The 57,671-nt window shown below is 42.8% G+C and carries 50 protein-coding genes, 1 tRNA gene and 5 pseudogenes (1 of these 56 running past the window's edge); 45 read left to right on the top strand and 11 right to left on the bottom strand.

The window, feature by feature from the left end; translation table 11 throughout:
- Positions 1-262: 262 nt before the first annotated feature.
- Both JCM16418_RS10350 and gyrA read right to left on the bottom strand, forming a co-directional pair.
- Positions 263-1,357: an HD-GYP domain-containing protein gene (locus JCM16418_RS10350; protein WP_036648453.1), complete on the bottom strand. Its 1,095-nt coding sequence runs from the start codon at positions 1,355-1,357 to the stop codon at positions 263-265.
- 158 nt (positions 1,358-1,515) lie between these two features.
- Positions 1,516-4,089: a DNA gyrase subunit A gene (gene gyrA, locus JCM16418_RS10355; RefSeq protein WP_036648455.1), complete on the bottom strand. Its 2,574-nt coding sequence runs from the start codon at positions 4,087-4,089 to the stop codon at positions 1,516-1,518.
- 424 nt (positions 4,090-4,513) lie between these two features.
- On the opposite strand from gyrA, the gene JCM16418_RS10360 reads away from it, so the two are divergent.
- A complete protein-coding gene (locus JCM16418_RS10360) occupies positions 4,514-5,368 on the top strand; it encodes a YheC/YheD family protein (RefSeq protein ID WP_036648456.1) in 855 nt (284 codons plus the stop codon).
- A gap of 90 nt (positions 5,369-5,458) precedes the next feature.
- On the opposite strand, the pseudogene gyrB reads toward JCM16418_RS10360, so the two are convergent.
- The 6 genes and pseudogenes from gyrB to dnaA form a co-directional block, all read right to left on the bottom strand.
- Positions 5,459-7,370: pseudogene (gene gyrB, locus JCM16418_RS10365) on the bottom strand (DNA topoisomerase (ATP-hydrolyzing) subunit B).
- A gap of 63 nt (positions 7,371-7,433) precedes the next feature.
- Positions 7,434-7,685, bottom strand: coding sequence for an extracellular matrix regulator RemB (gene remB / locus JCM16418_RS10370; RefSeq protein WP_036648457.1), 252 nt, complete (start codon positions 7,683-7,685; stop codon positions 7,434-7,436).
- A 14-nt stretch (positions 7,686-7,699) separates the two neighbouring features.
- The gene (gene recF / locus JCM16418_RS10375; protein WP_036648458.1) at positions 7,700-8,812 is read right to left on the bottom strand and encodes a DNA replication/repair protein RecF; all 1,113 of its coding nucleotides are present in this window, start codon (positions 8,810-8,812) and stop codon (positions 7,700-7,702) included.
- A 61-nt stretch (positions 8,813-8,873) separates the two neighbouring features.
- A complete protein-coding gene (gene yaaA / locus JCM16418_RS10380) occupies positions 8,874-9,095 on the bottom strand; it encodes a S4 domain-containing protein YaaA (RefSeq protein WP_036648461.1) in 222 nt (73 codons plus the stop codon).
- Between the two features lie 37 nt (positions 9,096-9,132).
- Positions 9,133-10,275 (bottom strand): DNA polymerase III subunit beta, encoded by a 1,143-nt coding sequence (gene dnaN, locus JCM16418_RS10385; RefSeq protein WP_036648463.1) that lies wholly within the window; start codon positions 10,273-10,275, stop codon positions 9,133-9,135.
- A 201-nt stretch (positions 10,276-10,476) separates the two neighbouring features.
- Positions 10,477-11,822: pseudogene (dnaA, locus tag JCM16418_RS10390) on the bottom strand (chromosomal replication initiator protein DnaA).
- A gap of 609 nt (positions 11,823-12,431) precedes the next feature.
- Here dnaA and rpmH point away from each other — a divergent pair.
- From rpmH to JCM16418_RS10450, 12 genes are all read left to right on the top strand, one after another.
- The gene (gene rpmH, locus JCM16418_RS10395; RefSeq protein ID WP_036648466.1) at positions 12,432-12,566 is read left to right on the top strand and encodes a 50S ribosomal protein L34; all 135 of its coding nucleotides are present in this window, start codon (positions 12,432-12,434) and stop codon (positions 12,564-12,566) included.
- 282 nt (positions 12,567-12,848) lie between these two features.
- Positions 12,849-13,199 carry a ribonuclease P protein component gene (gene rnpA / locus JCM16418_RS10400; RefSeq protein ID WP_036648468.1) on the top strand — a complete coding sequence of 117 codons (351 nt, stop codon included), beginning with the start codon at positions 12,849-12,851 and terminating at the stop codon, positions 13,197-13,199.
- Between the two features lie 73 nt (positions 13,200-13,272).
- Entirely contained in the window at positions 13,273-14,178 is a 906-nt protein-coding gene (locus tag JCM16418_RS10405) for a YidC/Oxa1 family membrane protein insertase (protein ID WP_036648469.1), read from the top strand.
- The gene (gene jag / locus JCM16418_RS10410) at positions 14,175-14,891 is read left to right on the top strand and encodes an RNA-binding cell elongation regulator Jag/EloR (protein WP_036648472.1); all 717 of its coding nucleotides are present in this window, start codon (positions 14,175-14,177) and stop codon (positions 14,889-14,891) included. The genes JCM16418_RS10405 and jag overlap by 4 nt, the downstream gene beginning before the upstream one ends.
- Positions 14,892-14,995: 104 nt before the next feature.
- Positions 14,996-16,372, top strand: coding sequence for a tRNA uridine-5-carboxymethylaminomethyl(34) synthesis GTPase MnmE (gene mnmE / locus JCM16418_RS10415; RefSeq protein ID WP_036648475.1), 1,377 nt, complete (start codon positions 14,996-14,998; stop codon positions 16,370-16,372).
- Positions 16,373-16,490: 118 nt separating this feature from the next.
- Complete coding sequence (gene mnmG / locus JCM16418_RS10420; RefSeq protein WP_036648476.1) at positions 16,491-18,377, top strand: tRNA uridine-5-carboxymethylaminomethyl(34) synthesis enzyme MnmG; 1,887 nt, start codon at positions 16,491-16,493, stop codon at positions 18,375-18,377.
- A gap of 3 nt (positions 18,378-18,380) precedes the next feature.
- A complete protein-coding gene (gene rsmG / locus JCM16418_RS10425) occupies positions 18,381-19,103 on the top strand; it encodes a 16S rRNA (guanine(527)-N(7))-methyltransferase RsmG (RefSeq protein ID WP_036648477.1) in 723 nt (240 codons plus the stop codon).
- A 308-nt stretch (positions 19,104-19,411) separates the two neighbouring features.
- A complete protein-coding gene (gene noc / locus JCM16418_RS10430) occupies positions 19,412-20,227 on the top strand; it encodes a nucleoid occlusion protein (RefSeq protein WP_036648478.1) in 816 nt (271 codons plus the stop codon).
- Between the two features lie 156 nt (positions 20,228-20,383).
- On the top strand, positions 20,384-21,145 hold the full coding sequence (locus tag JCM16418_RS10435; protein ID WP_036648479.1) for a ParA family protein: 762 nt from the start codon (positions 20,384-20,386) through the stop codon (positions 21,143-21,145).
- A complete protein-coding gene (locus JCM16418_RS10440) occupies positions 21,138-21,977 on the top strand; it encodes a ParB/RepB/Spo0J family partition protein (protein WP_036648482.1) in 840 nt (279 codons plus the stop codon). The genes JCM16418_RS10435 and JCM16418_RS10440 overlap by 8 nt, the downstream gene beginning before the upstream one ends.
- Before the next feature lie 84 nt (positions 21,978-22,061).
- On the top strand, positions 22,062-23,222 hold the full coding sequence (locus JCM16418_RS10445; RefSeq protein ID WP_036648871.1) for an aminotransferase class V-fold PLP-dependent enzyme: 1,161 nt from the start codon (positions 22,062-22,064) through the stop codon (positions 23,220-23,222).
- Positions 23,223-23,304: 82 nt separating this feature from the next.
- The gene (locus tag JCM16418_RS10450; RefSeq protein WP_036648484.1) at positions 23,305-23,802 is read left to right on the top strand and encodes a DUF4446 family protein; all 498 of its coding nucleotides are present in this window, start codon (positions 23,305-23,307) and stop codon (positions 23,800-23,802) included.
- Here JCM16418_RS10450 and yyaC read toward each other — a convergent pair.
- Positions 23,780-24,385, bottom strand: a complete 606-nt coding sequence (yyaC, locus tag JCM16418_RS10455; protein WP_036648487.1) for a spore protease YyaC — start codon at positions 24,383-24,385, stop codon at positions 23,780-23,782. The genes JCM16418_RS10450 and yyaC overlap by 23 nt on opposite strands.
- A gap of 183 nt (positions 24,386-24,568) precedes the next feature.
- Here yyaC and JCM16418_RS10460 point away from each other — a divergent pair, with 183 nt between their 5' ends.
- The 4 genes from JCM16418_RS10460 (at position 24,569) to JCM16418_RS10475 (ending at position 26,143) form a co-directional block, all read left to right on the top strand.
- A complete protein-coding gene (locus tag JCM16418_RS10460) occupies positions 24,569-24,823 on the top strand; it encodes a putative Se/S carrier protein (protein ID WP_036648490.1) in 255 nt (84 codons plus the stop codon).
- A 14-nt stretch (positions 24,824-24,837) separates the two neighbouring features.
- Positions 24,838-25,767: a mechanosensitive ion channel family protein gene (locus JCM16418_RS10465; protein ID WP_052020197.1), complete on the top strand. Its 930-nt coding sequence runs from the start codon at positions 24,838-24,840 to the stop codon at positions 25,765-25,767.
- A gap of 1 nt (position 25,768) precedes the next feature.
- A complete protein-coding gene (locus JCM16418_RS10470; RefSeq protein ID WP_036648495.1) occupies positions 25,769-25,990 on the top strand; it encodes a DUF951 domain-containing protein in 222 nt (73 codons plus the stop codon).
- A gap of 63 nt (positions 25,991-26,053) precedes the next feature.
- Positions 26,054-26,143: transfer RNA gene (locus tag JCM16418_RS10475), tRNA-Ser, on the top strand.
- Between the two features lie 362 nt (positions 26,144-26,505).
- Here the strand turns inward: JCM16418_RS10475 and JCM16418_RS10480 are convergent.
- Positions 26,506-26,700: a YjzC family protein gene (locus JCM16418_RS10480; protein WP_036648499.1), complete on the bottom strand. Its 195-nt coding sequence runs from the start codon at positions 26,698-26,700 to the stop codon at positions 26,506-26,508.
- Between the two features lie 198 nt (positions 26,701-26,898).
- Between JCM16418_RS10480 and rpsF the strand changes: the two genes are divergently transcribed.
- The 24 genes and pseudogenes from rpsF (at position 26,899) to JCM16418_RS10600 (ending at position 54,178) form a co-directional block, all read left to right on the top strand.
- On the top strand, positions 26,899-27,183 hold the full coding sequence (rpsF, locus tag JCM16418_RS10485; RefSeq protein WP_036648502.1) for a 30S ribosomal protein S6: 285 nt from the start codon (positions 26,899-26,901) through the stop codon (positions 27,181-27,183).
- 51 nt (positions 27,184-27,234) lie between these two features.
- Positions 27,235-27,722: pseudogene (gene ssb, locus JCM16418_RS10490) on the top strand (single-stranded DNA-binding protein).
- Positions 27,723-27,743: 21 nt separating this feature from the next.
- On the top strand, positions 27,744-28,016 hold the full coding sequence (gene rpsR / locus JCM16418_RS10495) for a 30S ribosomal protein S18 (protein ID WP_036648505.1): 273 nt from the start codon (positions 27,744-27,746) through the stop codon (positions 28,014-28,016).
- A gap of 1,438 nt (positions 28,017-29,454) precedes the next feature.
- Positions 29,455-31,179, top strand: a complete 1,725-nt coding sequence (locus JCM16418_RS10500) for a peptide-binding protein (protein ID WP_036648508.1) — start codon at positions 29,455-29,457, stop codon at positions 31,177-31,179.
- A 122-nt stretch (positions 31,180-31,301) separates the two neighbouring features.
- Positions 31,302-32,273 carry an ABC transporter permease gene (locus JCM16418_RS10505; RefSeq protein ID WP_036648510.1) on the top strand — a complete coding sequence of 324 codons (972 nt, stop codon included), beginning with the start codon at positions 31,302-31,304 and terminating at the stop codon, positions 32,271-32,273.
- Entirely contained in the window at positions 32,270-33,262 is a 993-nt protein-coding gene (locus JCM16418_RS10510; protein WP_036648513.1) for an ABC transporter permease, read from the top strand. The genes JCM16418_RS10505 and JCM16418_RS10510 overlap by 4 nt, the downstream gene beginning before the upstream one ends.
- Positions 33,229-34,254, top strand: a complete 1,026-nt coding sequence (locus tag JCM16418_RS10515) for an ABC transporter ATP-binding protein (protein ID WP_036648517.1) — start codon at positions 33,229-33,231, stop codon at positions 34,252-34,254. Before JCM16418_RS10510 ends, JCM16418_RS10515 begins: the two co-directional genes overlap by 34 nt.
- On the top strand, positions 34,247-35,254 hold the full coding sequence (locus tag JCM16418_RS10520; protein ID WP_052020198.1) for an ABC transporter ATP-binding protein: 1,008 nt from the start codon (positions 34,247-34,249) through the stop codon (positions 35,252-35,254). The genes JCM16418_RS10515 and JCM16418_RS10520 overlap by 8 nt, the downstream gene beginning before the upstream one ends.
- Before the next feature lie 290 nt (positions 35,255-35,544).
- Positions 35,545-37,160 (top strand): annotated as a pseudogene (locus JCM16418_RS10525) (MFS transporter).
- Positions 37,161-37,493: 333 nt separating this feature from the next.
- A complete protein-coding gene (locus JCM16418_RS10530; protein WP_036648520.1) occupies positions 37,494-38,495 on the top strand; it encodes an LCP family protein in 1,002 nt (333 codons plus the stop codon).
- 125 nt (positions 38,496-38,620) lie between these two features.
- Positions 38,621-39,046: a CBS domain-containing protein gene (locus JCM16418_RS10535; protein ID WP_036648522.1), complete on the top strand. Its 426-nt coding sequence runs from the start codon at positions 38,621-38,623 to the stop codon at positions 39,044-39,046.
- A 99-nt stretch (positions 39,047-39,145) separates the two neighbouring features.
- Positions 39,146-39,448, top strand: coding sequence for a MazG-like family protein (locus tag JCM16418_RS10540; RefSeq protein ID WP_172679228.1), 303 nt, complete (start codon positions 39,146-39,148; stop codon positions 39,446-39,448).
- A gap of 4 nt (positions 39,449-39,452) precedes the next feature.
- Entirely contained in the window at positions 39,453-40,379 is a 927-nt protein-coding gene (locus tag JCM16418_RS10545; RefSeq protein WP_036648529.1) for a DUF2232 domain-containing protein, read from the top strand.
- Between the two features lie 10 nt (positions 40,380-40,389).
- Complete coding sequence (locus tag JCM16418_RS10550) at positions 40,390-42,381, top strand: DHH family phosphoesterase (RefSeq protein WP_036648531.1); 1,992 nt, start codon at positions 40,390-40,392, stop codon at positions 42,379-42,381.
- A complete protein-coding gene (rplI, locus tag JCM16418_RS10555; RefSeq protein WP_036648533.1) occupies positions 42,378-42,821 on the top strand; it encodes a 50S ribosomal protein L9 in 444 nt (147 codons plus the stop codon). The genes JCM16418_RS10550 and rplI overlap by 4 nt, the downstream gene beginning before the upstream one ends.
- 2 nt (positions 42,822-42,823) lie before the next feature.
- Complete coding sequence (dnaB, locus tag JCM16418_RS10560) at positions 42,824-44,185, top strand: replicative DNA helicase (protein ID WP_036648540.1); 1,362 nt, start codon at positions 42,824-42,826, stop codon at positions 44,183-44,185.
- A 243-nt stretch (positions 44,186-44,428) separates the two neighbouring features.
- Positions 44,429-45,712, top strand: a complete 1,284-nt coding sequence (locus JCM16418_RS10565; RefSeq protein ID WP_036648541.1) for an adenylosuccinate synthase — start codon at positions 44,429-44,431, stop codon at positions 45,710-45,712.
- Positions 45,713-45,851: 139 nt separating this feature from the next.
- Complete coding sequence (locus JCM16418_RS10570; protein WP_036648542.1) at positions 45,852-46,541, top strand: hypothetical protein; 690 nt, start codon at positions 45,852-45,854, stop codon at positions 46,539-46,541.
- Between the two features lie 378 nt (positions 46,542-46,919).
- Positions 46,920-48,440, top strand: a complete 1,521-nt coding sequence (locus JCM16418_RS10575) for a M23 family metallopeptidase (protein WP_036648545.1) — start codon at positions 46,920-46,922, stop codon at positions 48,438-48,440.
- 160 nt (positions 48,441-48,600) lie between these two features.
- Positions 48,601-49,329: a response regulator YycF gene (gene yycF, locus JCM16418_RS10580; RefSeq protein WP_036648547.1), complete on the top strand. Its 729-nt coding sequence runs from the start codon at positions 48,601-48,603 to the stop codon at positions 49,327-49,329.
- Between the two features lies 1 nt (position 49,330).
- Positions 49,331-51,166, top strand: a complete 1,836-nt coding sequence (gene walK / locus JCM16418_RS10585) for a cell wall metabolism sensor histidine kinase WalK (protein WP_036648549.1) — start codon at positions 49,331-49,333, stop codon at positions 51,164-51,166.
- Positions 51,163-52,464: a YycH family regulatory protein gene (locus JCM16418_RS10590; RefSeq protein WP_036648552.1), complete on the top strand. Its 1,302-nt coding sequence runs from the start codon at positions 51,163-51,165 to the stop codon at positions 52,462-52,464. Before walK ends, JCM16418_RS10590 begins: the two co-directional genes overlap by 4 nt.
- Before the next feature lie 101 nt (positions 52,465-52,565).
- Entirely contained in the window at positions 52,566-53,366 is an 801-nt protein-coding gene (gene yycI / locus JCM16418_RS10595; protein ID WP_036648554.1) for a two-component system regulatory protein YycI, read from the top strand.
- A gap of 5 nt (positions 53,367-53,371) precedes the next feature.
- Positions 53,372-54,178 (top strand): MBL fold metallo-hydrolase, encoded by an 807-nt coding sequence (locus tag JCM16418_RS10600; protein WP_036648556.1) that lies wholly within the window; start codon positions 53,372-53,374, stop codon positions 54,176-54,178.
- Here JCM16418_RS10600 and JCM16418_RS10605 read toward each other — a convergent pair.
- A complete protein-coding gene (locus JCM16418_RS10605) occupies positions 54,147-54,353 on the bottom strand; it encodes a hypothetical protein (RefSeq protein WP_036648560.1) in 207 nt (68 codons plus the stop codon). The two genes, JCM16418_RS10600 and JCM16418_RS10605, sit on opposite strands and share 32 nt — an antisense overlap.
- A gap of 518 nt (positions 54,354-54,871) precedes the next feature.
- Between JCM16418_RS10605 and JCM16418_RS10610 the strand changes: the two genes are divergently transcribed.
- From JCM16418_RS10610 to catA, 4 genes and pseudogenes are all read left to right on the top strand, one after another.
- Positions 54,872-56,125 carry a S1C family serine protease gene (locus JCM16418_RS10610; protein ID WP_036648565.1) on the top strand — a complete coding sequence of 418 codons (1,254 nt, stop codon included), beginning with the start codon at positions 54,872-54,874 and terminating at the stop codon, positions 56,123-56,125.
- Between the two features lie 190 nt (positions 56,126-56,315).
- Entirely contained in the window at positions 56,316-56,483 is a 168-nt protein-coding gene (locus JCM16418_RS24265; RefSeq protein WP_081765396.1) for a CxxH/CxxC protein, read from the top strand.
- A gap of 333 nt (positions 56,484-56,816) precedes the next feature.
- Positions 56,817-57,295, top strand: a pseudogene (gene rlmH / locus JCM16418_RS10615) (23S rRNA (pseudouridine(1915)-N(3))-methyltransferase RlmH).
- Positions 57,296-57,577: 282 nt separating this feature from the next.
- Positions 57,578-57,671: the 5' portion of a type A chloramphenicol O-acetyltransferase gene (gene catA, locus JCM16418_RS10620; RefSeq protein WP_036648571.1), read on the top strand. 554 nt of this gene lie beyond the right edge of the window; 94 of the gene's 648 nt are visible here — the first part of the coding sequence; the start codon lies at positions 57,578-57,580; its stop codon lies beyond the right edge, outside the window.

Below are 57,671 nucleotides of genomic sequence, written 5' to 3' on the forward strand. Positions count from 1 at the left end.
CCAGAAGGCATGAACCAAAACACTTCGCTTTTCGACTTTACAAGTAAAGTCGTTACTCACTCGTTGTTCAGTTTTCAAAGATCAATTTCTCTTTCGTTGTCGCTTTTTTTATCTCAGCGGCAACTTTTATAATATATCATGTCTGACTCAGTAATGCAAGCTTTTTTTTAATTTCTTTTTTATCAAAAGCTGTGGTTACTAATTGTTTGCCTCAGAAGCGGCAAGAAATAATATACCACAGCTTTTGTTTATAGGTCAACTCTTATTTTGTAGAAAGTACTTCTTCTATATACAACTGCCTTTGCTGCGTTAAATTTACGATCTCTCCACTTACAGAAACCATTGGACGCGTTGGATGATCTCTATCCGTAAAAACAATTTCTCCAATTTGCTCATTGCTTAAGCGCACGATCATACCATTATGAAATTCAGTTACTTTATTAATAAAGGTTTGAACGATTGATGGATCTAATTTACCGAATGCTTCCGAATGGATTTGTTCCAATACCATATAAGGTGATTGTGATTTGCGATACAACCGATTAAGAGTCATGGCATGAAATATATCTACAATACCAACAATTTTGGCATAGACATGAATCTTGCTTCCATCCAAGTGTAGCGGATAACCAGAACCATCTACCTTTTCATGATGCTGAAGTGCGGCAAGACGAACTCCCTCATTAATCGCTGTCACATTCTTAAGAATCTGGTAACCATATGTAGTATGTCTGCGCATTTCCTCAATTTCAGACGCTGTAAGCGGCTGTGGCTTGTATAGAATCGTTGGATCAATCTTCGCGTTACCAAGATCATGGAAGAGTCCTGCAAACGCAGCCTGCATCCAGTCTTTTTGAGGAAGACCAATCCATTTAGCCAATTGATAAGAGGATAGCGCACAAAGTACTGAATTGTGGTAAATATAATCGTGTTCATTCATAGAACGTGGAGAAAACATAAGCAAGTTGTAATCTTTTATATGATAGATCATAGTATCAAGCTGATTACGAAGCTCGTATATAGGCAGATCTGCGGCAATAGCAGCTTGCTGCGCGCTCTTAATCAAAATAATCATTTTGTCATACTCATCATGAAGCGTAGAATATGTACTTACGATCTCTTGAGTAGGAGCAACCGAAGAATCAAGCTCCACCTTTTTTTTAGAAAATACAGCCTTTGATCCCTCTGGTAAAGAGTTGTCAATATCCACGGATTGCACCATAAAAGCGCGCAAGATATCCAAATCTCTGGGCAATAGTACCGTTCCCTTGTGTAGAAGTACCCCTCCGAGTGGGGTATGCACGTCTTTAGACAACTTAATGCCTGGTTTTACTTCCAAAATTGATAAGCTGGCCATAGCATATACCTCTCTCAATGTCGCCCTTATTGGCAATATACCCCATTATATTACTTATCATGTACCTGTACAATCTATAAAAAAGAGTACAGTCCCCTTGTTCAGGAAACCATACTCTTTTCTTTATATAACATCAGCCTAGCTAAATGAGCTTCGATCTAATTCTCTTCAGAATCCATCTCTGACGTTTGCTCTGGTCCATCTTCGCTCACTACTGGTGTTACTTCATCCTCCGATGACAAGCTGTTCTCTTCGCCTTCTACGGGCTCAAAATCAGCATCCATGATATCTTCCATCGTTTCAGGATCCTCACTCTTATCTGCAATACATACCGTACCAACAGAATCGTCATCGCGGATATTAATTAATTTCACACCCTGCGTATAACGACCCATGGTTGAGATTCCTTCCATGCTTGTACGGATCAATGTACCACTAGAGGTAATAATCATTAGATCTTCCTCGATCTTAACAATCTTCAGAGCCACTACTGGACCATTCTTATCCGTTACATTAATGGTCTTGATTCCCTTACCACCACGAGTCTGAGAACGATAGTCGCTGGCTGGTGTCCGTTTACCATACCCCTTAGATGTAACAATCAGTACATCGAGGTCTTGATCCACAACATCCATACCAATAACTTCATCATTATCGTCCAAGTTAATTCCCTTCACACCCGTTGCGCCGCGTCCCATGGAGCGAACATCATTCTCGGAGAAGCGAATGGACATGCCTTGAGCTGTGCCCATAATCATTTCCTGCTTCCCTTCGGTCAGCTTCACTTCAATTAGGGAATCATCTTCACGCAGGTTAATAGCAATGAGTCCACCCTTACGGATATTAATATAATCCTCAAGTGGTGTCTTCTTCACAATCCCTTTACGAGTAGCGAATAATAGATATTTATCACTTTCGAATTCCTGCACTGGAATTACAGCATAAACGGTTTCTCCCTGTTCAATCTGAATCAGGTTGATAATAGCCGTTCCTCTTGCTGTTCGGCCTAATTCAGGAATCTCATATGCTTTTAGCTTGTACACCTTACCCTTATCCGTAAAGAAGAGTAGATAGTGGTGTGAGTTGGATACAAACAGGTGCTTCACGAAGTCCTGATCTTTGGTGTCCATACCAACAACGCCACGGCCTCCCCGCTTCTGACTGCGGTAGGTGTTAGCTGGCAAACGCTTAATGTAGCCAGTATGCGTGATGGTAATGACAACTTCTTCGCGCGGAATCAGGTCTTCATCGAGAATACTCTCTTCTCCAACCGTAATTTCTGTACGGCGATCGTCTGAAAAACGTTCCTTAATGTCTTGAAGTTCTGCGCTAATAATATCCAATACAAGTCCTTCATTAGCCAAAATTTCACGGTATTCAGCAATCTTAAGCATGATTTCTGCATACTCATTCTCAATTTTATCCCGCTCAAGTCCTGTCAGACGTTGCAGACGCATTTCAAGAATAGCTTGTGTCTGTTCTGCACTTAGACCAAAGCGTTCAATTAGCTTCTCACGTGCAATGTCTGTTGTTTGAGATGAACGGATCAAAGTGATAACTTCATCCAAATGATCCAAGGCGATGCGCAATCCTTCGAGGATATGAGCGCGAGCTTCGGCTTTTTTCAAATCAAAAATAGTTCGACGACGGATGACCTCGATTTGATGCTGCAGATAATGATACAAGATGTCACGCAGACTAAGAGTCTTCGGCTCGTTGTTCACAATCGCTAGCATATTAATACCGAAAGTAGATTGCAATGCGGTATGTTTATATAAATTATTAAGCAGGACGTTTGGATTCACATCACGTCTTAGCTCAATTACAATACGCATACCATTTCTGTCTGACTCATCACGAAGATCTGTAATACCTTCAATTCGCTTGTCACGTACAAGTTCGGCAATCTTCTCTACCAAACGAGCTTTGTTGACCTGATAAGGCAGCTCATGAACGATAATTTTTGCTTTATTATTGACTTCTTCAATGGTTGCCTTGGCACGCATCGTAACCGATCCACGACCCGTTTCATAGGCTTGACGGATGCCATGACGTCCCAGAATATAGCCTGACGTAGGGAAATCCGGCCCTTGAATAAACTCCATTAATTCCATAGGTGTAATATCAGGATTCTTGATCATTGCCTGAACGCCGTCGATGACTTCTCCCAAATTATGTGGTGGAATGTTTGTCGCCATACCTACCGCAATTCCCGAGACCCCGTTAACGAGTAAGTTCGGATAACGTGCAGGTAATACAACAGGTTCCATTTCTTCTCCATCATAATTTTCTGCAAAATCGATGGTTTCTTTATTAATGTCACGAAGCATCTCCATAGCTATCTTAGAAAGACGTGCTTCAGTATAACGCATTGCTGCCGGCGCATCACCATCAATGGAACCAAAGTTACCATGTCCGTCTACGAGCATATAACGCATAGAGAAATCTTGTGCCATCCGGACCATCGTTTCATAGGCAGGACCATCACCGTGAGGGTGGAACTTACCGATTACTTCTCCAACGATTCTCGCTGACTTCTTAAAAGGTTTATCCGGAGACATTCCCAGTTCCGACATCGCGTACAGTACGCGCCGGTGCACCGGTTTAAGTCCATCCCGCACATCGGGTAAAGCACGACTAATGATAATACTCATTGCGTAATCCATAAAGGACTCACGCATTTCAAGTCCAATATCCCGATCCTTAATTTGCGAATTATTTTCTTCCGCCATGGTGGACCTCCTCCATCTTCTCTCAACCACTTACCATCTATGGAAGCAGAACGGATTCGCTGATCTCTCTAGTTTGAACCAGAGATCAGCTCCGTTAGAAATACGAATGCAAAGTATAAAACCACTAAATTTAATTATATTACTTTCACAAAAAGAGCACAATTAAACCTTGGGACATTCGATAGCGTCTTTTGCCCAATTCGTTAAAAATAGGGATCTGCCCTGTCTCTGCAAATTCATCGACATATACTAATAGGGCATAAACTCCCTTGTCAGCACCGCCATCCTAACAAATTCCCATATCTTTATATTATAGCATTGATTTACGCCATTGTCCTAAGTTTTACACCTTCCTGCTAAGATTTAAAGGGTTAATTTAAGAGAATGTTTTGAATCAAGAACACAATAGAAAGGATGAGATTTCTTGGCCATTCAGCGTATTTCCAGCAAATGGGCTAAAACAAAAGTTCTCTTACGTAGCCAACAGGTCTCAGCATTTATTCCCCTTACCCTTAAATACTCTCAAGATGCTTTATCCAACCTGTTAGTTGATCATACTCTAGTGTACATTAAGCCTGACAAAGGTACGTATGGGAACGGCGTAATGTGTGTTGATCGGTTCGATCAGGAAGCGGCAGTAGATTCGAGTTCTCGCAGGAGCAAACTATCACAAACTTCTCCGTACAGACTGCGTTATCAAACGGTTACAGAATACTGCCGTACCATAGATGAACTCCACAGCCGTATCACTGCCCAAACCAAAAACAATCTTTATCTAATTCAGCAAGGTATTGTGTTACTTCAGTATCACGGCAGATCCTTTGACCTTAGAATACTTACTCAAAAGACCCCTTATGGGACTTGGGAAACAACTGGGATTATAGGCCGCGTTGCTGCTAAAAATAAGATTGTGACCAATTATCACAATGGCGGGACTGTAGGCAAGCTAAACGAATTGCTAGCAGAGCATGCAACGCCAGCTGAAATAGCTCGTTTAGAACGAAAGCTTTATGATCTGGGTGAATGGACAGCCCAGCAAATGCAAAAAGAGTATCCTCGTCTAAAAGAAATTGGGCTGGATATAGCACTTGACGAAAATCTATATCCATGGATTTTGGAAGTGAATACACTTCCTGCAATTTTTCCGTTTAAAAAGTTCTTTAAAGATAAAAATGTCTATCAGCGCATCGAAAAATATGCCATTGCCTACGGCCGCTTATCACCCAAAAAAAATATTAAAGCTACAGGCAATACAAGCAAAAAAAGTGGTTCGCTGTAGTCTTATGTATATTTCATTAAAAAAGAAGGTGCCATAAGGCACCTTCTTCTATAATTTCCATGTTGTGGTTTACGTAACCTATCTCAACCATTAAACATCCAAATTTTTAACGTGTCTGGCATGTTCATGTATGAACTCACGTCTTGGTTCGACGTTGTCACCCATCAACATATCAAATATACGGTCAGCCTGCATTGCATCTTCAACCGTAACTTGATACATCATTCGACTATCAGGATCCATCGTTGTTTCCCATAGCTGATCGGGGTTCATCTCGCCGAGACCTTTATATCGCTGAACATTAATTTTGGCATTTTCTCCGAACTCAGCGATAATCTCATCGCGTTCCTTCTCGGAATTGGCATAACGAATGGTCTTGTTACGCTCAATTTTAAATAGTGGTGGTTGTGCAATATATATATAGCCTGCATCCACTAGCTTACGCATGTAACGGAAGAAGAACGTAAGTAGCAATGTACGAATATGTGCACCATCCACATCGGCATCAGTCATAATAATCAGCTTATGGTAACGTGCTTTACTGAGATCAAAATCATCGTCACCAATACCTGTACCCATCGCTGTAACCATGGCCCGAATTTCCTCATTAGACAAAATGCGATCAAGTCGTGCCTTCTCTACATTCAGAATCTTACCACGAATCGGAAGAATCGCTTGGAAATGACGGTCACGACCTTGTTTGGCTGAGCCACCAGCAGAGTCTCCTTCTACGATGTAAAGCTCACTGATTGCAGCGTCCTTAGAAGAACAGTCTGCAAGTTTACCTGGCAGTGCACTGATTTCAAGCGCACTCTTACGCCGAGTCAATTCACGAGCCTTACGCGCAGCTTCGCGTGCTCTGGAGCTTGAAGAGCCTTATCCAAAATTTTACGGGATACTGTTGGGTTTTCACCCAAGAACTCCTGTAGCTTTTCAGAGAATAGCGATTCTACAATACCACGCACTTCACTGTTACCCAGTTTAGTTTTGGTTTGTCCTTCAAACTGTGGTTCCGGAATTTTAACAGAAATAATGGCTGTTAAACCTTCACGGACATCATCACCAGAAAGGTTGGCATTGCTATCTTTAATTACCCCACTTTTACGGCATAGTCATTAATTATACGTGTTAAAGCACTCTTGAAGCCAGATTCATGTGTTCCGCCTTCATGCGTATTAATGTTGTTAGCAAAAGAATAAATATTCTCCGTATAGCTGTCGTTATACTGCAACGCCACTTCTACTTGGATCATATCACGCGCGCCTTCGACATATATCGGCTGTTCGTGTAGAGCTTCCTTTTTCTCATTCAGAAATTGAACGTACTCTTTAATGCCACCCTCATATTTAAAATAATTCGTGGCTCCAGTACGCTCATCCGTTAAGGTCATTGCAATCCCTTTATTGAGGAATGCGAGTTCCCGAATACGAGTAAGCAAAGTCGTGTAATCAAATTCCGTTGTTTCAGTAAAAATTTCAGGATCTGGATGGAAAGTTACGGTTGTACCGTGTTCCTCCGTCTCTCCAACAATTCTTATATCATACTGAGGAGCACCACGTCTGTACTCCTGTTCGTAGATTTGTCCGTCACGACGGACCTGAACAACAACCTTCTCGGACAAGGCATTAACAACAGATACACCGACACCGTGTAGACCTCCGGATACTTTATATCCGCCGCCTCCGAACTTACCTCCCGCATGAAGAACAGTCATGACAACTTCAAGCGTAGAACGTTTCAGTTTGGCATTTTCACCGACTGGAATTCCTCGTCCATTATCCACAACAGTTACGCTGTTATCGGTATGAACGGTTACTTCGATGTGATCGCATATACCAGCCATAGCCTCATCAATACTGTTGTCCACTACTTCCCACACCAAATGATGTAGACCCTTGGCACTGGTGGAACCGATATACATACCTGGCCGTTTTCGGACAGCTTCCAGCCCTTCCAAAACTTGAATCTGACTCTCATCATACTGCGGTTGATTCATAGACATGCCGTCACCTACTTCTATATATTCTTCATCTGCTGATTTTGAATAAATTTATGGGTCATACATTTATGCGTTAGCAAAAAATACATTTGCCCGTTTCTTAAGGGTTGTTGAGGAAATGGGGGAGTAATACACTGTGCTTTTGGTCACGACGATGGATTTTGCTTCCTCTTCGCCGATCGTTTCCACGTTTTTTTCCTGACGAGCGTGGGTGACAAACTGCTTAGATATTTTCGAGGACTTCTCAATCGATATATCAAAAATTGCGACCAACTCCGCGGAACGGATGATTTTCTCCCCGCCTAAATGAATATACATACATTCCTCACTTCCTAAGATCCAACCTGTCCTTCATGGACACGAAAAATGCTGGCGTTCTTCAATTTATCCGCATTCAGGCTCTCGATACCTGTTGCTGTAATAAAGGTTTGAACCCTGCTCTGAAACGTTTCAATGAGCTGTGTCTGACGATAGGGATCAAGCTCAGACAGCACATCATCAAGCAGCAGAACTGGATATTCCCCAATCTCTTCTTGGATAAGTTCAATTTCAGCCAGTTTAAGGGACAGCGCGGTCGTTCGCTGCTGTCCCTGCGATCCGTAGGTATGCACTTCTTTGCCATTAATGTAAAAGGCCAAATCGTCACGATGCGGCCCTGCAAGTGTCATGCCTCTACGTAATTCCTGCTCTCTCATTTGTGATAACTTTATCATAAATTGATCAAAAAGATAAGCTTCATCTTCCTCTTCCGTATCTCCGAACGAAGGAAGGTAGACAAGTTCAAGTGCTTCAGAGCCATTTGTAATGCCGGAATGGATGGTTTCTGCCCAGCGTTGTAGCTTTATTATAAATTGTTTCCTCTTTTTTATAATTTTAACACCATGCTCAACTAACTGTTGATCCCACACCTCAAGCATCCCGGGCTCTCCATTGTCTTTGCCCCACATTTGCTTCAGCAGATTGTTGCGCTGATGAAGCACCTTTTGATATTGCTGTAGGTGAAATAGGTAACCAGGCTGCACCTGGCCGATTTCCATATCAAGAAACCTGCGCCGCACCCCAGGCGTTCCTTTCACAATCTCCAAATCTTCCGGTGCAAACATAACGACATTTAGCGAGCCAATGAAATTACTGAGTTTACGCTGCTCAAGTCCATTAATCTTCGCTTTCTTTCCCTGAGGGGACAACGTTAAATCTAGTTTGAGAGGTCCATACTTCTTCTCTACGCTAGCAGAGATATGGGCGCTCTCCCCCTGGAATGAGATCAGTTCACGGTCCTTGGAGGTCCGGTGACTCTTCGTCAATGCCAATACAAAAATAGCTTCAAGCAAGTTTGTCTTTCCTTGGGCATTCTGACCGATCAGAAGGTTCACATCTCCAAAGGAGTCGAGCTGAAGCTGCTCATAATTTCGATAATGTTGCAAGCTTATGTTATTAACAAACACATCCGGTCCTCCTCTTCTTGCGCTTAGCTATTTTGGGATCGCCGGCTTTTAGAGGAGTGGACTAAGCCTGCGGTGCAACAACCGTAAACTCGCCGTTATCTGTGACTGTTACTTTATCCCCATGATATAACTTGCGTCCGCGGCGTTCTTCCGGTTCTCCATTTACAAATACAATCCCCTCTTGTAAAAGAGCTTTGGCCATTCCGCCTGTGGATACACAATTTGCGAGTTTCAAAAACTGGTCCAGCTTGATATACACAGTGTGGATAACAATTTCATTCATGTTTTATAATCCCTTTCTTATACCCTGTGAATAAGTTTTAGTTAGTTGTCCGATACGGCAGAATGACATACAGACTCTGGCTATCGTCCACTGGTTTTAAAATAATAGGACTCATTATACCAGTAAAAGCAATCATTAGCTGTTCGCTCTCCACCACTTTGAGTACATCGAGCATATATTTTGAGTTAAAAGATATGCGCAGCGGCTCCCCTTTGAAGTCAATTACATTAAGTTCTTCACGTACTTTACCAAGTTCAGATGAGCTGGAGGAAATCTCAATCCCGCCATCTTCCAAGGTTTGCAGACGCACAATGTTTGTTTTTTCTTCGCGAGACAGCAAATAAGCGCGATCTATGGATTCACTTAATTTTTTTGTATCTAAAATTAGTTCTGTTTTGTAGTTTGTTGGAATAATTCTAGAAGTATCCGGATAGATTCCGTCCAGAATACGTGAATAAAACAGAACGCGGTCGATTTTGAAAAGCACTTGGTTGTCGGCTACGACGATATCAACGAGGGTGTTCTGATCAGGAACAATTTTGCTTAGTTCACTTAGTGTTTTACCCGCAATAACAATATTGCTGAATTTTACGTCTGAGGATCCCTCAAGATTTGCGCTGCGTGTAGCCAGCCTATGGCGATCTGTTGCGGTGAATTTGAGCTGATTATCCTCTAGGTTCCAGAGTACGCCTGTAAGAATAGGTGTGGTTTCATGAGTCGAAATTGAGAAACCCGTTTGTCTAATCATATTCTTCAGCAGTACGCCAGGCAATGAAATGGTCTGATTACCATCGATTTCAGGAAGAACGGGAAATTCCTCTGGATCAAGTCCAACGATTTGAATTTCGGTTGCACCTGAGGAAATAAAGGTCTGAAAATTCTCTTTGACCTCCATTTGGATATCTTGCGAAGGTAATTTTTTAATAATTTCAACAAAGAATTTAGCAGGAAGAACAACGCTTCCCGGCTGTTCAACTTGGACAATTGTACGATTATCATCCTCAATCGGAATAAATGATTGGATCGATATATCGGTATCACTTGCAGTTAATGTCAAACCTTGATGATTTACATCCAGTTTAATGCCACCAAGGATTGGAATTGTTGTACGGCTGGATATGGCTTTGGATACATGTTGAATAGACTCATTGAGAACATTTTTAAGAATGTTGATCTTCATAACTTCACTCCTAGCAGGAAATTTGGCTTTTGCATCAGGGTCAATTTCGAGAGGCTGTTGCCGGGGTCTTTGTATGGATAATCTTTATATATTTATATAGTAATAGTAGTAGGGGCACTGAATATGTGGATAACCCCCACAAACCACATAAAATTAAGCCTATCCACATGTGTATAGATTGTGCATAGGCTTTGAACTTGTTCAGGTTGGATTTTTGATTTTTTCCGTGATGCTATTGACCACTTTAAACAGATCCTGGTCGACTTTTAGAGACTTGGTTATTTTATCATGCGCATGAATGACCGTAGTATGGTCTCTTCCGCCGAATGCTTCACCAATTTTAGGGAGGGAGAAGTCGGTTAACTCACGAGAGAGATACATGGCAATCTGCCTGGGAAAAGCGACAGCCTTTGTACGTTTGCGAGCTTTAAAGTCCTCCATACGCAAGTTGTAGTATTCCCCAACCTTTTGCTGAATGTCTTGAATAGTAATCATTCTCGGCCGACTGGACGGGATGATATCCTTCAGTGCTTCGGCTGCCAGATGCGTAGTCACATCTTGATTTGTAAGGGAAGAATAGGCGACAACGCGAATCAGCGCGCTTCTAGCTCGCGAATGTTGGTGTCAATTTGATTGGCAATGTACATCATAGCTTCATTAGGAATATCAAGGTTCTCCGCGCGAGCCTTTTTACGCAAAATGGCAATTCGTGTCTCTAGATCTGGAGGCTGAATATCTGTAATTAGACCCCATTCAAATCTTGAACGCAAACGATCTTCCAATGTCGGAATTTCCTTAGGTGGTCGATCGCTTGAAATAATAATCTGTTTTTGTTCCTCGTGAAGTGCATTAAACGTATGGAAAAATTCTTCTTGTGTTGACTCTTTACCCGCCAAAAACTGAATATCGTCAATGAGCAGAATGTCGACGTTGCGATATTTGTTGCGGAAACTCTCAGCACGGTTGTCGCGAATCGAGTTAATGAACTCATTGGTAAATTTCTCGGAAGAAATGTAAACGACGCGGCTAGCGGGATTGTGTTCCAAAATATAATGTCCAATGGCGTGCATTAGGTGAGTTTTCCCCAGTCCAACGCCCCCATATAAAAATAATGGATTATATGCTTTAGCCGGTGCTTCTGCGACCGCAAGCGATGCAGCATGCGCAAAACGGTTGCCTGATCCGATGACAAAAGTATCGAATGTGTACTTGGGATTCAGCATATGAGTTAATGCTTCTTCATGGGTCACTTGAGGCTGTGGAGCTGGCTGCTGAGGAACAAATTCCGCAGGTTTGTTCTCTTCGATGACGAATTTGACATCAACCTGCTTGCCCATCACTTCGTAAATCGTGGAACTTACTAATTTGGTATAGCGGCTTTCGAGCCATTCCACGGCAAAAGTGGTAGGGGCTGATATCACAATAGAGTGATCACTCAATTGGAGCGCCTTTGTAGCCTTAAACCAGGTGTCGTAACTTGGCTTACTGAGCTTGGTATGAATTATAGATAGAATTTGCTGCCATAGTTCGGAAGTATGGCTGTCCACAGACTGTCACTCCTTTAAATCGTCCAAATGTGGCAAAAGCCATGAGCGGGATTGTCGAATTACAATGAAAAAAACAGAATTTATCCCCAATTTACCGAAATGGGGAAATAAAAAAAGTGGACAAATTGAAATTGTTCACAAGTTTATCCACAGCCTGTTAATAATATATGGGGTGAAATAACATATTCACATCCAAAAGTATTATAATCATAGCAAAAGAAAGGCTCTTTATCAATGTGTGACGCGAAATTATCCACAAATTCAATAAGTTGTGTATAATTTTTATTCACACCACTAGATATTGTTTATAACGTGTTTAAGTTTCGACAGCATCCCTGAAATTAGAAAATCATTTATACACAGGTTGTGCCGAAAAGAGGAAGAAGATAAATTTTGATGTGAACAAGTGGATAGTCGATGATTGTGGATAGAAAATGGGAACATCTTTTAAGCCTGTGGGTAACCTTATGGGAATAAGGTGTTGAATTGGAAATAGATTTGTTGACATTTTATCGTGGGCATGGTTCAATATATAAAGGCATTTTCTGCGTAAAATGAAAATGAATAATCATAATAAAGTTTATGAATTCCTGTGAGGGGGTGCAATACATGAGACCGACATTTAAACCGAATGTGAGCAAACGCAAAAAGGTTCATGGTTTCCGTAAAAGAATGAGCACGAAAAACGGCCGTAACGTGCTGGCTGCTCGTCGTCTTAAAGGCAGAAAAAAATTGAGCGCGTAAATTTCGTGCATGAAGACCACTGCGGTGGTCTTTTTTTCTTCAATTTTATGTGTAATGAGTGTTTAAACCCCAGGATTCTGAATGATTGAGACTTTAATGAATCAACTAACCTTAAGTTTAGAGTCGATGGAGTATGTTGATACTGTAAAGGTCTGATCGAATTGGAGCTGTTAATTCTAAGTTATATTATATGAAGTAATTTTTTAGAACATAGATTATGAATCGAAATACCGCTGAATTAGCTAGGCTAGCAAGGCGGATAAAGCAGGCAGGGGATTATTCGTGCAAAAAAGTTTGCGTCTACGAAACCGAGCGGACTTTAGCCGCGTATATCGACATGGCAAGTCTTTTGCCAATCATCAATTTGTTGTATATTGGTTCCGCAAAAAAGAGGTAGAGAAATTCCGCGTCGGCATTTCTGCCAGTAAGAAGATAGGCAATGCCGTTGTTCGCAACAGGATGCGTAGAATGATTAAGGAAATTGTTCGTCATCATGAGCTGGATTTGATCGAGCATATCGATCTTGTTTTTATTGTGCGTAAAGGTGCCTTGGATATGCCGTATAAAGATATGGAAAAAAGCATTCTGCATGTCCTTCGTAAAGCTTCACTATTGAAGCAGAAGAGCCGATGAGTACTGGTTTCTTTGTCCAATTAATTATGGTATGATTTACGGGTAATGGAAGCGTTAAGAGAGGGGTTATAAAGTGTCGCTATTTAAGACTAGCCGAGGCAGGAAATGGATCCTCCTCATCGCTGTGATGGTACTCGCAGTGACCGTATTATCAGGATGCGGACAGAGTAGTTCAGCTACTCAAACTACGCAACAAATGAAGGATAGTGGTAGCTTCTGGCAGGCTAACGTCGTTTATTATTTTTCGCTTGCGCTTGATACCTTTGCAAGATGGTTTAGCGGATCTTATGGACTAGCTGTATTAGTTATGGTTATTATCGTTCGTACGATAATTTTACCTTTGTCTATTAAACAAGTGCGAAGTTCCAAAGCTATGCAAGCAATTCAGCCCGAACTTAAGAAACTCAAAGAAAAATATAAGGATAATCCGGAAAAGCAGCAACAGGAAACCATGCGTTTGTTCCAAGAGAACAAGGTTAATCCAATGGCAGGCTGTTTGCCACTGATCGTCCAGATGCCCGTATTTATAGCACTCTATAACTCAATTCTTCACAATTCTCATTTGCGTGATCATTCCTTCTTATGGCTACAACTTGGTGCACCAGATAAGACATTCATATTGCCAATAGTTGCAGCAATAACAACCTTTGTACAATCTAGAATGATGATGAAAATGAACCCAAGCCCTCAACAAGGCGCGATGCAGTTCATGATGATGGTGTATCCGGTTCTTATTTTCTTCATGTCATATCAATTCCCTGCGGCATTACCACTTTACTGGGTATTCAGTAACTTGTATACGATTATTCAGAACTATTTCCTTTACCGCGGTAACAATACGGCTGCCGATGTTGCGGTTGTATCCGGAGGCGGAACGAGTACTAAAGCAGGTAGTGTTAATCTAAACAAGAGCGGTAATAAATCAGGTAACAAATCGGGTAACAAGTCCAGCAAGAAGGGGGCTAAAAAATCTAAATGAGCAAAGTCGTCACGTCAGGAAAAACCGTTGAAGAAGCTGTAACACAAGGGCTGTCCCAACTTGGGGTGAGTCGGGAACGGGTATCAATTCATATCGTTTCACAGCCATCAAAAGGATTCCTGGGACTGATCGGTGTCAAGGCAGCTAAGGTAGAGTTATCATTGTTGCCTGATCCTGTACATCAACCAGTGGAGACGGCAGAAACTTTGCCACTAGATCCGATAATTTCGGAAGCCCCTTTAGAACAGTTAAAATCACAATCAGGACAAGATCCTTATGAGGAAGCTGTCCAGTTTGTTACAGATGTTGCTACAAGTATGGGACTGGACGTTAAAGTGGAAGTTCAGCACGCCAAAGATAGTACAACCCTTCATATCTTTGGGCCTGATTTGGGTCTAATGATTGGCAGAAGGGGGCAAACACTGGATTCTCTTCAATATTTAGCGAACATTGTCGCAAACCGTAATTCTAGCAGCTACATTCGACTCGTGCTCGATGCGGAGAATTTCCGCGAGCGCCGTAGAAAGACATTGGAAGACTTGGCAGACCGCCTGGCGGGCCGAGTCATCCGGACACGTAAGGAAGTTGTCTTAGAGCCTATGTCGCCACAAGAACGTAAAGTGATCCATTTTAGTCTACAGGATCATCCTCAAGTGAAGACATATAGCAAAGGGGAAGAACCTAACCGACGTGTGGTCATTACGTTAAAGTAAAAGAATGAACAGGTGCAATGACTTTTGAGCTTCCAAGCTTAAGGAGTCATTGCTTTTTTCGTAATAAGAAGTCAAATGAATATATTAAATTAGAGGTGACAACTGTGCTTAGTGATACAATAGCAGCCATTTCAACAGCGGTAGGTGAGGCAGGGATTGCGGTAATACGCGTAAGTGGACCCACTGCTGTAACAGAAGTGGCACATATATTTAGAAGTAAAACACCTCTTAGTGATGCTCAGTCCCACACGGTTCATTATGGACATATTGTAAACCCTGAGAATGATGAGGTTGTTGAAGAAGTACTCGTTACGGTCATGCTTGCGCCACGTTCTTTTACGACAGAAGATGTAGTTGAAATCAGTACACATGGTGGGGTAATTTCAGTTAAAAGAGTGATGGATCTCCTTTTGATGCAGGACATTCGTTTAGCAGAACCAGGGGAATTTACGAAGCGGGCATTTTTGAATGGACGAATTGATTTGTCTCAGGCGGAGGCTGTAATTGATTTAATTCGCTCGAAATCAGATCGCGCATTCTCTATGGCGTTGAAGCAGGTAGAAGGTGCCTTATCTCAGCGTATTGAAGCTCTGCGTCATACGCTAGTGGAGACAATGGCTCATATTGAAGTGAATATTGATTATCCAGAGCATGATGTGGAATCGATGACTACTGCGTTTATCCAGGATAAATGTACAGAAGTGATGGAGGGCATTACCAAGCTCCTTAAGACAGCAGAGGAAGGTAAGATTCTACGTGAGGGCATTACGACGGCGATTGTTGGGCGTCCAAATGTAGGCAAGTCCTCACTGCTTAATCAGCTTGCACATGCTAACCGGGCAATTGTTACGGACATTCCAGGTACAACGCGAGATGTCATTGAGGAATTTGTAACGATCAACAACATACCTTTAAAGCTGTTAGATACTGCAGGTATTCGTGAAACGATGGATGTTGTAGAGAAAATAGGGGTAGAACGTTCAAAATCAGCAGTTGCCGAGGCCGACCTTATTCTTTTCGTTCTCAATGTGAATGAACCACTGCATGAGGATGAACTGGAATTAATGGAACAAATGCGTGGTAGACAATCTATTGTAATTATGAATAAAATGGACTTAGCTCCTGTTGTAGATCAGGATATCTTATTACGTTATTATAGTAATGATTTAATTGTACCGATGTCTGTAAAAGCACAAGAGGGTGTAGATGCACTGGAGCAGGCTATATCTAAGCTTTTCTTTAGTGGTCAAATTGAATCGGGCGACCTAACATATGTAAGTAATGTTCGCCATATTGCATTACTAAAGAAGGCTAGTCGTTCATTACAGGATGCATATGATGCGTCTGAGCAATCCATTCCAATTGATTTAATTCAGATTGATGTTCGTCTGGCTTGGGAGCAACTTGGAGAAATTATTGGTGATACCGCTGGAGATTCATTGTTAGATCAGATTTTCTCTCAGTTCTGCTTAGGTAAATAGGAATGTTAATTTATGAATGAATTTTTCTTCATCTATATAGATGGTGTGTGATTAACATCATTGGAACATAATACAGTCCCTCATCGGACTTTGGACAATATAAGGAGGTTTTAAGCTCATGAGTTATGATGGAGGCAACTATGATGTTATTGTGATCGGAGCTGGCCATGCGGGTTGTGAATCCGCCCTGGCTTCAGCGCGTATGGGTTGCCAGACGCTGATGATTACAATTAATTTGGATATGGTTGCTTTTATGCCATGTAATCCTTCCATTGGAGGACCAGCAAAGGGTCATGTCGTACGTGAAATTGATGCTTTGGGTGGCGAGATGGGACGTAATATTGATAGAACCTTTATTCAAATGCGGATGTTAAATACGGGTAAAGGGCCTGCTGTACATGCTTTGCGTGCACAAGCTGACAAATTTAGCTATCAACAAACAATGAAAGAGACCATGGAGCTGGAACCTAATTTGACTATGCGTCAGGGGATGGTTGAACAGCTGATCGTTGAGAATGGTGAATGTGTAGGGGTAATAACGAAGACAGGAACAGAATATCGAGCTAAATCAATTGTCCTGACTACAGGAACTTATCTTCGCGGTAAAGTTATTATGGGCGAACTGATGTACGAGAGTGGCCCAAATAATCAGCAGCCGTCTATTAAATTGGCTGAACATTTGCGTGAACTCGGCTTTGATTTAGTACGATTTAAAACAGGTACACCACCACGTGTGCATAAGTCAACCATCGATTTTTCTAAGACTGAAATACAGCCTGGTGATGATAAGCCTAAATTCTTCTCTTATGAAACTAAATCTTCAGATAATGAGCAGTTGCCTTGCTGGTTAACTTATACTTCACTACAAACACATGAAATTATAAGTAGTAATTTACACCGTGCACCGATGTTTTCAGGCAAAATAGAGGGTACAGGACCACGGTACTGTCCTTCTATAGAAGATAAAATTGTACGTTTTAGTGATAAACCAAAGCACCAGATTTTTCTGGAGCCAGAAGGCAAGAATACCTCAGAATATTACGTTCAAGGACTTTCTACGAGCATGCCTGAAGATGTGCAATTAGCTATGCTTCGTTCGATACCAGGTCTTGAAAAGGTAGAAATGATGCGCAATGGCTATGCTATCGAATATGATGCGATGGTTCCTACACAATTATGGCCTTCACTGGAAACCAAAAAAATGCCAGGTCTGTTCACAGCTGGTCAGATTAATGGTACTTCTGGTTATGAGGAAGCAGCAGGACAGGGTATAATTGCGGGAATTAATGCGGCTCGTAAAGCTCAAGGTAAAGAACCCGTCATTCTGGATCGTTCGCAAGGATATATTGGCGTGCTTATAGATGATTTGGTCACCAAAGGTACAAATGAGCCTTATCGTCTGCTTACTTCACGTGCTGAATACCGTCTATTGCTTCGCCATGATAATGCTGATTTGAGATTAACTCCAATAGGACATGAGATTGGACTGATTTCTGATGAGCGTTATGCTAGCTTCCTTGATAAGAAGGAAAAGGTGGAACGTGAAGTTGAGCGACTCTTTGCCGCTAAAGTTGGTCCATCACATGTGAATGAGATGCTTGAACGTATTGGTTCAGCAACGATTCAAGATGGAAGTAATCTGCTTGTTATTCTACGCCGTCCAGAAGTAAGTCATCATCATATTGAAGAAATTTCACCTTCCCCATATGACTTGACTGAGGAAATGAAGGAGCAGGTGGAAATTCAAATTAAGTATGCGGGTTATATAGAGAAACAACAAATGCATGTCGAGCGCCTGAAAAAGATGGAGAAGAAGAAAATACCAGATACCATTGATTATAGCGATGTTCAAGGTATTGCTATTGAGGCTCGTCAGAAGCTTACGAACATCCGACCGATATCTATCGGTCAAGCCTCCCGTATTTCTGGTGTTACCCCAGCGGACATTTCTATTTTATTAGTTTATCTGGAGCATTATAACCGGGTAACTGCGGCAAGAGGGTAGCTTATGGACTTCGTACAGGATCAATTTGTTACGCGTTTGCAGGAGCAGGGGATTAAGCTCAGTTCAGAACAACTAGATCAGTTCGAGACTTATTATCGGGAACTGGTAGCATGGAATGAAAAGATGAATCTTACGGGGATTACGGAGCGGGAACAGGTTTATACCAAGCATTTTTACGATTCGATATCTTTGGCCTTTTATATGGACATGAATCAAGTCAAACGAATGGCTGATATTGGGTCCGGTGCTGGATTTCCCGGCATACCGCTTAAGATATGCTTTCCACATTTAAAACTTACGATTATTGATTCATTGAACAAACGAATCTCATTCCTTCAGCATGTGGTGAATGAAACAAAACTATTAGAGGTTGAGCTCTTACACGGCCGCGCAGAGGACTGGGCTCGAAAAGTAGGGCACCGTGATCAATATGATTTAGTAACAGCACGAGCTGTAGCCAAACTTGCCGTACTGAATGAATTTTGTCTTCCTTTTGTAAAAGTGAGTGGAACATTTGCTGCTATGAAAGGTAGCGATCCTGCTACTGAGATTCGCGAGGCTTCCCGAAGCTTAAAGGAATTAAAGGGGAAGGTTGCAAGTGTAGAGAAATTCGTGTTACCAATAGAAGAATCAGATCGACATTTGGTAATGATTCATAAAACCTTTGCAACGCCAGCAAAATATCCACGCAAAGCAGGAACAGCTTTAAAATCACCTATTATATAACTGTAGAAAGTATACGTTCGTTCAAAAAGGAATGTTTCACGTGAAACATTCCTTTTTGTTATGAAAAAACTTTATGAGCAGGAGAAAATGATCCAATTAGAGAATAGGATTATATGAGATAAAGTGGTAGAATAGAGTAGATTATGTACCTCGTCAAAATGAATGGTAATGACTTGAATTACTATCAGTTGAAAACCGGATTACGTATGATTTTAATAGAGTACAGGGAAATTAAAGAGAGCCATTTTTCCGTGTTCTTCAAAGGCGCCAATCCGGTGCTATTACGAAATTAGGTGGTAATATACCGAATGAAAGAACAATTTTCTAAATTGTTTGGGTTGACGGAACGCAGCAACGGGGATGAAGTGAAACAAATTCCGGTTGAGGATATTGTAACAAGTCCTTACCAACCTAGAACCCTGTTTGATGAAGACAAAATTGATGAACTCTGCCAAACGATTAAGACTCACGGAGTGATTCAACCCATTGTTGTTCGTATCCGCAATTCCAAATACGAAATTATTGCTGGAGAACGCCGTTGGCGTGCAGTTACGAAGCTGGGAATGGAGACAATCCCGGGAATCGTGCGTGAATTTAATGATTCACAAGCTGCGTCTATTGCACTCATTGAGAACTTACAGCGTGAGGGATTAACTTCTATTGAAGAGGCTGTAGCTTATCAAAAGCTGATTGATCTGCATCAGTTAACACAGGAAAGTCTTGCGCAGCGTCTTGGTAAAAGCCAATCCACAATCGCGAATAAGATCCGTCTGCTGCACTTGCCCGAAGAGGTCAAACTAGCATTGATGGAACGGAAAATTACGGAACGCCATGCACGTGCACTTCTTTCACTTGATACAGAAGAACTTCGGATAAAGGTCCTCGGCGAAATTATTGCTAAGGAATTAAATGTTAAACAAACTGAAGCTCGAATCGCATTTTATAAAGAATCTTCTAAGATTAAAAAGTCTAAACGTGTTTCCTACACCAAAGATGTCAGACTTGCTCTAAATACGATCCGCCAATCCATTGATATGGTGTCTGGTTCGGGGATGGCTATTAATACGACTGAAAATGATCATGAGGATCATTATGAGATCGTTATTCGTATTCCGAAACGTTAATGATGATTCATTGAATTAAACGGATAATATAGATTCATTTCATGGAGTGAGGCGGCTCAATTGGCCGCTTTTTTCAGGCGCAAATGGCTTATTAGTCTGTTGATAGCTGTGTAACATCATCCAGCGACATAGTTCATACACATTGAGGTGAAAAGAGTGTCTAAAATCATTGCCATTGCAAATCAAAAGGGCGGGGTAGGTAAAACTACAACCTCCGTCAACCTGGGTGCCGGTATGGCTTCGCTTGGTAAAAGGGTGTTACTTGTGGATATTGACCCGCAAGGCAATACAACGAGTGGCGTTGGTGTAAACAAAGCAGATGTAGCCAACTGTATTTACGATATCATTATTAATGAAGTTCATCCAAAAGAAGCTATTGTGGAAACACAAGTTGAAGGACTACACATTATTCCGGCAACGATTCAACTAGCAGGGGCGGAAATTGAGCTTGTTCCAACGATATCCAGAGAACTAAGACTTAAAAAGGCACTTCAACTGGTAAAGGCAAATTATGATTACATTCTAATTGATTGCCCTCCTTCCTTGGGCATATTAACGATTAATTCATTGACTGCAGCAGATTCGGTGATTATTCCCATTCAATGTGAATATTACGCGCTGGAAGGTTTAAGCCAGCTTCTCAATACAGTAAGACTTGTTCAGAAGCATTTGAACACTTCTCTCAAAATTGAAGGTGTACTACTGACAATGCTAGATGCTCGTACGAACTTAGGTATTCAGGTCATTGAAGAGGTTAAGAAGTATTTTCAAGAAAAGGTATATCGTACGATTATTCCACGTAATGTGCGCCTTAGTGAAGCTCCTTCACATGGACAGTCTATTATTACGTATGATCCACGCTCCAAGGGAGCAGAAGTTTACTTAGAGTTGGCAAAGGAAGTGATTTCGTATGAATAAAAGATTGGGTAAAGGGCTTGATGCGCTTATTCCGTCGCTTTCTATTCATGATGATGACAAAATCGTTGAAATTCCACTCAGCCAGCTACGTGCTAACCCTTATCAGCCACGTAAAGAGTTTAAGGAAGAAGCTATTCATGAGCTAGCGGAATCTATCCGCCAACATGGAGTTATCCAACCGATTATTGTACGAAGCGTGTTAAAAGGGTATGAGATTATTGCTGGGGAACGAAGGTTCCGTGCATCACAACACTGTGGGAAAGCTACAATTCCTGCTGTAGTACGTAGTTTTAGCGATCAGCAGGTTATGGAGATTGCTCTTATTGAGAATCTGCAACGAGAAAACCTCAACACGCTTGAAATTGCAGTTGCATATCAGGGTTTAATGGATCAGTACTCACTTACCCAAGAGGAACTTTCTTTAAAGGTAGGCAAGTCACGATCACATATTGCTAACTTCCTAAGATTGCTATCTTTACCAGATGAAGTTAAAGAACATGTTTCACGTGGAACATTATCCATGGGTCATGCTCGTGCTATTGTGGGTCTCAAAGATGTTGCATTAATAAAACAACTGGCTAAGCAATCCGTTGAGAATGAGTGGAGTGTCAGAGATTTAGAAGAAGCTGTGAAGAATCTAGATCGCAAGCCTGCTGATAAAAATAAAGTCAAAGTTAAAAAACGCGATCCTTATATCGACCATGTAGAAGAATCGTTACGTGATCGTTTCAGAACAACAGTGAAAATTAAACCTAATAAAGAAAAAGGTAAAATAGAGTTAAATTATTACAGCAAAGAGGATCTTGAACGATTACTTGAGCTGCTACAATAAAAACAGTTGGAGTGACATATCTGATGACCTCGTCAAATGGAGGGGAAGGAAATGTCTTCTCTTTCTAATGCGGGGGTTGGTCTAATGTCATCATTTATATACCTTGATCATGCTGCGACATCATGGCCAAAACCTGTGGCTGTACAAGAAGCTATGATGAAGTCTCTGGAAGAGGCAGCTGCAAATCCTGGTCGTGGAAGCCATTCCATGGCAGTTGAGGCAAGTAGAGTATTATTCAAAACTCGGATGATATTAGCACAGCTATTCAGAGTGAGTAATCCGAATGATATTGTCTTTACATCCAATACAACGATGGCGCTCAATCTAGCTATCAAGGGTATACTGAAAACGGGTGATTATGTTATTGCTACTATGGTAGAGCATAATTCTGTGCGAAGACCGTTAGAATATTTAAAACGCACACTAGGTATACATGTTAAATATATCGACGTTAATGCACAGGGTGAATTAAATATGGACGATTATAAAATAGCTCTTATGGCGCATCGTCCAAAATTAGTTGTGTGTAACCATAGTTCCAATTTACTCGGTAGTATATTGCCCGCATCAGAGATTGGAAGATTAGCGCATCAATATGGTGCATATTTTCTTTTGGATGCAGCACAAACTGCTGGTTGCATTGATCTAGATGTTTCTGCAATGAATGTGGATCTGCTTGCTTTTCCAGGTCATAAAGGGTTGCTTGGTCCTCAGGGGACGGGCGGTCTTTATATTGCGCCAGAACTGGATCTGGAGCCTTTGCTTCACGGGGGGACAGGGAGTCAGTCAGAAGAGCGGGAACAACCCATCGTGCGCCCAGATCGGTATGAGGCAGGTACGCCTAACACAGTGGGGATAGCCGGGTTACAAGCTGGAGTGCAAAGGGTATTGGAACTGACACCGGCAGTCATTTATGAGCGGGAATGGCGCATGACGCAACTGCTTATGGAGGGATTGAACGATGTTGAAGGTTTGAGGTTGCTGGGGCCTCATCGAGGTAACCCTCGAACCGGTATCGTGTCTTTTGTTGTGAATGATCAAGATTCGAGTCAAATTGCATTTAAGTTGGATAGGGAATATGACATTGCTGTCCGAGCGGGTCTTCATTGCACTCCGCTTGCACATGAAGCCATGAATACACTTCACACTGGGGCGGTTCGCGCAAGTGTGGGTGTGGATACAACCGAGAAAGATATAGCTGCAATGGTTAAGGCAATGCATGAAATATGTCCACACAAGATGTAAGCAAAGATTTTTTTGGAGAAAGTAGATATCCGTCGTTTGTCGTATTGTATAAGACCTATTCAAGGAAAAGGAATGAACAGCAATGTCCGACTTAAATGGTTTATTGATGGAACAACTGCAATGGATTATCGGCGGAATTGCGCTTCTTCTGATCATTTTGATTATCGTCGTAATTAACCAAGGATCGAAACTCAAGAAGATGCGCAAAAAGTATGATTTGATGATGGCGGGTAGCGGTGTTGAAAATCTAGAGACACTCCTAATTGATTTGAAAGTTCAACTGGATAGTGTGGAGGATGAGCAACAACAGCAGCGTAGCACGTTAGAAACAATCGTCGATAAGCTTCAACATATGAAAGGCAAAGTGGGCATTAAACGCTATAATGCTTTTAGTGAACGTGGAAGTGATTTGAGTTTCTCCATAGCTATTGTGGATGATCAGCGCAATGGTGTCGTTATTAGCGCAATATATAATCGCGATAGTTCGTACGTATATGCTAAGCCGCTGGAGGAAGGGCAATCTTCATATGCACTATCCCCCGAGGAAAGTGAAGCCATTAATCTAGCCTTGCAAAAATAGAGTTGCGAGCTTTCCACTCTTTAATCGCTGAGTGAAGGCTGTGTGCAATAATATCTGACAGCCGCACGACTAGACTAAGTCGTGTGTTCTGTAATACGAAATACTCCATAAAGCCGCCGACATTAACGATACCAGTCAAATGGATATCGCCAACCGGCGGCAGTTCTTTATGTACACCTGCGCCCGGTCTTAGGGGGCCATCTGCTACTTGAATACAACCGACACTTGAGGATTGACCAAGGCATGCATCAATACCGATAACGAAGGGGTTCTCATATTGGGCGTATATACTGGTTAAAGTTTCCTGTAAATTAACAGCATGTACGGGATCTTCAAGGGTGCCATATAGACGAAACCAGGGATTATTGAAACGTGATAGGGAAGTTCCGACTAGTGGGCCAAGACAGTCGCCAGTAGAGCGGTCAGTTCCCACGCAAACAACAATAACCTGTTGTTTCTCACCTGCTTTTGATAGATGGAACAAAAGACGATGAATGATAGCCGAATGGATTTCAGGGTCAGTATGTGGTATTTTTAAGCATGAGAGTTCCTTTACAGGGGTAGCAAGAGGCTGTAGATTCATAAAATCTCCCTTTCTGTATCTGTATAAATTAGTAGTAACTAGTATATGGATGTAGAAATGTTTTTATACTCGGTGAGATACAATCAGGACCAATGACGGATAACCTAGAGACCTGAGACATATACATCGGGTTATTTGGTGCAAAAGTGGACAGATATTTATCGGCAGAGGGGGAATGTGGGAATGGATTCATGGATGCTAATCGCCTTTGATTCAACACAGCAGGCGCTCCGAGCGGAAATGTTGCTGGAGTATGCAGACATAGATATTGATCTATGCCCCACACCTAAGGACATTACAGCGGGATGTGCACTTTCCATACAATTCCCACCGGATGATATGCTACAAGTGAAGGAAATTATTACACAGCAGCATGTAGAGATCAGGGGAATCTACTATAAGGACAACTTAGAGAAATATAGAAACATCATGGGATAGGAGGTAGAAAACTTTTGAACCATGTATTTGAAGTGGAATCTACACAGGCGGCCGTTGAGGAGGCGCTTAAGTTTAAGGATCGTTTATGGAACTGGGTAACCAATGTTGATATGTGGACGGATGTCTTGTTCTCTGGTATACGAATCATCGCTATTTTTATCATCACCAGAATTATTATTAAAGTTGTATCGAAGATTATTGACCGTTCCTTGACCCGTCAGGATCATACAAGAATCAACATGAACCCTCGTCGATTCGTCACTGTAGGAGAACTGATGAAGAATGTGACCTCGGTAACTTGTAATTTTGTGATGGTCCTCATTGTATTATCAGAATTCCATTTTAACTTAGGGCCGTTACTTGCAGGAGCGGGCGTACTTGGATTAGCTATTGGTTTTGGCGCGCAAAGTTTAGTGAAAGATGTAATTACGGGTTTCTTCATTATATTAGAGGATCAATTTGCTGTAGGTGATGTTATACAGACGGGAACCTATAAGGGAACGGTTGAGATGATTGGACTGCGAACAACACGCATGATTACACCAACGGGAGAAGTCCATATTATTCCTAATGGTATGATTGCTAGTGTAACTAACTATTCATTATCTAACTCCCTTGCTATTGTAGATGTTCCATTGAAGAACGAACGAAACCTGGAGTCTACAATTGAGCTCATCAAACGAGCACTGGCTGATATTCGGGAGCATGATGTTAACATGATTGCTGTGCCGGACGTACTTGGGATCCAATCTCTCAGTACCAGTGAATTCGTAATCAGGGTTGTAGCAGAGTGTCTTCCTAATACGAAGTCTGAGGTGGAACGTCAAATTCAAGCCAATGTGAAGAAGGCGCTTGAGTATGATGAGATGATAAGCCAGGCTGAAGCCGAAACAGCAGCAGCCGTAGCCGTAGAGGATGAAGAGCAAGAGAAGGGGGAAGGTTGAGATGGAGCGGAAAGTATTTCAGTTAGGCGATGTCGTGCAGATGAAAAAATCACATCCCTGTGGAAGCAATGAAATGGAAATCATTCGTATGGGTATGGACATCAGAATAAAATGTGTAGGGTGTCAGCACAGCGTACTCATCCCCCGTGCAAAATTCGAAAAGAACATGAAGAAAGTGCTACGATCGAATGCGATAGACGAAGCTCAACAGGAAACTTTATAGGTTCCAAAGTGAACGGATCTGCTTGCACGAAGGTAAATAATATGGTACAATCATTCATGCTGCGGAAAGGTACCCAAGAGGTCTAAGGGGGCTGACTCGAAATCAGTTAGGCGCTTCACGCGTGCGTGGGTTCGACTCCCACTCTTTCCGCCATTCTCAATCTTATAACTTAAACCATCCTGCACATGTTGCTACGGATGGTTTTTTTGTATGCGAATTTTGGAGGATATTAAATATAAACCAAAAGAGGACCCTAAAGGGTCCCCTAAGTGGTAGGACGGTGCTGAATGATTGGAAAATCATCAAGTATCTACACAAACGTTGGTTAAGCTGTTAGCAATCAAATTGCTCAAGATAGGTGTCTTTAGCACTTCACTCCGCTTCCCTAATGTGTTGATTCAGACTTCCTGTGATATGTTACGCAGACAACGTCCAACGGAACCACACCTCTCTCAATACACCGTCCTGATTGTATTATGCGCAAGTTTTAGACCTTTATACTTTGATCGAGCAATTTAGTGAACTCTTGCCTTTTCTTTCTTTTTCCACTTTCGATTTTTATTAGTGGTCTCAGGAAAGGTATCGCCTTTTTCTAAACGAATTTTCTGTGGGTTGTTTACTTCAGTGTGAAAGCTTGCTTCACCAACCTCCATATATATACCGGGATTTGGAGCTTTGTCGCCTGGTTCATATTCGGTTTGTTCACCCATGACTTATCGCCTCCTAAGGGATTTTAAATGGACTACCTTTATAGTGTGTACCTGATGCAAAGATTCATGTGTGTTGTAATGTCCCAAATGAACTTGCATTCGTTTGTTAATTTTGATATATTAATATGGTGCGAGTTTAGACTCGTTCCTTGCTCCCGAACAAATTTGGGGGCCAAAGTCCATGAGGAGGTGAAAGATATGCGCAAATATGAAGTGATGTACATTATTCGTCCAGACATTGAACAAGAAGCTGTTCAAGCTACAGTCGAAAAATTCCAAGGCATCATCTCCAACGGTGGAGAAATCACAAAGCATGACGTGATGGGTAAACGCCGCCTTGCGTATGAGATCAACAAATTCCGTGACGGTACTTTTGTTTTGGTTAACTTCAATGGTACACCTGAAGTTTTAACTGAGCTTGAGCGTCTCATGAAAATTTCTGACGAAGTAATTCGTTATCTCATTACGCTTGACGTTGCTTAATACCATTTCACATGGTGCCAGTGATGAATTCGTTGTAAGGAGGGGATTAGATTGTTGAACCGTGTTATTTTGATCGGCCGGTTAACCAAGGACCAGAGCTCCGTTATACTCCCGCAGGGGTTGCAGTAACGCAGTTCACGCTCGCTGTGGATCGTCCGTTTACGACGCAAGGCGGAGAGCGGGAAGCTGATTTTATTCCGGTAGTGACTTGGAGACAACTTGCTGAGACCTGCGCAAACTATTTGCGTAAAGGCCGTCTAACGGCTGTTGAAGGTCGCATTCAGGTTCGAAATTATGAGAATAATGAAGGTAAACGTGTATACGTGACTGAAGTTATTGCTGATAATGTACGATTTCTGGAGTCGAACCGCGAAAGCGGTAGCGGCAATGGTGTAAACCAGTCTCAGGCTACGCGTGAAGAACCTTCATTCGGAGGTAATGGACGCGAGAAAAATTATTCGCGGAACAATTCAAATCAGGATCCTTTTTCTGATGACGGAAAACCGATTGATATTTCGGATGATGATTTGCCATTTTAAGAAGGAAAGGACTGAACTAGCATGGCTTTTAAACCAAGAGAAGGCGGAGACAACGACAAAAGACCGGCACGCCGTGGCGGACGTAACAAGCGTCGTAAAGTATGTTTCTTCACCGTTAACAAAATTACTCACATTGACTATAAAGATATCGATTTGCTGAAGAAATTCATCAGCGAACGTGGTAAAATTTTGCCGCGCCGTGTAACAGGCACAAGTGCAAAATACCAACGTGCTTTGACAATCGCTATCAAGCGCTCACGTCAAATCGCATTGCTGCCTTACACTACGGAATAGTCCGTAAGGTAAAGCAGAGAAGGCCAGTATTCAGGGTGACCCTGAATACTGGCTTTTTTGTATATAGAAATTTCCCGGGCAATTTAGCAAGCAGGAAAGTAATGGCCACTCCGATAGATATACTATGTGAATAAACGTTGTTTAAGACAAGCGGCAGCCTACGTTGTATCATGAATCAATGTAATGATAATTATAGGTTGTAAAAGCTTATTTTCATTCAAAAAAGTATTATATATTCGTTTCAGCAGTAAGATAGTACAGCTTAATGGTTAATCAAGTGATACTTACGAATATGGTATGATTCATAATTCTTATAACTACGAAAATATAGCGTATTTAGCAGGCGAACGTCCACTGCACACACTACAGTATCAAAATTAAACCGCAGAGTAGCGAAATAAGTATAAAATTTTAACAAAAGCTTTTACAACGGGAATGATTGATATTGTACGAGATAAGAAATTATTTATCTAAAATGAACATATTAGGATGAGCTAAATGGTAGCTATGGAATACAATTTTTATAAGAATACTGCAAACAACTCATATATATTGAGGGATATAACATCTGTATGAGTTATAAAAAATTAATATTTAGTTCTTTTGAAGGCTAATGAAAAGCTAAACTGTCTATTCTATAGAAACAAAATTCTCATTTGTATAATAGGAGAATACTTTTATGTATGGTGCAAGGACTGTAAATACGAAAAAGTACGAATGTCACAAGTTAGTAAAATATGTATGTTTACTTTAAAAATAAGTAGAATATAATTAGAAAAAACCTCAGTGAATTGCGTATAAATACTCCTTTCGTATTCTATAAGAAATATATCTGAAAATTGGTTAGTGTTATAACAACCTCCATGTAATAATACATAACATATAAATTGCTATATTATTAATGTAAGCGTTTTAATCTTTTATTTTATTTATACTCAGCGAAAATGGAATTAAATAAAAAATATTTTAACATTAAAAAATCTTTGAAACCTCTCTCTCTTTTTATTAAAAACCCTTTGATAGCGCACAATTCTGAACATTAAAAAAAATAATGTTAGTATATGCAAAAAAAATATTGACGTGATATAAATTTACACGTATTATTTACATTAAATTTACGAAGGAATTTTTAACCATTTTATATTGTGTTTTGTACGGTTTCAAATTGACCGATGGTCATTTACAGCATTAATGCTTTATTGCGGTATTACAAGCATGTGCTAATGGCTTCACTTAACTACTGGATATATTATTTAATTAATATATTGTTGTACCTTGCTACTGCCGTTTGTTTTTGGATATGAAAGGTAGATACCAAGAGGGGGAGCTTCAACACAACGTAAGGCGGGGGTTATAAGCATACAGAGTGCTAGGAAGCTACGCAAATCACATTGCTTGTCCAGATAAGCATGGATAATAAAAAGGAGGAATATGGTAAATGGCAAATAAGAAAAAGTGGTTCTCATTACTAGTCTCATTATCCGTTGTCAGTGCATTATTCGCAGGTTGTGGTACAGATGAAAAAACAGCTACACCTAATGATGAAGGTAAAACAGAGGTAACAACTCCTGCTGAAGGAGACAAAAATACAGATGCTCCTAAAGACGGAGGTACACTAACTTACGGTTCTTTCACTGATATCGTAAGCGTTAACCCGTTGTTCGTGCAAGATACTGGATCTGGTGATGCTGAGCAGTTCATTTATGCTAAATTGTTTGACATCGATCGTACAGGAAAAGTTGCAGTTGAACCTTGGTCTCTAGCAGCAGAGCCAATGACGATTTCTGAGAATGGTCTTGAGTATACAGTTAAATTGAAAGACGGTATTAAGTGGAGTGACGGACAGCCGATTACTGCAGATGACGTCGTATTTACGTTTGATACGATCCGTAATCCTAAAGCCGCTTCACCTGGTATCACTGGCTTTGATAAAGTAACGAAGATTGAAAAGGTAGACGATAAAACGGTTAAAATTACGTTGAAAGAAATCTATGCTCCTTTCCAATACATCATTGCTTCTGAAATTGTTCCACAACACATATTGAAAGATGTAAAACTTGAAGAGCTTCAAAAGAACGTATACGGTACTGATCCTGCCAAGACCGTTACTAGTGGTCCTTGGAAATGGACAGAATGGAAACAAAATCAGTACTTAACATTTGAAGCAGACCCTAACTATTGGGGACAAAAACCTCATATCCAAAAAATTGTCTATAAAATTTATGCTGATCAAAATACAGAAGTTCAAGCTCTAATTAAGGGTGACGTGGATCTATTAGGTGGTATTCCAGTAACTCAAGTAGATGCTGTTAAAGGTAAGAAGGATCTTACGGTTATCTCGAAGCCAGGTCCACAATATGAATACGTTGGTTTTAACTTTAAACCTGAGAATTTTAAAGATAAATTTGTTCCTTGGACAGGTCAAAAGACAAGACAAGCGGTTGCATACGCACTTAACCGTCAAGGCATGGTTGATAACGTGCTTAAAGGTGTTGGTACGTTGATGAATGCTCCATTCTTACCAGGTTCATGGGCTGATCCAGGTGACGCTGCTGTCAACTATAGTTTTGATCCTGAGAAAGCAAAAGCTCTACTCGCTGAAGATGGATGGAAAGCTGGTAAAGATGGTATCTTGACTAAAGATGGACATCGTTTCAGCTTCGAACTTCAATACAACGCTGGTAACAGCCGTCGTGAGCAAGTAGCAGTAGTTATTCAACAGAACCTTAAAGATGTAGGTATCGAAGTAACACCAAAAGCAATCGACTTTGCTGCTTGGGTTGATCAAAACCTGACGCCTGGTAAATATGAATCAATCTTAATGGGTTGGTCTCTAAATAATCCGGATCCGGACGGAGAATCTACATTTGGTTCTAAATTCTTCCCACCAAATGGTCAAAACCAAGGTTTCTATAAGAATGAAAAATTGGATGCATTGTGGCAAAAAGGTACTTCTGTCGTAGATCAAACGAAACGTGCTGAAGTATACAAAGAAATCGGTAAAGAAATCTCGACTGATCTTCCATACGTATTTATGTATCAATACGGTACACCTATTGCAATGAGCAATAAGCTGAAATTTGCTGAAGCAGATGCTCCTGAATCTTCGTTGGCTTACGGATATTTATTCCATGTTATTAACTGGTCAATAGACGAAAAATAATAGACAAAAAAGGCAGCATATAACGGTGCTGAGGGGATGTATCTTTCCCCTCTCCCTTTTTTGCTTTTATAGGATGTTATGTAACACGGCATCCAGCCCGAAAATCTCTAGGAGGATCTAAAATGACAGAATATCTCATCCGCCGCTTTTTGCAATCCGTGCTGGTGCTTTTTTTGATTTCACTGGTTGCGTTTGGCCTTATTCATGCGGCTCCTGGCGGTCCTACTCAGATGATGATGGCCCCTGGTATTTCGCCAGAAACAGCAAAAATACAGGCTCATAATATGGGGCTAGATAAGCCGCTCCCAGCCCAATATGGAATATGGCTTACGAATATGCTTAAGGGTGATCTAGGTCATACATTTAAGAACAATAAGCCTGTTGGTGATGTTCTTTGGCCAACAGTTGGTAACACCATTAAATTGATGTCTTTTGCATGGGTTATCTCATTGTTGATTGCAATCCCGTGGGGAATTTATAACAGTACTCGCGAATATGGACTATCAGATCAGACCGCATCATTCGTATCGTATGTTGGTTTTGCCATGCCAGCCTTCTGGTTCGGTATTATATTACAGGTATTTTTCTCTTTGAAATTGGACTGGTTACCCTTATCTGACATGTATGACATGGATAAACAAGGTAACTTTCTGAACCTGTTGTTTCACTTAATTTTACCTTGTTCGGTATTAGTTTTGGGAATGCTGGCTGCTTATACTAAATATGCACGTTCAAGTATGCTTGAAGTGCTAGAACAAGATTATATTCGTACTGCCCGTGCTAAAGGCGTACCGGAACGCAAGGTTATTTTCCGTCATGCCCTTCGTAATGCTCTTATTCCGGTAATTACAATTATTGGTATGGACTTGCCTATTCTTGTTGGAGGTGCCACTCTTACTGAGAGCGTATTCAACTGGCCTGGAATGGGGCGGTTGTTCGTAGATATGGCTCGTCAACGTGAATACTCCGTACTGATGGCAATTACACTCATAACTGCAGTTGTAGTTGTTGCAGGCAACCTGATTGCGGATATTTTATACAAAATTGTTGACCCACGTGTAAAACTTGGTGGTAAGGGAGGGAGATCAGCATGAGTAATACAAATATGCCAACGGCTCCTAATGCTGAGCCGGCCAAGTATCCAAATTCAGAAAATACATCGCTTCCTCCAGCTACGAAAACAAAAGGTCCGTGGATGGTTCTATGGAGTAAATTTTCTCGCAATCCATATGCAATGACCGGGCTTGTAGTATTGCTTATTTTTATAATCGGATCCTTATCGGCTAAATTAATCACACCATTTGACCCAGCTCATGTAGATCTCATGATCACGAACCTCAAGCCCGGTACAGATGGTCACGTTTTGGGTACAGATGAGGTTGGTCGGGATATTTTTGCAAGATTGCTTTATAGCGGCCAGGTCTCACTACTCATTGGTTTCTCCGTAGCTGCGATATCCGTTATCATTGGATCCTTGGTTGGAGCTATTTCTGGCTTCTTCGGTGGATGGATAGATACCATCTTTATGCGTTTTGTAGACGTAATGTCTTCTATTCCAACTCTGTTTTTAAACATTTTGGTTATGGCTATTTTTGGAACCAAAATTAGTTATATGATTTTAATGCTGGCCTTTACAAGTTGGATGAGTGTTGCAAGACTTGTTCGAGGTACCTACCTGCAGCTTCGAGAGATGCAGTATGTAGAAGCTGCAAAAGCAATTGGGGTTTCAAAAACAGGTATAATTTTCAGACATTTACTTCGTAACGCGACCTTCCCCATTATAGTAAATGCCACACTAATGGTGGGTGGAGCAATATTGGCTGAATCAGGTCTATCATATCTGGGACTCGGTATTCAGGCACCAGCTACAAGCTGGGGGCTCATGTTAAGTAACTCTCAAGAATTTATGCTAATTGATCCTATGCAAGCTGTGTACCCAGGCTTATGTATTTTTATAGTGGTGCTTGCAGTTAACTTTATTGGCGATGGTATCCGTGACGCAATGGATCCAAGACAAAAACAGATGAAGTCCCGTAGGAGGCTCGACAAATGGCGCAAAAACTACTCGAAGTCCGAAATCTAACGACGGGATTTATGACAGAGAAGGGTTTCGTCAAAGCGACGGACCGGATCTCTATAAATATTGAAAAAGGGCAAACGCTTTGTCTGGTTGGTGAATCAGGAAGTGGTAAGAGTGTTACCTCATTATCCATTATGCGTTTGATTGATTATGCAGGAGGCACCATACTGGACGGAAAGATTGAGTTCAAGGGTGACGATCTAGCTGCAAAAAAACAAGATCAAATGAAGAATATTCGCGGTAACAAAATTGCGATGATCTTCCAGGATCCGATGTCTGCGCTGAATCCGGTATTTACTGTAGGGGAGCAGATTGCAGAAAGCCTACGTCTTCACCAGAATAAAAGTGGTGATGAGGCATGGAAAGAAGCGATCGATCTACTGAAGCTCGTAGGTATTCCGGCAGCAGAGATGAGAGCGAAACAGTACCCACATGAAATGTCGGGTGGTATGTGTCAACGCGTCGTTATTGCAATTGCCTTGGCATGTAAACCAGAGCTGCTCATCGCAGACGAACCAACTACGGCGCTGGACGTAACAATTCAGGCTCAAATTCTAGAGCTATTGATGCGTTTGAAGGAAGAACTAGGCATGGCTATCCTCCTAATTACGCATGACATGGGTGTTGCTGCAGAAGTAGCTGATCATATTGCCGTTATGTATGCGGGTGCGATCGTGGAGCAAGGCACAGTAGAAGAAATTTTTACAAATCCATCTCATCCATATACCATAGGGCTACTCAAATCCATTCCAGGGTTTGAAGGAGGATCAAGCGAAAAAGAATTGTATACCATTAAAGGTACAATTCCTGGTCTTGGTAACCTACCTCAAGGATGTCGATTTAACCCGCGCTGTCCACATGTTATGGATAAATGCCGTCAGGTGGAACCAGGCGATTTCAAGATTGGGAATGAACATACTACAAAATGCTGGTTGTTTGAAGATAAGCCGGAGGTTACAGTAAGCGGAGGAACAGGGGGAAATACAAATGTCTAAAAACTTAATTGAAGTTGAACATATTAAAAAGTATTTCCCAATTCATAAAGGCTTGCTTAATCGAGTTGTCGGCAACGTAAAAGCTGTTGATGATGTATCTATTTCCATCCGTGAGGGTGAAACGTTTGGTCTAGTAGGTGAGTCTGGCTGTGGTAAATCTACACTAGGCCGAGTTATTCTAAGACTGCAAAGTGCCACTGGAGGCGCGGTTAAGTTTAATGGTCGAGATATTCATTCTATGAATTCCAGAGAGCTTAATAAGATCCGGGAAGAAATGCAAATTATCTTCCAAGATCCATTTGGCTCGCTGAATCCACGTTTTCTTGTTAAAGATATTATTGGTGAACCTTTAAAAGTTCATACTAAACAGTCTGCTCAAGAAATTGATAAACGTGTAGTTGAACTAATGGAGCTTGTAGGTTTGGATGCCACACGTCGCAATCGTTATCCACATGAGTTCTCAGGTGGACAACGCCAGCGTATCGGTATTGCTCGTGCGATTGCACTGAATCCAAAATTTATTGTAGCCGATGAAGCGGTATCAGCACTAGACGTATCTGTACAATCCCAGGTTATTAACTTGCTGATGAAGCTACAGAAGGAAATGGGTCTGACGTTCCTGTTTATCGCCCACGGACTTAATGTAGTGCGTCATATTTCTGATCGTGTAGGGGTTATGTACTTAGGCAAAATGGCTGAGGTAGGTGAGACTGAAGCATTGTATGCAAGTCCGCTACACCCTTACACAGCGGCATTATTGTCCGCTATTCCAGAACCAACTCCAAATCGTAAGAAGAAACGTATTGTACTTCAAGGTGACGTGCCTTCACCGGCTAATCCTCCTTCTGGCTGTCGTTTTCATCCGCGCTGTCCTTTTGCTCAGGCGAAATGCAGTCAGGTTGAACCGTTGCTGGAAGAAATTCTTCCAGGACGTCAAGTTGCTTGCCACTTCCCTCTAGGAGTGGAAGGCGGTTCAGATCTTGCCAGCATTGGCAGATAATTAATCTTAATGCATGATTTTTAAAGATCAGGTAATCCATAAGCTCGAGCTGGATTGGGGTCCGCCTGAGTGAGAAGTCATAAGGAAACAACAGCCTTATCCATCGAGGATAGGGCTGTTTTGTTATGACATAATTATATTTGCTAGGATAGGGTTAAACCGGAATAGGGTATTCTATAATAGATAACGGATGGTATAAGGTTTTAGGGTAGGAGTGCTAACTTGACGGTCATTTTTTAAGCTGGTATCCTCCCAATATAATCTTTTACATATCATTCGAAGATTGACCCTTGAAGGGAGGACTATTCTTGGCTAAAAATTTAAAGCTATCACTTCTTATTTTTGCTATCGGTGTTTTTATGGCCGCACTAGATAATGGTATTATTACTTCTTCACTGACGACGTTAATTTATTCATTTGGCGTATCGCAACATGGGGTGCATGGACAATAACACTGTACACGTTGGGGCTAGCTATCAGCGTTCCTATTGTGGGTAAGATGTCTGATCGATATGGGCGTAAGCTTTTATTCATCATAGAGGTTATTTTATTCGGCACAGGTTCGTTGTTAGTGGCTTTAAGTCCGAATTTCACGTTCTTTCTTATTGCAAGGTTAGTGCAGGCACTCGGAGGCGGGGGTATATTCATTATTGCTAGCTCCTATGTTCTCTCAACCTTTCCAAGAGAAAGACACGGGAGAGCATTGGGTATGCTCGGAGGGATGAATGGAATCGCGTCCGTACTCGGACCGAATATCGGATCGTTCATTCTAGGAGTGACTGGGAATTGGCATTGGCTCTTTCTAATTAACGTCCCCATTGCAATCTTGCTCCTGATATTTGGTGTGAGATTCATTCATGAGGAACAGGAGCATACGAAGTCCAAAATGGACTGGAGCGGGATTACCGTACTGGTGCTTGGTGTGCTAAGTTTGATGTATAGTTTCACCAACCTGAACGGAGTAAATCTACTCGACAGCTTACTTTCACCTAAATTTTATGGTTTCTTTATCGCAGCGTTGGCGCTATTGGTACTGTTTTACTTTATGGAAAAAAGATTACAGAGTACCGATATGGAACCCGTTGTTCCTGTTGAACTTCTACATCAATCTTCGTTCCGCTGGACGCTACTCATCGCTTTCTTCTCCGGTGCCATATTGGCATCTGTCATATTTATACCGGGATTCGTAGAGCAATACCTGAACGTTTCCAGTACGGTAGCTGGTTACTGGTTCACCCCACTTGCCATAGCGGCTGGAGTTGGTGCAGCAGGTGGCGGTATGCTTGTAGATAAGAAAGGTCCTACTTGGACGATCACCCTCGCTAGTACGCTTAGTATCGTCGGCTTTCTTCTATTTGCCCTATGGGTGGAATCGCTCTGGCAAATGGTAATAGCGGGTATTCTGGTAGGTGCTGGTTTCGGCTCCATGCTGGGCGCACCTGTTAATGTACTTATTACAGAGCAGGCTGGTAAGAACAAAGGAATTGCAGTTGCGACCAGTTCTCTATTCCGCCAGATGGCGATGGCCATTGCACCAACTATTTTTGCTGGCTTTCTAGCTCGTTCGTATATGAACATTGGTCAGAACATTAGTGAGGGGTTTGCTGCGAGCGGTATGACTGTGCCTGAAGGCGCTATGGATAAATATGCGGCTGCCGGTGCCTCATCTGGCCAAATGGATTATCAGAGTATGGTGGAAGGTTTTAATCATATACCGGATACTGGTATTCGTCAGGTGTTGTTAGACGCACTTCATAAGACTGTAGGTCAAGGATATAATGGTTTATTCTGGTCTGCACTTGTGTTTAGTATCTTGTCGTTGATCTCAGCAGTTGTGCTCGGAGGAATCCGTAGGAAGAGAGCTGCCAAGCAGCATGCAGAGCCTGTAGAACAAGGTACGACTTAATAAAATAGGAAATAGGGTTTAAATAGTGGCATAGCACAGATAGAATCTCTTGCCTCTTATTGTCGAAGGACTCCGCCATTTGGCAGAGTCCTTTTGTTTGTAAATACTGGACATGTGAACAAGGTTGTTACCTTTTTCATGTTTCTTTTTATAAACTTTGCGATTACAATATAAATATTGTTTTTGACTATACGTCTTTATACCTAAACGAATGACAACATATGTCTGCGTCAGACAAGCAATGTTTCGTTTATATAATCAAAGGAGGCGAGTGGTAAATTTTAGGTTTTCACCTCATGTCTTTATTCTATGTATAAAGAAGGAATCTAACGAATGAAAAAGAGAACAAAAATATATATAACACTTGCAGTAGTCTTACTACTCATCGCCGGCGGATCCTTTCTATTCCGTAAGCAAATTGCCGTTATGGCTTTCGATCTATTTTTATCTGATCGTGTAGAAGACTCATTGAAGAAATCATACCAGCCGCTAGATTCGAAGGATAATACGCTGAGTAAGCAAGCGGAGAAGATCGCTTTTCAAAGTAAACCTTTTTCGATCATGCTACTGGGAACAGATCAGCGGAAGAAAGAAACGGCTCGTTCCGATACGTTGATTTATGCAGTGGTACGTCCGAAAGAATCTAGAGTACTTCTAATCTCAATACCACGTGACACGTATACTGAAATTATAGGTAAAGATAAGAAAGATAAAATTACACATGCTTATGCTTTTGGCGGACAACAAATGTCCAAGGATACAATGGAAGCATTCCTAGATCACAAAGTAGATTACTATGCCACTATTAATTTCCAAGGTCTCAAGGATGCTGTTGATGCATTAGGCGGCATTGAGCTACCTATCGGTAAGGATATCGTTAATAAAGGGGCTGACCATGAGAAGTTCACGGTCAAAGCGAATCAGCCTATTTATACAGGTCAGGAAGCACTGAACTATGTCCGCTACCGAGAAGATAGTGATTTTGAGCGTACGAAACGTCAACAGGTATTTCTTGATGCCGTAGCCAAAAAGATGTTGAATTTCAATTCAATCTCTAAAATTTCAAACTTACTGGATATCATGGGTGAAAACTTTCAAACAGATATGCAGCCTAAATTTATTATTGATTTAGCTAAACAGGTGCTAACTGGCGACGAAGCGCAGATTACAAGCTACACCATTATGGGTGAAGGTATGAAAATAAAGGGTGTTTATTATGATGAGGCAGACCCAGAATATGTGAAAACGGCAAAAGCGCTCATCAGCAATTGGGAGAACCCCGATACTTTAGAGGCACAATTGATGACTCCACCTGAAAAAAAGAACGTAAACTAGTATAATGTAATCAGCAGCCACAAAAGAGCCGGCTGCTGATTTTGTGTTCGTCTGGAACAAATGAGCGTTTGAAACGTATTTAGATAGGGAACCTTGAAAAAGGGTAAGAGGAGGATTAATTCTAGATGAATATTGCGTTTTTTCTGTTGCCTAAACAGGAAGTAGTCAGTGTCACTTTGGACTCTACATTGAGGCAGACGCTGGAGCGTATGGAATACCACAGATACACTGCAGTGCCTATATTGGGAAAAGATGGAGTATACACTGGAACGGTCACAGAAGGTGATTTGCTCTGGTATATGAAGAATTCAAATGGAAAAGTTACTTTTGAGAACGCTTCTAAATGTTTATTAAAGGACGTACCCTTGAAAGTAAACAATAAGCCAGTGTCGATTGATGCTAATATGGAGGATTTGATTAATTTAGCGAAGGTACAAAACTTTGTGCCGGTCGTGGACGATATGAATCGTTTCATTGGAATCGTACGTAGAAGTCAAATCATTGAATACTGTGAGAAATTTGTATCTAAAGAATCGGTAAATATACAATAAATTAGAGTTGCTAATTTGCGGTATGGCCTTTTCGTGAGTAACCAATTTTTATGCTATAATGGAGAATAAAGCTTTTTCGGGGGATGTGATCTGTTCAATATGCCAAAAGATCTGGATGTAGCTAAACGCGCTAAGGTGATAGAATGGCTGAAAACGGAAGTGGTGGACCACGTATCCCGATTGTTCAAGGCATTATGGGAAGGCAGCACAACCCGGGTAGGTGATAGCCTCGCCAGTTTAATCATGAGTTGTTACATATTGGGACGTAGGCTGGGTTTGTCCTACCGGGATTTAGATGATCAATTGTTGGAGAAATTGAAGAAACACAAGCAAGAGGGCCATCAGCTAGAAGATTGGTATCAAGATATATCCGCGCTAGAAGAACATATGCGTAAGAGGTGAACACATGAAATTGCGCTGGACGTCTATTGCATGGAGTATTATGTATTTGCTCCTGCTTCTTTCTTTAAAAGATATGTCACTGGGAATTGTAACCGTATTATTTCTTGTTCTCCCAGCTACATTACTTTACAGTACGCTGAATCTTAAAATGTTCTTGCTTCACATCATTCCGATCTGGCTCCTAGCCTTTATGAATGATCGGGCAAGTATATTGCTTGCAGTCTATTTTATAATTCCGTCACTGGTAATGGGTCACTGCTATAAACGAAAAGCATCTGCCCTAAGAACATTAGTTACAGGTACCTTAGCCATACTTGCCGAGATGTTGTTAATCTTGCTTATAGGCACAATTTTCTTCCAGTTTGATCTGTCGTTCTATGTGGAAGAAATCATTAGAATGACGCTCGCCCCACTTCAGGATGCAGGCACAAATAATAGGCTCATGTCGGATATGGTGATGGTATGGACCAATGATGACATGATAAATCTGAGTAACATGACGATGAGAATGATTCCGTTTGCGATGATTATATGTGCATTCATGATGGCGGTTGTTACTCATTCTCTTGCTAGACCTATTTTGAACACACTAGGTTTTTCGGTGCCTAAACTAAAACCAGCACGTGAATGGATGCTTCCGCGGTCACTGATTTGGTATTACTTTATCGGTGTAATTATTGAGTTCTTTGCCAGAGGATCGCATAATTATTTCCTCATCCTTATAGCATCGAATTTGGTACCGCTGCTGCATATTTTCTTCATGGTGCAAGCCATCGGCTTCTTTTTCTACCTAGCTCACACACGTAAATGGCATCCGATCTTACCGATTCTTATGGTTGTTGTGATTCTATTGATTCCGCCAATGCGTATTGTCGGTATTCTTGATTTAGCATTTCCGCTGCGTCAGATGATGACAAAATCCAAACGATAGGGTGGGAGTCATGCCTAAATTTCTACAGAAACGCTGGCACGGCTACTATACCGTATGGGCGTTTATGCTACTGCTCTTGTTGGTCATTATTGTGACCAAGTATAACTGGGCGCTTGGCATTATATGTCTGTGTCTGGTGGTAGCCCTCAGCTATTTCATGCTTAAGACGGAAATGAAGTTCCGTACAAACTTGCTTGAGTATATCAACGGTCTTTCTTTTCGAATTAAACGAGTAGAGGGTGAAGCCATTAATGTCCTTCCATTCGGCATTATTCTCTATAGTGAGGATCGGACGGTAGAATGGCATAACCGCTTTACCAGCACGATGTTCGGACAAAAGTCATTAGTGGGCTCTGCTCTTCAGGATTTGTTTCCTGCGTTGCCTGCGTTGATGGGTGAACGAAAAGATGGTCATAAAGACCTTCGCAAAGAATTACAAACTGAGCTGAAGATTGAGGATCATTATTACCAGTTAATACTTATTCTCGACGAACGGCTTATTTATTTATATGACGTGACGGAGCTTGTTGTACTTCGGGAGCGGTATGAAGATGAGAAAATGGCGCTAGGCATCATCATGATGGATAATCTGGATGAGGCTGCTCAGGGTATGGACGATCAGCAGCGCACGTCACTCATAGCTCGCGTGACGAGCGAAATTACAGACTGGGCGAAGCATTACGAAGTCTATCTACGTCGGTTATCGTCAGATCGTTACTTAATGATGCTGAACTATAAGTCTCTTCAGGAGCTGGAAAAGAGCCGTTTCGTCATTCTAGATGAAGTAAGAGAAATGACGGCCGAGCTGAAAGTACCCATGACATTAAGTATTGGCCTCGCCTTTGGTCCGCAAAGTATCAGTGAGCTTGGCGAGCTAGCTCAGTCGTCGCTCGACATGGCACTAGGCCGTGGTGGAGACCAGACAGCGGTTAAGGCTGGCCAGCGGCTATCGTTCTACGGCGGGAAATCCAATGCTGTAGAGAAGCGCACAAGGGTACGAGCCAGAGTCATTGCTCATGCGCTTCGCGATCTAATGCAAGAGAGTGACAAGGTGTTCATTATGGGTCACCGTATGCCAGATATGGATGTCATTGGCGCTTCCATTGGTGTGCTTAAGGCAGCGCAGATGTACAATGTGGAAGCCTATATCGTGCTTCCAGGTTTGAATCCATCTATTGAACGGATGATGTCTCAAGTTCAGAAGGATGAGAAGCTGATGGAGCGGTTCATCCCGCCAGAACAAGCCTTGCTGATGATGAATCCGCATAGTTTGCTGGTGGTTGTAGATACACATAAAGCGTCAATGACAATGGAGCCGAGACTTGTACAGAATGCCCGCCGAATTGTAGTGGTCGATCACCACAGACGGGGTGAGGAATTCATTAATGATGCGGTTCTGGTCTATATGGAGCCGTACGCTTCATCAGCCTGCGAATTGGTAACCGAACTCCTGCAATATATTCATGAGAAAATTCAGCTTAGTCCGCTTGAAGCGACGATGCTGCTTGCTGGAATAACGGTAGATACGAAGCATTTTGCACTGCATACAGGGTCACGTACATTTGAAGCGGCAGGCTTCCTGCGCCGCAGTGGAGCAGACACCGTACAGATTCAGCGAATGTTAAAAGAAGACTTGCAGGAATATCTGGCAAAGTCAGATATCATCAAACATGCTAAAATGATATATGACCATGTTGCTTTGGCAGTAACCGAGAAAGATATGGTTATCCCGCAACTGTTGATTGCCCAAGTGGCAGATACACTCTTGAACATGACCGACGTAGTTGCCTCATTCGTAATCAGTGAGCGGCCGGATGGATTAATAGGAATTAGTGCCAGGTCGCTGGGTAAGATGAATGTTCAAGTCGTGATGGAGCGGCTTGGCGGCGGAGGGCATTTAACGAATGCAGCGGTGCAGCTGAAAGGAACCGTAGAAGAAGCACAGGCCATGCTGCTGGATGTGCTCGCACAGATTGAGGAGAAAGAGGGGTTGTTTGAATGAAAGTTATATTTATAAAAGATGTTAAGGGTCAAGGTAAAAAAGGGGACGTTAAAGACATTTCAGAGGGATACGCAACGAATTTTCTACTTCCACGTGGACTTGCACGCCCTGCTACGGATGGAAATATGAAGACGCTTGAAAATCAAGCAGCATCCGAGCAAAAACGTAAGGATCAAGAGAAGGAAGACGCTCAGAACCTTGCGAAGAAACTTGAGGAAATGACGATTCAGTTGAAAGCGAAAGCTGGTGAAGGTGGACGTTTGTTCGGCGCCATTACGAGCAAACAGATTGCAGAAGCAATGTCTGCTCAAAATATTAAAATTGATAAGCGCAAGCTGGAGCTGAGCGAGCCTATTCGTCACTTAGGTGTGACACAGGTGCCTCTGAAGTTGCACCCAGATGTTAAAGCTACGCTGAAGATCCAGGTTACGGAGGAATAAGGGTGGGCGGAGAGCTCTTTTTCGATCGGATTCCCCCGCAAAATCTGGAGGCGGAGCAGGCAGTCTTAGGTGCAATTCTGCTGCAAAGTGAAGCAATGATCACCGCGATGGAGCGAGTGAAGCCTGAAGATTTCTATGATCCACCGCATCAGATGATATACGAGGCGATGATCCAGCTCGGAGAAGAGAACCAGCCAGTCGATCTGATTACGCTGACTTCTCGTTTGCAGGACCGGAGCCAGCTTGAGGATATTGGTGGCGTCAGCTACTTGGCCAAGCTAGCTCATGCCGTTCCGACGGCAGCTAACGTGGAGTATTACGCTCAGATTATTGAAGAGAAATCGATGCTACGCCGCTTAATTCGTACCGCTTCGCAGATTGTGAGTGAAGGTTACACGGGCGGCGAAGATGTCGCTGGTATGCTTAGTGATGCTGAGCGGAACATTCTAGAAATCTCTAATCGCCGTAGCGGTAGTGGGTTTATCGCAATCCGTGATGTACTTATGGAAGTATTTGAACGGGTTGAGATTCTACACCAGAATAAGGGCGGTACGACAGGTATTCCTTCCGGATTTGTTGATCTGGACAAGATGACCAACGGATTTCAGCGTTCGGATCTCATCATTGTCGCTGCGCGTCCATCTGTAGGTAAGACGGCATTTGCGCTTAATATTGCGCAGAACGTAGCCGTACGCGCGAAGGAAACCGTAGCGATATTCAGCCTTGAGATGTCAGCGCCTCAGCTCGTACAGCGTATGATCTGTGCTGAGGCCAACCTAGACGCGAATACCATGCGGACAGGTGACTTCAAAGGTGATGATGATTGGGCCAAACTAACGATGGGCATTGCTGCATTGTCAGAAGCTGAAATTTATATTGATGATACACCGGGTATTACGGTGGCTGATATTCGTTCCAAATGTCGGCGTCTGAAGAAAGAGAAGGGACTCGGAATGATTGTCATCGACTACCTTCAACTTATTCATGGCCGTGGTAAAGCCGGCGAGAACCGGCAACAGGAAGTATCCGAAATCTCTCGTACTTTGAAGCAGATCGCACGCGAACTCGAAATTCCAGTTATCGCACTTTCTCAGCTCAGCCGGGGTGTAGAGCAGCGTCAAGATAAACGGCCGATGATGAGTGACCTCCGTGAATCAGGATCAATTGAGCAAGATGCGGATATTGTTTCTTTCCTGTACCGGGATGATTATTACAACCAGGATACAGAGAAGAAGAACATCATTGAAATTATTATTGCCAAGCAGCGTAATGGTCCCGTAGGAACGGTTGAATTGGTATTTATGAAGAATTTCAATAAATTTGTGAATTATGAACGAGCACATTCAGATTCTTTTGCAATGTAAATGGACATTCTATTATATATACGGCTGCTTAAGGAATGTGCAAGTAGCAAGAAACAGCAAATTCCGAACAATCGCACATGTGAATGTGTGATTGTTCGTTTTTGATTTGACTTTGGATTTTGGTGCTGGTACACTTATAATGCTGCTTTAATGCAGTGAAACTTGATCTGTGGACGTCAGTATAGTCGTCTACGAAACAGATACTTATAATTAAGGTGTGTTAGCACCAACGGGGGAATGAACATGTCAACAGTAGTCGTTGTGGGAACACAATGGGGAGACGAAGGCAAAGGCAAAATCACGGATTTTCTCGCGGAAAGCGCCGATGTGGTGGCTCGGTACCAAGGCGGCAACAACGCTGGCCATACCATTCTGATTGACGGTCATAAATACAAACTTAGTCTGATCCCATCCGGAGTGTTTTATGCCGATAAGAAATGTGTCATCGGTAACGGTATGGTCATCAATCCGGCTGCGTTAATTGAAGAAATCAATTACATTCAAGATAACGGTTTTACAACGAAAAATCTCGTTATTAGCGATCGTGCCCATGTCATTATGCCTTATCATATGGTGCTCGATGGTTTGGAAGAAGACCGTAAAGGACCGAACAAAATCGGTACCACTCGTAAGGGTATTGGCCCTTGCTATATGGACAAAGCAGCTCGTAACGGTATCCGTATTGCAGATTTGATGGATGCAGAAGAGTTTGAGCTTAGACTTCGTCATATGACGAAAGAGAAGAACCAAGTGATCGAACAAGTCTATGGCGCAGAGCCACTAGACGTTGAAGAAATTCTGAAGCAGTACCTGGAGTATGCTGAGATCGTTCGTCCATATGTGACTGACACATCGGTTGTGCTTAACGATGCTATTGATGCGGATGAGAAGGTACTATTTGAAGGCGCACAAGGTGTAATGTTGGACATTGACCAAGGAACGTACCCGTACGTAACTTCTTCTAATCCATCAGCTGGTGGCGTATGTATCGGTTCGGGTGTAGGACCATCTAAGATTCAACAGGTTATTGGTGTAGCTAAATCCTACACAACTCGTGTAGGAGATGGACCGTTCCCAACGGAGCTGAACAATGAAATTGGTGAATATATTCGTGAAAAAGGTCATGAATACGGTACAGTAACAGGACGCGCTCGCCGTGTAGGTTGGTTCGATAGCGTCGTGATTCGCCATGCTCGTCGTGTCAGTGGGATTACGGGACTATCACTCAACTCGCTTGACGTGCTTACCGGTCTAGATACCGTTAAAATTTGTACTGGCTACAAGTTCCGCGGCGAAGTGATTACACATTATCCTGCAAGCTTGAAAATGCTTGGTGAGTGCGAAGCTGTATATGAGGAAATGCCAGGTTGGCATGAAGACATTACAGGCGCTAAGACGCTGGCTGATCTGCCAGAGTCTACTCAAAACTACGTGAAACGTGTTTCGGAGCTTACAGGTATTCCAATCGCAATTTTCTCCGTTGGCCGCAATCGCAGTCAAACGAATCAGATTTTGCCAATCTACTAATCTTTGCACGTTGAATTACAAATTGAAGCCCTGCTCTTGGAGCAGGGCTTTTTTGCATTTCGGGGATTGAAGCCGGTCCTTCCCGTCAATACTGCTAATAACAGCAAACGTGAACAGTTAGCGGTAGAGGGAGGAAGGCATGAAAATTATTATGCAGTGGCTGCTCAAAACAGTCCTGGTTGTCGTACTGATCAGTGGGATGACCTTATTGACGACAGGTCTTGTCGTCAATGCTTACGTTCAGTCGATATTAACCACCTTTAATATTAAGCTCGAGGGGCAAACGCCGGGATTGGGTAGTATCATGCAAGGGATGTTTGGATTTGGAAAGCAGAAGGACAAAGATATGACAACAGATCCGAAAGATACGGCTAGTAATGAGAAATCTACCGGAACGGTGCAAGGGAGCTCATCATCAGATCGTTCAAGTGGTACAGGGAGCTCATCCACCACAGATCAGGGGAAGTCAGATACTAGTGGCGAAAAGGTAGAGAAGGAGAAGGTTCCTGAGAACGCTGTACCCGTGATGGGCCAAGGCGTAAGCGAGTCAGAGAGCGTAGATAGTCAAGGCACAGGCACAGCGCAAGATGAGCAGGTGCTGATCAGTCCAGAGGATATGTCGAAGAAGAAACAAGAATTGACGGCGCAGGAGAAGAAAACTATTTTTACAATGCTTATAACGAAACTACCGCAGCAGGAAATTCAGGCCATTTCAAGTGAAATGGAAGGTGGACTTACGGAAGAAGAGTTGAAGAATATCGAATCTACCATTGCGCAATATTTAAATGCCGAGGAATATGAATCATTGAAGAAGCTACTTGAGAAATAGGCTTTTCATAAGTAATTTTGGCGAGAGAAGGGGGGAACCTCCTTCTTTTTTTGTGCCATTTAACTTTTGAAGAGAGTTGTATAATTTTCCTATATTAGGGAGAAGTTAAGGGTTATGCCGTCCACTCGCCAGCCAAATCTCATGGATGACCGATCCGATGTAAACATGGGAGAATGTAGTAAAGTGTCATCTTTTGGCCTCTAAAAAGTTCTGCACCAAATACAGGTAAATGCTACAAACCCGCGTCAAACGTGGATTTTTTGGCTTTTTAGATAGGTTGAATTGTTTGTAAAGCTTATGTTAAAGTAAATAAGAGTGTAAAAAGGTATCAAAATTTTAACCTTTTCAGCGAAAAGGAACGTTTAAGGGAGAGTAGATATGAAGGGTTTCATTCAACGCAAGCAATCGAGCAGCATGAGCACTTCTTCTCCAGATTTGGAACAACCAACAGGCCGCAAACGAGTATCCACTCGGACATGGCTAGCAGGTGCGGCGGGTACCGTCGTTATCGTTGCTGGTCTTATTTTTGCGGGGAATCAATACGTTGAGGCCAAGACCGTTCCGATCTATCATGTGCTTGTACAAGGAAAAGATATGGGTACCATTCAAGATCCATCACAGCTCGAACAATTATTCGGCCAGAAACGGCAGGAATATCAACATAAGTATCCAGACGTAGAAATGGTATTACAGACAGAGGGTATTACAACGAAGGTAGAGCGAGCTTACAAAGCAGAGCCGAACACGGATGAAACGTTGCAGAAGCTTGATGGCATGCTTAAAGCATACGCTGAAGGTGTGGAACTCAAGGTAGAAGGTAAAGCCGTAGCGGTTGTTAAAGATCAAGCGACGGCAAAAGCGGTACTTGAGCGTGTGAAGCAGAAATATGCACCACAGCTTGAGGAGCAGGTGAAAGCGAAGAGCAATCAAGGTGTGAAACCTGTAACGATTTCAGCTTCAGGTTCGGTAGCTGCATTCAAGAGCACTTCTACAGGAGGTAACGCTGTGAAATCGGTACGCATTGAGGAGCCTGTCTCACTCGCCTCTGTCCAGACAGATCCCAATAAGGTGCTGACAGTGGATGAAGCGGCCAAAGTGCTGATCACAGGGAAAGACGCACCTCTTATGTACGAAGTAACCGAGGGAGATACGATAAGCTCCATTTCGCAGCAGTTTAAAGTAACTCAGAAGGAGATATTCGGCAATAACCCGCAGGTGAAAGAGAAATCACTGCAAATTGGGGATGAGCTGAAGTTGATCGTTCCCAAGCCGCCGCTGACCGTAACAACGTTAGTGCAGGTTGCAGAGAAGGTGCCTACGGCTCCAGAAGTCGAAATTCGTTTAAGTAAAGATCTACCGGCAGGTAAAAGTAAAGTTGTTCGCCCAGGGCAGGATGGCGAGAAGCTAGTGAATTATTTGGTGACGAAGCAGAATGGTAAGGTTGTTCAGGAACAATGGCTTAGTCAACAAGTAATCAAACAATCGTTGAAGGAAGTCGTACTACGTGGCACTAAGGTTCCGGGTAAAGGTTCAGGTCAGTTCTCATGGCCTGTTAGCGGAGCCACAATCTCAAGCTCATTCGGCTCACGTTGGGGCAAGATGCATAAGGGCATCGATATTGTCTCTGGTAACCGTACGATTATGGCGGCGGATGATGGTGTAGTGAGCTTTACCGGACAAATTAATGGCTACGGAAATGTGATTATTATTAATCACAGCAATGGTTACGAAACATTGTACGGTCATTTAAAGAGCATATCGACTCACTCGGGTCAGCGCGTAGATAAAGGCGACGCGATTGGAGTCATGGGAAGCACAGGTAGATCAACCGGAACACATTTACATTTTGAGATCCATAAGAGCAGCACGAATGAGAATCCGATAAAATACTTACATTAATCGCGGCGAAGCATGTGATCTGATCGCGCGAGGAACTTGTAAATATGAAAGAGCATAGCCGATTGAGGCTGTGCTTTTTTAGGTGCATCAACTTCCGGCTCCAATATGGTAAAATAATAGAAGATCTGGACAAGTTCTGAAATGATGAGGTGAGAAACCAATGCAGGGAACCATTCTGGTTGTCGATGATGAGCATCCCATTGCGGATATTCTTAAATTTAATTTGGAAAAAGAGGGCTATGAGGTGGTATGTGCCTTCGATGGTGTGAGTGCAGTGGAACTGGCGATGTCTATCCAGCCTGATCTCATGCTGCTTGATTTAATGTTACCAGGCAAAGACGGCATGGACGTCTGCCGTGAGCTTCGGGCTGCGGGTTTGCATCTTCCGATTATTATGCTGACGGCTAAAGATGAGGAAATTGACAAGGTGCTAGGTCTTGAGATGGGTGCAGATGATTATGTCACTAAGCCATTCAGTACTCGTGAGTTACTGGCCCGGGTCAAGGCGCAGATGCGTCGCCAGACCAAGCCGTCCCCTGCAGAGGCAGCCCCTGAAGTGCAGACAAGTAAGCAGGGCATTCATTTCTTTAGTTTGTTCATAGATACGGATATGTATTTAGTATATAAAGACGAAGAGGCACTCGATTTGACCCACCGAGAGTATGAATTGGTCTATTATCTGGTAAAGAATGCGGGTAGAGTGATGACACGTGAACATCTCCTGCAAGCCGTATGGGGTTTTGAGTATTTCGGTGACGTGCGAACAGTGGATGTAACGATTCGGAGGTTGCGGGAGAAGATTGAGGAGAATCCGAGCAAGCCGGAATATATTCTGACCCGCCGCGGGCTCGGCTATGTCATGCGCAGTCCTAAAAACGGGGGATTCTAGAATGAAGTGGTACTCTTTTTTTCGCACGATTCAAGCGAAGTTAATCATCATATATGTACTGCTAATTCTGATTGCGATGCAGCTTATTGGGGTTTATTTCGTGAGCGCGATGAAGAATTCACTGACTAGCAATTTCTCGAAGGACTTGCAGGAACGGGCAGATTTGCTATCGATTCTTGCTGCCGAGAAGCTGGGAGGCACCCTTGAACCCGGAGATAAAGATAACAGCTCGATGGATAGCTTAGGCATTATCGTGACGAATCTTTTTAATATGAATAATGCAGAGATTCAGGTGCTAGATGCCAGTGGTAAAGTGCTGGTGACATCCGTTACTTCTCATGCGGATTATGTAGGTCGAAGGAATACACAGACCGTGGTCAGTCGTGCACTACAGGGTAGTAAGGACAATGAGGAATACGTAGTGGACGAAGACAATATTCGGAAAAAGGTTGTAGCGAAGCCTGTCATTAGCAAGGGGAAAATTGTTGGGGCCGTATACATTGTTGCATCTATGAGTGATCTGTATAGTACGATGGGTGGCGTCAATAATATCTTCATATCAGGTATATTGCTGGCGTTAGGTTTGACAGCGGTACTCGGCGTCATTCTGGCACATACGATTACCCAGCCGATTAAGGAGATTACTCGGCATGCAACGGCAGTGGCCGAAGGGAATTTTGATCAGAAGATGCCCATCTTTGGTGATGATGAAATTGGCCAGTTAAGCGAGGCCTTTAACTATATGACATCGCGGCTACGTGAAGCGCTACTCCAGAATGAAGAGGAGAAGGAAAAGTTAGCCTCCATTCTGACCAATATGAGTGATGGCGTCATTGCTACGGATGAAGCAGGCCGGATTATTCTGATGAACCGCCGTGCAGGCGCAATACTAGGGGTAGATGGGGAAGAGTTGACGGGGAGCGGGATTGCAGCGCTCATGGGTCTGAACTCGGAACAGCATGAATCCTTTAGTGAAGGAACCTTTCATACCATGTTGCTCGAAATAAATTCGGAAGAGAATGGACGCTCTTATATGGTGCGAGTTACCTTTACGCCCATTCATCGGCGGGAATTCGGTATAACGGGTACTATTGCCGTCCTGCAGGATGTCACTGAGCAGGAGAAGTTGGAAGCATCTCGGCGCGAATTCGTGGCAAATGTTTCTCACGAGCTGCGTACCCCACTGACGACAATCAAGAGCTATACAGAGGCACTCGACGACGGAGCGCTTGAAGATCCACCCCTTGCATCGCGCTTCGTGAGCGTGATTCAGAATGAGACGGAGCGCATGATCCGGCTCGTAACGGATCTTCTACATTTGTCGCGATTAGATAACAAAGAAGCGCTTCTGCGTAAGCAACCTACCGATCTGCTGGACATGTTGGAGGATGTGGCAGACCGATTTTCTTTTCAAATGCGGCAAAAGGATATTCACTGCGGTATTCTCGTTCAGCAAGGAATGCCTAAGGCGCTATTTGACCGCGATCAGATTGATCAGGTGCTGGATAATCTGGTCTCCAATGCACTGAAGTATACCCAAGCAGGCGGTAGTGTGACGATGGAGGCAAGAATGGCAGAAGATCATGTTCTCACCATTTCATTACAAGATACGGGTATAGGTATTCCTAAGAAAGATCTGGATCGTATCTTTGAACGGTTCTACCGTGTAGACAAGGCAAGATCACGTAATATGGGCGGGACGGGGCTTGGACTATCCATTGCCCGTGAGATTGTCTATGCGCATGGCGGAACTATTTCACTACAGTCAGAACTCGGACAAGGTACACGCGTAACGTTTACGCTTCCCCCTGTTGAAGCTCAGGAGGTCGCAAAATGAGAGAGATGATGAAATCTTTATTACTAACACTGTTGGTAGTTGGCAGTTTGGTGCAGAGCTATTATTTGATTTATCGACTCCCTGGAGGTGATTCGGTCACCAAAACGGAGAATAAATATATTAAGACGGATAATATGGGACCAGAGGAGAAGGTGGAGAACCTCATCTATCCGGATAAAATGCTCATTCACTTAGGCGAAGGGAAGCATACGGCGTTTTATCCGAATTCGACCTTCTATAATTTAATATATTCACGTTTGAAAGGACGCAGTTTCGAGAGCTTCCAGCGAATAGCATCAGAGAATACAGACTGGAACAAGATTCGTAACGAAGATCCGGGTATTGAATTGACCTTTAGTCAGGGAATTCCCGTTTCGCTGCTTCAGCGAGTGATGCAAATTCAGTCGGATTCGCTGTTTGATGCAGAGCAGATTAATCGGATATGGATATATACGGTGCCGAATGAAACCAAGGCACATGCGCTATTTTTCAGTACGGAAGGCCATGTTGTCTATGAGGCAGGGAAAGTAGATTTAACGGTACAGGATGTGCAGCAGCATGTGGATTTCGGCAAAAACTGGACCCCATACTCTTTAGTGGCGAATGGAGATTACTATATACCGGAGAAGAATATGGATATGGTTGAGGCGGATATGGACATTAGCGTATACACCGATGAGCAGATGCGTAGCAGTCTATTCTTTGATCCGGGCATTACACGGTATATTCAGGAGAAGGACGGTTCACAGATCTATACGGATACGAAGCGAAGCCTACAGGTAAGGCAAGAGGAGAATTGGATGAGTTACTCTGATCCTTCCGCTCCTCCTGCGGGTGAGAGTAGTACCGATAAGGATGTATTGGCTGCTGTCGATTTCGTGAATGAACATGGTGGCTGGAATGGCATTTATCGGCTGGGTCTTAGCGGAACGAGTCTGCAAAAGAGTCAAGTGGTGTTCCAGCAGTATTATGGTGCTTATCCGATTCTGGATACACCAAATTTCCACTATGGTACGATGAAGCTCGATCTAGAGCGCGGCAATGTATCGGCATATGAACGTTCTTTAATCTATACGAAGCAGGAAGCTCAGACTAAGCGCATGAAGAAGCTAGCAGGGGGTAGTGTGCTCAAAGCGGAACTCGCTGAGATTGCAAAAAGCTCGAGAATTGAGGATTTGTATCCAGCATATGTACCTTTGTTAACAGAAGAGGGACTCCATTTATCTCCAGTGTGGGCAGTGAAGCTAAGTAATGGTGCTATTAAGACGATATCTGAACTGGGAAATATAGAGCAGTAACAATGAAATAGAGAGATTTTGCGAAGTGATTGGTTTGACCGCATCTTGGATGAGGCGTATGGTTAGGTAAGTGAGTATTCCAGCTAAAAGGAGGGTAAGGGATGGATTGGGGACGAGCTAAAAATGTGTTAATCTATGCTTTTTTGCTGCTGAATTTGGTGCTCGGTTATCAGCTATGGGCTGACGTGCGCGAGCAAGCAGATACCAATCTAGACTTTGCGACCCTTGAAGATCATACGAAAAAAATAATGGAGCAGAAGAACATTCAGTTACTCTGTTCCATCCCAAACAGTATACCGCAGCTACCCAAAATCACATACAGCTATGTGAGTGGAGATAACATTGGCAAGCCTATGACTTTACCTCGGCCGGTAGATAGCCAGGTGGTGTTCACGGATAAGGATATTGTAGCTGCACTTGGCGTGCAAATTCCACAAATTCAAAACTATCGTTATGACTCGGTAGATAGTGCAGCAACACTTAGTGAGAGTGAGATGAAGCGCGTTGCTGCAGCCGGGGCTGCCGGCAGATTTGTGCTACATCGACTCATTGATGACAAATGGCCGCTTTTTAATGATCAGCTAGAGCTGTTCTATAATGATCAGAAGATTATATCGTATCGACAGTCGCTACTAGAAATCGTCCCATCCTCCGATGAACAGCCACAGAAAATTGTGTCCGCATCGAGTGCACTGAAGACGTTAGTAGAGACGTATATTCCGCCGGGCTCTGCGATTAAAGATATTCAGCTCGGTTATTATGGACAAGTGTTTAATTCAGAGAAGCAGGTAGCTGCCCCATCGTGGCGTTTTACGTTAGAGAGCGGGGAAGTTTATTATGAACAAGGCATCAGTGGGGACGTGACTGTAACGAGTCCCAAGACAGAGAAAGCAAAGGAGTAGAGGTTATGGGGATATCTTTTACTGTATTATCCAGTGGATCAACGGGGAATGTAACCGTAGTACGCAATGAGGATACGACATTGATGATAGATGCGGGGCTTAGTGCGAAGCGGATCGACGAACTATTGAAAGAGCGGGAAGTTAGTGGTGAAGAGATTGATGGCATCTTAGTAACACATGAACACTCCGATCATATTAAAGGGCTAGGTGCGATGGCGCGTAAATATAACCTGCCGATTTATGCGAATGAGAAAACATGGGGAGCGCTAGACGGCTCTATTGGCAAAATTGCTCCCGAGAATCGGATTATTATGGCCAGCGGCGAAATCCGTGATTTTCGTTCTTTACGTGTTGAATCCTTCGGAATTTCCCATGATGCGGCAGAGCCCGTGGGCTACTGTTTCTACGATGGCAATGACAAACTCAGCGTAGCGACGGATCTCGGTTACATGAGTGATAAGGTAAAACAAGTGATTAGTGATTCAGACGTAATGGTACTCGAAGCAAATCATGATATCAGCATGCTGCGTATGGGCAGATATCCATGGAATATTAAACGCCGCATTCTGGGCGATATGGGCCATCTATCGAATGATGCGGCAGGCGAAGTTATGAGCGAGCTGCTGAGCGGCAAGACGAAGCGTGCATACTTAGCTCATTTAAGCCGGGATCATAATATGATGGATTTGGCGAAAATGACGGTGCGTGCCGGCATGGAAGATCGAGGATGCTTTTATAAAGATCATGAATTTAAGCTTTGCGATACGTATTACGACCGTCCTACACCGTGGGATAAGGTGAGTGAGTCATAAATTGATCTAGCTCTGCTGCTTTCTTCTCGACCTCTTCGCGGGTGAGGATGCCTTTGTCTATGAGTAATTCAATCATGGTGCTTAAGGCAAGGGTATTGCGGTAATGCTCGTCCTTCAAATCTCCGAGTGTAGCCATCAGGTGGACATAGTCCGCCGAAGATGGGAAACGTTCCATTGTACTTCCCCCTAATCGTATGATTCACTATTAAAATTACCACAACACACCAATTGTTCACTGGAGAAAAGGTTACGTCACGTAGCCCTACATATGTTACAATAATCTTTACAGGATATAAGAATTGGAGCATATTTCTAATGCCGCTTGTTCCCGAATATCCTTTGTACTATTCTAGTCTCTTTGGGACTAAATCATTCCTATTTCTATGAAAAAATAAAGATAGAGCCATTTAATAGAGTGGAATTTCGCCAAATGGTGTAATAAATGATGTGCTCTATAAGTGCAACCTTTATGCCTGTTGAGGAGTTATAATAATGTAACTATTGAACTAGAGCAAATGAAGCGCTGAACAGATACTCTTGATGTAGGATAGACGTAAGGCCAATGTGGCTTCCCTATAACATGCGCGAAGTGCCTTGAAGGCGGAATTACGCTTTATCAAGGATTGATATAATGATGAGATAATTAAAGCGTTTAGGAATTAGGTGTGTTTCAACAAAGGGGAGAGGATCACAATGGGGCTGTTTCATGATGATTTTTTTACGGCCAAAGTTTCCAAACCAAAGGGCGAATTTCGTAAAGTTCGGTCTACACGTAGTTCATGGCCCAAAGCCCAACGTACCAAAGGGTCATCCACTATAAAAGTTGCTGTGATAAGCTCCGTTATTAGTTCTCTTGTGGCTGTCGTATTGTTTAGTGCGGTCACAGGACTTCCATCGTCGAAGCCATCAGCAGTGGCAGCGGTCAGCTCACTCAGTGCTAAACCACTGGATTCAGATCCGTATGAACGATTGGTTCAGGCTGCGGCTAAAGTGCGTCCTTCTGTTGTAAGCATTGTAAATTACAAAGAAGGCGTCAAAAAGAAGAAGAACAAAGCTAATATAGAAGATTCAGCTTTGGGCTCGGGTGTGATTTTCAAAAAAACCAGAGGGCAGGCATTTGTAATCACTAACAATCACGTCATTGAAGGTGCAGAGGAACTGCAAGTCATGATGGTGAATGGTGAAATGAAGAAGGCGACGCTGGTAGGCACCGACAAAGTGAATGATATTGCCGTATTGTCGATGGATGACGCCAATATTAATGCGATTGCAGAAATGGGAGATTCCTCAAAGGTACGCTTTGGCGAAACCGTAATTGCAATCGGTAATCCACTTGGTCTGGGTGATACGCTTACTTCCGGTATTATCAGTTATACGAACCGGATCGTACCGGTGTCGCTGAATCAGGACGGTGTATATGATTGGGAGCAAGAAGTCATTCAGACAGATGCAGCCATTAACGAGGGAAATAGCGGCGGTGCGCTGGTCAATTTGGATGGTAAAGTCATTGGCATCAATACGATGAAGATTTCAGATACGGGTGTTGAAGGCATTGGTTTTGCCATCCCTACGGGGCAAGTAATGAAGACCGTTGATGAGCTGATGCTGCACGGCAAAGTAGCACGTCCGTACATTGGCGTCTATACGGTTGACCTGAATAATGAATATGCTCCACTTGATGAAGAACAAATGAAGGAATTGAAGCTGCCGAGCACCGTCGAAGACGGCGTCGTTGTGTTAGATGCGGTGGGCCCGGGGCAAGAAGCGGGACTGAAGCTGAACGACGTGATTACGAAGTTCAACGATCAACCGATCAAGACAACGCTTGAACTGCGGAAGTTCCTTTACGATAAAGTCGCTGTAGGCGATGTCATTAAAGTGACCTATTACCGTGAGGGTAAAGAGCAGACGGTCGACGTGACACTGCAAGATAAACCAGAGCAATAATCTTGGCTAGTTTAGCTTAAAGTGCGAATGTTAAGAAATATGGGTAATAAGGATGGAAAGACCCTGTTGTCACTCTATCCTTCTCTTATGAGAAGCGATTCAGATTAATGGTGTGCTAGTACGAGAAACAGGCTATACTTAGGATATGAACACCAATACAACCATGTGCAGGGCAGAGGGGATGCTTTTCATGTATGTAGTATGCAAAGATCATGTGGAACTTGCGATTGATATGTTTGTGGACGAGTTTGAAGATGCGCCGGATATGGTGGATCTGAAGGAGACCGAATTTTCCGATTGGGACCCACCGGTGAAATGTGCTCACTGTGAGCAGGCCGGGATGTATTTGGTGGTGTAGAACGGCAAGACGTTTGTAATTGATGCGCTTTAGCGGTGGGCTTGAAGCGGAGTAAGACGTTACTGCTGAGAGTAGAGCCTTTTAGCGTTCGATAAGCTATGTAGATGAAAAAATGAGGGAGCGTGATTTCACGCTCTTTTTTTGTAGTTATAGCTATCATGGATAGGCTCTAAGTAAATACCAGTGATTGACTTGACGTGTGGATAGAGCGGAGGGATTCTGGAGGAACGCACCCTCCGAACCCGCAGCGGCTTGTTTACGAACGGTCAACTGCTAATTTTGGCTAGAGCAGAGATATATGGATAAAAATTTGCATTTCGGAGGAAATATAGCATGTTCATTCAAATCATTGGCGTCGGAAAGTTGAAAGAGAAGTATCTGGTCATGGGCATCCAGGAATATGCCAAACGGATGAACCCATACATCAAATTTCAGATGATTGAGGTTGCGGACGAGAAGGCCCCGGACACCTTGAGCGAAGCTGAGGTGTCTATTGTGAAGGAGCGCGAGGGCGAACGCATCCTCGCGCATGTGAAGAGCGAGGCGCATGTCGTTGCGCTCGCCATCGGCGGCCAGCTCTGGAGCTCGGAAGAGCTGGCCGCTGAGATCGACAAGCTCGGCACGTATGGGACGAGCCATGTCGTGTTCATCATCGGCGGGAGCATGGGCTCGCAGATGCCGTGCTGCGCCGCGCCCAGCAGAAGCTCAGCTTCGGGCGCATGACGCTGCCGCACCAGCTGATGAGGCTGGTGCTAGCGGAGCAGATTTATCGCGCGGTGAAGATAAATCGGGGGGAGCCGTACCATAAGTAGCGGCAAGTTATTTCACAGGACGACCCACCAAAAGGGAGCGCATAAGGTTTTGGATAAATTTTTTCTCACTGAGCTACATTCGGTGAAAAAGCGTGTGGCTGTCATCTGAGGGAGGATGGAGAGAACTGCCTGTGGAAGATGGCTTAGAGGGTAATGGATTTACTTGGTAATATGATATAATATAATGTAATGTAATGAAAGTCTTAAAAGGATGACTGATATGAAAAAAGCGGTGAAAGTAGCCTCCTAATATTAAATTAATTATATTAGGAGGCGTGGAATATGAAATTCAGTATTATTAATCGTGACAATTGGCAACGAAAAGAATACTTTGAACATTATTTACAACAACAGACAACATTCAGTATGACGAATG

Source organism: Paenibacillus pini JCM 16418 (assembly GCF_000576305.1).
Classification (GTDB): domain Bacteria; phylum Bacillota; class Bacilli; order Paenibacillales; family Paenibacillaceae; genus Paenibacillus_AQ; species Paenibacillus_AQ pini.

Coding starts and splice junctions, on each gene's coding strand:
- JCM16418_RS10350 (WP_036648453.1), bottom strand. CDS start 1,357: ATGGCCAGCTTATCAATTTTGGAAGTAAAACCAGGCATTAAGTTGTCT.
- gyrA (WP_036648455.1), bottom strand. CDS start 4,089: ATGGCGGAAGAAAATAATTCGCAAATTAAGGATCGGGATATTGGACTT.
- remB (WP_036648457.1), bottom strand. CDS start 7,685: ATGTATATTCATTTAGGCGGGGAGAAAATCATCCGTTCCGCGGAGTTG.
- yaaA (WP_036648461.1), bottom strand. CDS start 9,095: ATGAATGAAATTGTTATCCACACTGTGTATATCAAGCTGGACCAGTTT.
- dnaN (WP_036648463.1), bottom strand. CDS start 10,275: ATGAAGATCAACATTCTTAAAAATGTTCTCAATGAGTCTATTCAACAT.
- rpmH (WP_036648466.1), top strand. CDS start 12,432: ATGAGACCGACATTTAAACCGAATGTGAGCAAACGCAAAAAGGTTCAT.
- jag (WP_036648472.1), top strand. CDS start 14,175: ATGAGCAAAGTCGTCACGTCAGGAAAAACCGTTGAAGAAGCTGTAACA.
- mnmG (WP_036648476.1), top strand. CDS start 16,491: ATGAGTTATGATGGAGGCAACTATGATGTTATTGTGATCGGAGCTGGC.
- rsmG (WP_036648477.1), top strand. CDS start 18,381: ATGGACTTCGTACAGGATCAATTTGTTACGCGTTTGCAGGAGCAGGGG.
- noc (WP_036648478.1), top strand. CDS start 19,412: ATGAAAGAACAATTTTCTAAATTGTTTGGGTTGACGGAACGCAGCAAC.
- JCM16418_RS10440 (WP_036648482.1), top strand. CDS start 21,138: ATGAATAAAAGATTGGGTAAAGGGCTTGATGCGCTTATTCCGTCGCTT.
- JCM16418_RS10445 (WP_036648871.1), top strand. CDS start 22,062: ATGTCATCATTTATATACCTTGATCATGCTGCGACATCATGGCCAAAA.
- JCM16418_RS10450 (WP_036648484.1), top strand. CDS start 23,305: ATGTCCGACTTAAATGGTTTATTGATGGAACAACTGCAATGGATTATC.
- yyaC (WP_036648487.1), bottom strand. CDS start 24,385: ATGAATCTACAGCCTCTTGCTACCCCTGTAAAGGAACTCTCATGCTTA.
- JCM16418_RS10460 (WP_036648490.1), top strand. CDS start 24,569: ATGGATTCATGGATGCTAATCGCCTTTGATTCAACACAGCAGGCGCTC.
- JCM16418_RS10470 (WP_036648495.1), top strand. CDS start 25,769: ATGGAGCGGAAAGTATTTCAGTTAGGCGATGTCGTGCAGATGAAAAAA.
- JCM16418_RS10480 (WP_036648499.1), bottom strand. CDS start 26,700: ATGGGTGAACAAACCGAATATGAACCAGGCGACAAAGCTCCAAATCCC.
- rpsF (WP_036648502.1), top strand. CDS start 26,899: ATGCGCAAATATGAAGTGATGTACATTATTCGTCCAGACATTGAACAA.
- rpsR (WP_036648505.1), top strand. CDS start 27,744: ATGGCTTTTAAACCAAGAGAAGGCGGAGACAACGACAAAAGACCGGCA.
- JCM16418_RS10500 (WP_036648508.1), top strand. CDS start 29,455: ATGGCAAATAAGAAAAAGTGGTTCTCATTACTAGTCTCATTATCCGTT.
- JCM16418_RS10505 (WP_036648510.1), top strand. CDS start 31,302: ATGACAGAATATCTCATCCGCCGCTTTTTGCAATCCGTGCTGGTGCTT.
- JCM16418_RS10510 (WP_036648513.1), top strand. CDS start 32,270: ATGAGTAATACAAATATGCCAACGGCTCCTAATGCTGAGCCGGCCAAG.
- JCM16418_RS10515 (WP_036648517.1), top strand. CDS start 33,229: ATGGCGCAAAAACTACTCGAAGTCCGAAATCTAACGACGGGATTTATG.
- JCM16418_RS10520 (WP_052020198.1), top strand. CDS start 34,247: ATGTCTAAAAACTTAATTGAAGTTGAACATATTAAAAAGTATTTCCCA.
- JCM16418_RS10530 (WP_036648520.1), top strand. CDS start 37,494: ATGAAAAAGAGAACAAAAATATATATAACACTTGCAGTAGTCTTACTA.
- JCM16418_RS10535 (WP_036648522.1), top strand. CDS start 38,621: ATGAATATTGCGTTTTTTCTGTTGCCTAAACAGGAAGTAGTCAGTGTC.
- JCM16418_RS10540 (WP_172679228.1), top strand. CDS start 39,146: ATGCCAAAAGATCTGGATGTAGCTAAACGCGCTAAGGTGATAGAATGG.
- JCM16418_RS10545 (WP_036648529.1), top strand. CDS start 39,453: ATGAAATTGCGCTGGACGTCTATTGCATGGAGTATTATGTATTTGCTC.
- JCM16418_RS10550 (WP_036648531.1), top strand. CDS start 40,390: ATGCCTAAATTTCTACAGAAACGCTGGCACGGCTACTATACCGTATGG.
- rplI (WP_036648533.1), top strand. CDS start 42,378: ATGAAAGTTATATTTATAAAAGATGTTAAGGGTCAAGGTAAAAAAGGG.
- JCM16418_RS10565 (WP_036648541.1), top strand. CDS start 44,429: ATGTCAACAGTAGTCGTTGTGGGAACACAATGGGGAGACGAAGGCAAA.
- JCM16418_RS10570 (WP_036648542.1), top strand. CDS start 45,852: ATGAAAATTATTATGCAGTGGCTGCTCAAAACAGTCCTGGTTGTCGTA.
- JCM16418_RS10575 (WP_036648545.1), top strand. CDS start 46,920: ATGAAGGGTTTCATTCAACGCAAGCAATCGAGCAGCATGAGCACTTCT.
- yycF (WP_036648547.1), top strand. CDS start 48,601: ATGCAGGGAACCATTCTGGTTGTCGATGATGAGCATCCCATTGCGGAT.
- walK (WP_036648549.1), top strand. CDS start 49,331: ATGAAGTGGTACTCTTTTTTTCGCACGATTCAAGCGAAGTTAATCATC.
- JCM16418_RS10590 (WP_036648552.1), top strand. CDS start 51,163: ATGAGAGAGATGATGAAATCTTTATTACTAACACTGTTGGTAGTTGGC.
- yycI (WP_036648554.1), top strand. CDS start 52,566: ATGGATTGGGGACGAGCTAAAAATGTGTTAATCTATGCTTTTTTGCTG.
- JCM16418_RS10600 (WP_036648556.1), top strand. CDS start 53,372: ATGGGGATATCTTTTACTGTATTATCCAGTGGATCAACGGGGAATGTA.
- JCM16418_RS10605 (WP_036648560.1), bottom strand. CDS start 54,353: ATGGAACGTTTCCCATCTTCGGCGGACTATGTCCACCTGATGGCTACA.
- JCM16418_RS10610 (WP_036648565.1), top strand. CDS start 54,872: ATGGGGCTGTTTCATGATGATTTTTTTACGGCCAAAGTTTCCAAACCA.
- JCM16418_RS24265 (WP_081765396.1), top strand. CDS start 56,316: ATGTATGTAGTATGCAAAGATCATGTGGAACTTGCGATTGATATGTTT.